This is a genomic window from Chryseobacterium sp. AG844, from assembly GCF_003182335.1.
Lineage (GTDB): Bacteria > Bacteroidota > Bacteroidia > Flavobacteriales > Weeksellaceae > Chryseobacterium > Chryseobacterium cupriresistens.
The window spans coordinates 57672-111098 of sequence record NZ_QGTV01000017.1 but is presented as its reverse complement, the minus strand read 5'-3'; the positions used below and the strand labels follow the sequence as shown (position 1 = coordinate 111098).

The 53427-nt window shown below is 36.6% G+C and carries 54 protein-coding genes and 5 tRNA genes (1 of these 59 cut by a window edge); 36 read left to right on the top strand and 23 right to left on the bottom strand.

What is annotated here, in order from left to right:
- Positions 1–227 precede the first annotated feature (227 nt).
- Positions 228–301: transfer RNA gene (locus DEU40_RS16310), tRNA-Arg, on the bottom strand.
- A gap of 14 nt (positions 302–315) precedes the next feature.
- Positions 316–390, bottom strand: a tRNA-Pro gene (locus DEU40_RS16305).
- 240 nt (positions 391–630) lie between these two features.
- Here DEU40_RS16305 and DEU40_RS16300 point away from each other — a divergent pair.
- The 12 genes from DEU40_RS16300 (at position 631) to DEU40_RS16245 (ending at position 10614) form a co-directional block, all read left to right on the top strand.
- Positions 631–924 carry a hypothetical protein gene (locus tag DEU40_RS16300; RefSeq protein ID WP_110010822.1) on the top strand — a complete coding sequence of 98 codons (294 nt, stop codon included), beginning with the start codon at positions 631–633 and terminating at the stop codon, positions 922–924.
- Between the two features lie 143 nt (positions 925–1067).
- Positions 1068–1772, top strand: coding sequence for a hypothetical protein (locus DEU40_RS16295; protein ID WP_137906161.1), 705 nt, complete (start codon positions 1068–1070; stop codon positions 1770–1772).
- Between the two features lie 440 nt (positions 1773–2212).
- The gene (locus tag DEU40_RS22865) at positions 2213–3058 is read left to right on the top strand and encodes a T6SS effector amidase Tae4 family protein (protein ID WP_110010820.1); all 846 of its coding nucleotides are present in this window, start codon (positions 2213–2215) and stop codon (positions 3056–3058) included.
- Complete coding sequence (locus DEU40_RS16285) at positions 3058–3660, top strand: hypothetical protein (protein ID WP_110010819.1); 603 nt, start codon at positions 3058–3060, stop codon at positions 3658–3660. The genes DEU40_RS22865 and DEU40_RS16285 overlap by 1 nt, the downstream gene beginning before the upstream one ends.
- Before the next feature lie 128 nt (positions 3661–3788).
- Complete coding sequence (locus DEU40_RS16280; RefSeq protein WP_110010818.1) at positions 3789–4313, top strand: thermonuclease family protein; 525 nt, start codon at positions 3789–3791, stop codon at positions 4311–4313.
- 221 nt (positions 4314–4534) lie between these two features.
- Complete coding sequence (locus DEU40_RS16275) at positions 4535–5284, top strand: sulfite exporter TauE/SafE family protein (protein WP_110010817.1); 750 nt, start codon at positions 4535–4537, stop codon at positions 5282–5284.
- A gap of 16 nt (positions 5285–5300) precedes the next feature.
- Entirely contained in the window at positions 5301–5543 is a 243-nt protein-coding gene (locus DEU40_RS16270; RefSeq protein ID WP_110010816.1) for a MoaD/ThiS family protein, read from the top strand.
- 5 nt (positions 5544–5548) lie between these two features.
- Complete coding sequence (locus tag DEU40_RS16265) at positions 5549–5965, top strand: molybdenum cofactor biosynthesis protein MoaE (RefSeq protein ID WP_110010815.1); 417 nt, start codon at positions 5549–5551, stop codon at positions 5963–5965.
- Positions 5966–6010: 45 nt separating this feature from the next.
- Positions 6011–6886 (top strand): formate dehydrogenase accessory sulfurtransferase FdhD, encoded by an 876-nt coding sequence (fdhD, locus tag DEU40_RS16260; RefSeq protein ID WP_110010814.1) that lies wholly within the window; start codon positions 6011–6013, stop codon positions 6884–6886.
- Positions 6883–7233: a DUF7009 family protein gene (locus tag DEU40_RS16255; protein WP_110010813.1), complete on the top strand. Its 351-nt coding sequence runs from the start codon at positions 6883–6885 to the stop codon at positions 7231–7233. The genes fdhD and DEU40_RS16255 overlap by 4 nt, the downstream gene beginning before the upstream one ends.
- Positions 7234–7261: 28 nt before the next feature.
- Positions 7262–9664: an FdhF/YdeP family oxidoreductase gene (locus DEU40_RS16250; protein ID WP_110010812.1), complete on the top strand. Its 2403-nt coding sequence runs from the start codon at positions 7262–7264 to the stop codon at positions 9662–9664.
- 32 nt (positions 9665–9696) lie between these two features.
- On the top strand, positions 9697–10614 hold the full coding sequence (locus DEU40_RS16245; RefSeq protein ID WP_110010811.1) for a bestrophin family protein: 918 nt from the start codon (positions 9697–9699) through the stop codon (positions 10612–10614).
- Positions 10615–10668: 54 nt separating this feature from the next.
- Here DEU40_RS16245 and DEU40_RS16240 read toward each other — a convergent pair whose 3' ends face one another.
- From DEU40_RS16240 to DEU40_RS16200, 9 genes are all read right to left on the bottom strand, one after another.
- The gene (locus tag DEU40_RS16240) at positions 10669–11706 is read right to left on the bottom strand and encodes a HesA/MoeB/ThiF family protein (RefSeq protein ID WP_110010810.1); all 1038 of its coding nucleotides are present in this window, start codon (positions 11704–11706) and stop codon (positions 10669–10671) included.
- An 11-nt stretch (positions 11707–11717) separates the two neighbouring features.
- A complete protein-coding gene (locus DEU40_RS16235) occupies positions 11718–12326 on the bottom strand; it encodes an NTP transferase domain-containing protein (RefSeq protein ID WP_110010809.1) in 609 nt (202 codons plus the stop codon).
- Positions 12307–12783 (bottom strand): cyclic pyranopterin monophosphate synthase MoaC, encoded by a 477-nt coding sequence (gene moaC, locus DEU40_RS16230; RefSeq protein ID WP_110010808.1) that lies wholly within the window; start codon positions 12781–12783, stop codon positions 12307–12309. The genes DEU40_RS16235 and moaC overlap by 20 nt, the downstream gene beginning before the upstream one ends.
- A 7-nt stretch (positions 12784–12790) precedes the next feature.
- Positions 12791–13990 carry a molybdopterin molybdotransferase MoeA gene (locus DEU40_RS16225; RefSeq protein ID WP_110010807.1) on the bottom strand — a complete coding sequence of 400 codons (1200 nt, stop codon included), beginning with the start codon at positions 13988–13990 and terminating at the stop codon, positions 12791–12793.
- Between the two features lie 2 nt (positions 13991–13992).
- Positions 13993–14979 (bottom strand): GTP 3',8-cyclase MoaA, encoded by a 987-nt coding sequence (gene moaA, locus DEU40_RS16220; RefSeq protein ID WP_110010806.1) that lies wholly within the window; start codon positions 14977–14979, stop codon positions 13993–13995.
- A 239-nt stretch (positions 14980–15218) separates the two neighbouring features.
- Positions 15219–15491 (bottom strand): GIY-YIG nuclease family protein, encoded by a 273-nt coding sequence (locus tag DEU40_RS16215; RefSeq protein ID WP_110010805.1) that lies wholly within the window; start codon positions 15489–15491, stop codon positions 15219–15221.
- 559 nt (positions 15492–16050) lie between these two features.
- A tRNA-Arg gene (locus DEU40_RS16210) sits at positions 16051–16124 on the bottom strand.
- Positions 16125–16165: 41 nt separating this feature from the next.
- Positions 16166–16240: transfer RNA gene (locus DEU40_RS16205), tRNA-Pro, on the bottom strand.
- Positions 16241–16254: 14 nt separating this feature from the next.
- Positions 16255–16339, bottom strand: a tRNA-Ser gene (locus DEU40_RS16200).
- A 135-nt stretch (positions 16340–16474) separates the two neighbouring features.
- Here DEU40_RS16200 and DEU40_RS16195 point away from each other — a divergent pair.
- The 4 genes from DEU40_RS16195 to DEU40_RS16180 all read left to right on the top strand — a co-directional run bounded on the left by DEU40_RS16195 (position 16475) and on the right by DEU40_RS16180 (position 21089).
- A complete protein-coding gene (locus DEU40_RS16195) occupies positions 16475–17500 on the top strand; it encodes an N-acetylmuramoyl-L-alanine amidase (RefSeq protein WP_110010804.1) in 1026 nt (341 codons plus the stop codon).
- Positions 17501–17572: 72 nt separating this feature from the next.
- Positions 17573–18973, top strand: a complete 1401-nt coding sequence (aspA, locus tag DEU40_RS16190; protein WP_110010803.1) for an aspartate ammonia-lyase — start codon at positions 17573–17575, stop codon at positions 18971–18973.
- Positions 18974–19070: 97 nt separating this feature from the next.
- Positions 19071–19925: a glycosyltransferase gene (locus tag DEU40_RS16185; RefSeq protein ID WP_110010802.1), complete on the top strand. Its 855-nt coding sequence runs from the start codon at positions 19071–19073 to the stop codon at positions 19923–19925.
- 123 nt (positions 19926–20048) lie between these two features.
- Positions 20049–21089 (top strand): hypothetical protein, encoded by a 1041-nt coding sequence (locus DEU40_RS16180; RefSeq protein ID WP_110010801.1) that lies wholly within the window; start codon positions 20049–20051, stop codon positions 21087–21089.
- A gap of 19 nt (positions 21090–21108) precedes the next feature.
- Here the strand turns inward: DEU40_RS16180 and DEU40_RS16175 are convergent, their stop codons facing one another.
- The 3 genes from DEU40_RS16175 to DEU40_RS16165 all read right to left on the bottom strand — a co-directional run bounded on the left by DEU40_RS16175 (position 21109) and on the right by DEU40_RS16165 (position 24300).
- A complete protein-coding gene (locus DEU40_RS16175) occupies positions 21109–22587 on the bottom strand; it encodes a lipopolysaccharide biosynthesis protein (protein ID WP_110010800.1) in 1479 nt (492 codons plus the stop codon).
- Positions 22588–22596: 9 nt separating this feature from the next.
- Positions 22597–23391, bottom strand: coding sequence for an FkbM family methyltransferase (locus DEU40_RS16170; RefSeq protein WP_110010799.1), 795 nt, complete (start codon positions 23389–23391; stop codon positions 22597–22599).
- A 243-nt stretch (positions 23392–23634) separates the two neighbouring features.
- A complete protein-coding gene (locus DEU40_RS16165) occupies positions 23635–24300 on the bottom strand; it encodes a DUF2461 domain-containing protein (protein WP_110010798.1) in 666 nt (221 codons plus the stop codon).
- A 439-nt stretch (positions 24301–24739) separates the two neighbouring features.
- Between DEU40_RS16165 and DEU40_RS16160 the strand changes: the two genes are divergently transcribed.
- The 7 genes from DEU40_RS16160 to DEU40_RS16130 all read left to right on the top strand — a co-directional run bounded on the left by DEU40_RS16160 (position 24740) and on the right by DEU40_RS16130 (position 31772).
- Complete coding sequence (locus DEU40_RS16160) at positions 24740–26437, top strand: DEAD/DEAH box helicase (protein WP_110010797.1); 1698 nt, start codon at positions 24740–24742, stop codon at positions 26435–26437.
- 151 nt (positions 26438–26588) lie between these two features.
- Positions 26589–27227: a DUF47 domain-containing protein gene (locus DEU40_RS16155; RefSeq protein WP_027374906.1), complete on the top strand. Its 639-nt coding sequence runs from the start codon at positions 26589–26591 to the stop codon at positions 27225–27227.
- Between the two features lie 13 nt (positions 27228–27240).
- Positions 27241–28383 carry an inorganic phosphate transporter gene (locus tag DEU40_RS16150; protein WP_110010796.1) on the top strand — a complete coding sequence of 381 codons (1143 nt, stop codon included), beginning with the start codon at positions 27241–27243 and terminating at the stop codon, positions 28381–28383.
- A gap of 102 nt (positions 28384–28485) precedes the next feature.
- A complete protein-coding gene (locus DEU40_RS16145) occupies positions 28486–29457 on the top strand; it encodes a polyprenyl synthetase family protein (protein WP_110010795.1) in 972 nt (323 codons plus the stop codon).
- A gap of 75 nt (positions 29458–29532) precedes the next feature.
- Positions 29533–30483 (top strand): GSCFA domain-containing protein, encoded by a 951-nt coding sequence (locus DEU40_RS16140; RefSeq protein ID WP_110010794.1) that lies wholly within the window; start codon positions 29533–29535, stop codon positions 30481–30483.
- The gene (locus DEU40_RS16135) at positions 30484–31005 is read left to right on the top strand and encodes a DUF4269 domain-containing protein (protein WP_110010793.1); all 522 of its coding nucleotides are present in this window, start codon (positions 30484–30486) and stop codon (positions 31003–31005) included.
- 5 nt (positions 31006–31010) lie between these two features.
- Positions 31011–31772: a TatD family hydrolase gene (locus DEU40_RS16130; RefSeq protein WP_110010792.1), complete on the top strand. Its 762-nt coding sequence runs from the start codon at positions 31011–31013 to the stop codon at positions 31770–31772.
- Between the two features lie 220 nt (positions 31773–31992).
- On the opposite strand, the gene DEU40_RS16125 is transcribed toward DEU40_RS16130, so the two are convergent.
- The 6 genes from DEU40_RS16125 to DEU40_RS16100 all read right to left on the bottom strand — a co-directional run bounded on the left by DEU40_RS16125 (position 31993) and on the right by DEU40_RS16100 (position 37280).
- On the bottom strand, positions 31993–33297 hold the full coding sequence (locus DEU40_RS16125) for a DEAD/DEAH box helicase (RefSeq protein ID WP_110010791.1): 1305 nt from the start codon (positions 33295–33297) through the stop codon (positions 31993–31995).
- A gap of 178 nt (positions 33298–33475) precedes the next feature.
- Positions 33476–34105: a porin family protein gene (locus tag DEU40_RS16120; protein WP_110010790.1), complete on the bottom strand. Its 630-nt coding sequence runs from the start codon at positions 34103–34105 to the stop codon at positions 33476–33478.
- A 94-nt stretch (positions 34106–34199) separates the two neighbouring features.
- On the bottom strand, positions 34200–34691 hold the full coding sequence (locus tag DEU40_RS16115; protein WP_110010789.1) for a DUF6438 domain-containing protein: 492 nt from the start codon (positions 34689–34691) through the stop codon (positions 34200–34202).
- A 258-nt stretch (positions 34692–34949) separates the two neighbouring features.
- A complete protein-coding gene (gene obgE, locus DEU40_RS16110; protein ID WP_110010788.1) occupies positions 34950–35933 on the bottom strand; it encodes a GTPase ObgE in 984 nt (327 codons plus the stop codon).
- Between the two features lie 62 nt (positions 35934–35995).
- Positions 35996–36574, bottom strand: a complete 579-nt coding sequence (locus tag DEU40_RS16105; RefSeq protein ID WP_110010787.1) for an adenylate kinase — start codon at positions 36572–36574, stop codon at positions 35996–35998.
- A 151-nt stretch (positions 36575–36725) separates the two neighbouring features.
- The gene (locus DEU40_RS16100; RefSeq protein WP_047374145.1) at positions 36726–37280 is read right to left on the bottom strand and encodes a phosphoribosyltransferase; all 555 of its coding nucleotides are present in this window, start codon (positions 37278–37280) and stop codon (positions 36726–36728) included.
- Positions 37281–37677: 397 nt separating this feature from the next.
- On the opposite strand from DEU40_RS16100, the gene DEU40_RS16095 reads away from it, so the two are divergent.
- A complete protein-coding gene (locus tag DEU40_RS16095) occupies positions 37678–39267 on the top strand; it encodes an ABC-F family ATP-binding cassette domain-containing protein (RefSeq protein ID WP_110010786.1) in 1590 nt (529 codons plus the stop codon).
- Positions 39268–39407: 140 nt separating this feature from the next.
- Here DEU40_RS16095 and DEU40_RS16090 read toward each other — a convergent pair whose 3' ends face one another.
- From DEU40_RS16090 to DEU40_RS16080, 3 genes are read right to left on the bottom strand one after another with little or no spacing between them, the layout of a single operon-like run.
- Positions 39408–40355: an alpha/beta fold hydrolase gene (locus DEU40_RS16090; protein WP_110010785.1), complete on the bottom strand. Its 948-nt coding sequence runs from the start codon at positions 40353–40355 to the stop codon at positions 39408–39410.
- 55 nt (positions 40356–40410) lie between these two features.
- The gene (locus DEU40_RS16085; protein WP_110010784.1) at positions 40411–40704 is read right to left on the bottom strand and encodes a type II toxin-antitoxin system RelE/ParE family toxin; all 294 of its coding nucleotides are present in this window, start codon (positions 40702–40704) and stop codon (positions 40411–40413) included.
- On the bottom strand, positions 40705–40953 hold the full coding sequence (locus DEU40_RS16080; RefSeq protein WP_110010783.1) for a type II toxin-antitoxin system ParD family antitoxin: 249 nt from the start codon (positions 40951–40953) through the stop codon (positions 40705–40707).
- 403 nt (positions 40954–41356) lie between these two features.
- Here DEU40_RS16080 and DEU40_RS16070 point away from each other — a divergent pair, with 403 nt between their 5' ends.
- From DEU40_RS16070 to DEU40_RS16015, 12 genes are all read left to right on the top strand, one after another.
- On the top strand, positions 41357–42643 hold the full coding sequence (locus DEU40_RS16070; RefSeq protein ID WP_062676417.1) for an adenylosuccinate synthase: 1287 nt from the start codon (positions 41357–41359) through the stop codon (positions 42641–42643).
- A 323-nt stretch (positions 42644–42966) separates the two neighbouring features.
- Entirely contained in the window at positions 42967–43815 is an 849-nt protein-coding gene (locus DEU40_RS16065; protein WP_110010781.1) for an energy transducer TonB, read from the top strand.
- A gap of 165 nt (positions 43816–43980) precedes the next feature.
- Positions 43981–44754, top strand: a complete 774-nt coding sequence (locus tag DEU40_RS16060; RefSeq protein ID WP_002981269.1) for a ParA family protein — start codon at positions 43981–43983, stop codon at positions 44752–44754.
- A gap of 69 nt (positions 44755–44823) precedes the next feature.
- The gene (locus DEU40_RS16055) at positions 44824–45714 is read left to right on the top strand and encodes a ParB/RepB/Spo0J family partition protein (RefSeq protein WP_110010780.1); all 891 of its coding nucleotides are present in this window, start codon (positions 44824–44826) and stop codon (positions 45712–45714) included.
- Positions 45715–46353 (top strand): DUF5683 domain-containing protein, encoded by a 639-nt coding sequence (locus DEU40_RS16050; protein ID WP_110010779.1) that lies wholly within the window; start codon positions 45715–45717, stop codon positions 46351–46353.
- 62 nt (positions 46354–46415) lie between these two features.
- A complete protein-coding gene (gene dapB / locus DEU40_RS16045) occupies positions 46416–47117 on the top strand; it encodes a 4-hydroxy-tetrahydrodipicolinate reductase (protein WP_110010778.1) in 702 nt (233 codons plus the stop codon).
- A 135-nt stretch (positions 47118–47252) separates the two neighbouring features.
- Complete coding sequence (gene lepB / locus DEU40_RS16040) at positions 47253–48899, top strand: signal peptidase I (protein WP_110010777.1); 1647 nt, start codon at positions 47253–47255, stop codon at positions 48897–48899.
- A 60-nt stretch (positions 48900–48959) separates the two neighbouring features.
- Positions 48960–49583: a WbqC family protein gene (locus DEU40_RS16035; protein WP_410493755.1), complete on the top strand. Its 624-nt coding sequence runs from the start codon at positions 48960–48962 to the stop codon at positions 49581–49583.
- A gap of 78 nt (positions 49584–49661) precedes the next feature.
- A complete protein-coding gene (locus DEU40_RS16030) occupies positions 49662–51344 on the top strand; it encodes a S8 family serine peptidase (RefSeq protein WP_110010776.1) in 1683 nt (560 codons plus the stop codon).
- Positions 51345–51468: 124 nt separating this feature from the next.
- Complete coding sequence (locus DEU40_RS16025) at positions 51469–51960, top strand: lipocalin family protein (protein WP_047433063.1); 492 nt, start codon at positions 51469–51471, stop codon at positions 51958–51960.
- Between the two features lie 26 nt (positions 51961–51986).
- The gene (locus tag DEU40_RS16020) at positions 51987–52676 is read left to right on the top strand and encodes an OmpA family protein (RefSeq protein ID WP_110010775.1); all 690 of its coding nucleotides are present in this window, start codon (positions 51987–51989) and stop codon (positions 52674–52676) included.
- A 107-nt stretch (positions 52677–52783) separates the two neighbouring features.
- Positions 52784–53427: the 5' portion of a decaprenyl-phosphate phosphoribosyltransferase gene (locus tag DEU40_RS16015; RefSeq protein ID WP_110010774.1), read on the top strand. It continues 244 nt past the right edge of the window; 644 of the gene's 888 nt are visible here — the first part of the coding sequence; it begins with the start codon at positions 52784–52786; its stop codon lies off the right edge, out of view.

The window sequence follows — 53427 nt, the reverse complement described above, 5'->3', positions numbered from 1 at the left end:
GGATTCGAACCTTTGCCGTCCCGATTGAAATCGGGATGCTCTATTCAGTAATTATGGTTTGAGGGAATAAAAACAAAAAAGACTCACTGTTTCCAGTAGGTCTTTATGTGAGCGCGAAAGGATTCGAACCTTTGCCGTCCCGATTGAAATCGGGATGCTCTATTCAATAATTATGGTTTGAAGGAATAAAAACAAAAAAGACTCACTGTTTCCAGTAAGTCTTTATGTGAGCGCGAAAGGATTCGAACCTTTGACCGTCTGCTTAGAAGGCAGATGCTCTATCCAGCTGAGCTACGCACCCTAAATTTTTTTAAGTCGGGGCGGCAGGATTCGAACCTGCGACCTCCTGGTCCCAAACCAGGCGCGATGACCGGACTACGCTACGCCCCGAGAGTGTTATTAATAACGAATTTGCATCGTTTTTAGGGCTGCAAATTTGCAATACTTTTTGGAATAAAAAAAATAAAATTAAGAATATTTTTTAATTAATTTTCCTGAATTCTTTTTTATTACCTTTACCGGGTTAATAACCATAGACTTATCTTGTTTTAAAAAGTTTGAAAATTTTTCTTTTTTCCTCTTTTGGGATCTGCAATCATCTGTCCGTGGTATTTTATTTTTTAATCTAAAATGAAAACAAAGGATTTTTATAAGATTTACATTCCTGCGTTGGAAAAAGCATTCCAAAATGATTCTATTAATTTCGGTTTTTACGTTAAACCTCCGGAGGATTATCTAGATGCATACATAGCAGATCAGATTGATCAATGTCTGGAAGATCATCAAGAAGAATCTCTGAACAGAATAGCATATTATTTTGATGCGAAATCCCACAATTTCCCTTCCATTCGAGGTATTCGTATTGATTTATATAAAAAGGAGCTGATGAATGAAATGAGGAAACTGAAAATAACTTTTTATTAATAGCAGATCATTAAGATTTTAGGCAACAACGTGAAATCAGGGACTTGAAATCACAAAAAATGCCATCTATTTTAGATAATTATAAAAAACGAAAGATAATTTGCGAGTAAGACCATGTTATTAACCCAAAATCCCTAAAAAATATGAATTTTAAAACTAAAATAGTTATAATTTTATTATCCTCTTTATTAATTACGAATTGTAAGGAGGAAATGAAAAAATGTGTAAGTCAATCTACCGATACTAATGTAAAACTATATAATGATTTAACAGATCAGTTGATACCTTATTTTTTTCGAGAAGATTATTTAGGTGAAAAAAGATATTTTGATAGTTTAAGAGTTCATAATGAGGATTTATATATCGAAGAGAAGACAAAAGCGCACAACGAAATTTTTAATCATCCTGAAAAATTTTGCAATTTGTATATAGATTCTACTAAAAGTAAAAATACATATTTTGCTACAAGTAGTAAAAACTTTATTACAGGTCATCCCGAAGCTCATATAAATGACATAAAAAGTAGGAAGGAGCTTTTAAAAGAATTTTCCAATAATACAGATATTATTAAAAAATTAAGTACACGAAGTTCTATAAAAGCAAATCAATTTAATTTGTGTACCGCAAAAGTCCTGGATCTGGCAGAGTATGATAAACATACAAATGAATGTGAGATAGGTGTTGTCTATTTTTCAGAGATTGTATTTGATCCTTCTAAAAGAACAGCATTAGTTTTTGTTGACCATCGTATAAAAAAAGATTATTACGGGAGAAATGCTGTATTTAAACTAAGATTGCATGATAATTATTGGGAAATAGAAGATTTTACGTTAGTGTCAACTTCTTAATTTCCGGCTCTTTACATCCGCTCTGCAAAGTCTCCAGACTTTGAGGTAGGAAATCAAATAACTCAAATTTAATATTATGAAAACCTCGCAAAATGCGAGGTTTTTTAATTAAACAAAATGCACTAATCTCTATATTTGCCCCAGGAAATGGCACATACTTTTCCCTGTATTTCTATTCTCACAGACTACCGGAAAAGTGATCAAAATTTCAGACGGAGATATCATTACTTTACTGTTAAAAGGCAATCAGCAAAAAAGGTAAAGTTAAGGCTGGCTGAAGCCGAATGTCTGGAAAATAGAAAAAGGAGCTTTGTTTCGTGAAAAATAATAATGAGTGTTAGAATTATATTGCTTGGTGATCATTTCCGAACAATTAATTATATCACAATACAGGTGATTAGACGTCTCAGTTTTTCTTAAATTTACCATTCGGAGAAACAATGCTGGAGCAGCGAACAGGTGTATATGATAACCCATATAAGTTCAATGCAAAAGAATTGGATAGAGAAACAGGGCTGTATTATTATGGAGCAAGATATTATAATCCGAGAGCTAGTATTTGGTATGGGGTGGATCCGTTGGCAGTCTATCATCCTGTAATGGAAAATGAATTCTATGGGGACGGAGAACATAACGATGGAGTATATTATTGGGGAAATCTAAATCCTTATATTTATACTTACCAAAATCCAATTAGATATATAGATCCAAATGGGAAGCAAGTGGAATGGGAATTACTATATGATAAGTGGCCTAAAACACAAGATGATATGACCTGGAAAAATGGAGAAGTTTCTAATTTGGATATATTTTCTTATGTGTATGGTGAAAAATATGATAGAGATAATGAGGTATTAAGACTAGTTGGTCAAAAACCAATTAATATGACTAATGCATGTGCAACAAGAGGTTCTATAGCATGCAATAGAATAGGGTTTGGAAAGTATTTAAAACCAGATTTTAAAGGATTGTCTGGTAAAATGAAAGGTTTGAATATCACTTCAACAGAAGGAGAGTTTAAAAAAGTGTTAGACAAAATTTATAAAGGTAATGAAGATAAAATTATAAAAGTCGAAAATCCAACTTCTGAAGAACAAGTTCAAGAAGTTTTTGGTGGTAAAAAGGGCACTTTTATTATGATTGCAAAGAAAGACGTAAACTTTACAGGACATATAACAATATACAATGGAAAGAAAGTTATAGGTGGAAACAGTCACATGTATCTAAAGGATGCTCAAGCTGTTTACTTGTACGTTGCAGATAAAAATAATAAACAAAGTAAGTGATGAAAAAAATATTCATTGTTATAGTTTTTTTGCTATTTAATGTGATCATTTGGGGACAAACTCCTGTCGGAGATACCAAATATGAAAAATTAAAGACATTTTTAAAAAAAGATAGTTTGGCATTTCAACAGTTTTTAATGGCTAAAAAATGTTTTTGCAGAGAGAATTTTTTGACTCTTAATGAGCGTAGGGCTGTAAAAAAAACTAATCATTCTACTAAAGATTTAAATGAATTATTTCAAGTTTTAAAAAATGGAGGATATTTATTCTTCGTAGCAATTGATGCTCAAAAAATAGCCTCTTTTTTTAGTAATAAACTGATTGATGAATATGTTTCAAGTAGTGGACGTATCAGCGATGATGGTAATAGAATTGATAATAAAGATATACTATGCGAAACCATTTCTTCACAAACTAAATATAATTACAGTCAATACATTAGTTTCATTAACAATTTAGACAATTATATATTACCACTAAATAAAGGAACTACCTTTCTTAAAGAAGATACATACTTGGATGAATTGTACTACTATTATCCCGGTAAAAAAGAACGCTGGTATAATTTTAACGATGTTCATAAAGTATTGGATGTTGAATAATTCTCTCCACAAAGTCTCCCAACTTTGAGGCAAAAAAAAATCAAAAGTAACTTATTCAATATTAAAAAAACCTCGCAAAACGCGAGGTTTTTTAATTAAAAAGCCCCACTAATCCCTATATTTGCCTTATGAAACGACTAATGCTGCTGTACGTACTTTTCCCTTTATATCTATTCTCACAGACTACCGGAAAAGTGATCAAAATTTCAGACGGAGATACCATTACTTTACTGTTAAAAGGCAACCAGCAAAAAAAACTGAGGTTGGCTGAAGTCGATTGTCCGGAAAGTGGGCAGGCGTTCGGTAAAAATGCGAAACAGTTTACTTCTGCTCAGGTTTTTGGGAAAACGGTAAGCTTTGTTGAAACGACTAAGGACCGTTATGGAAGATCCATTGCGAAAGTGTATTATGACGATGGGAAATACCTTTCCAAAGAGCTTATCAAAGCAGGATTGGGATGGTGGTATTTTTCCTATTCCAAAGATGCCTCTTTGGGAAAACTGCAGGAAACTGCACAACAAAAGAAAATAGGCCTTTGGCAGGATATTAATGCGGTTGCTCCCTGGGACTACCGTAAAATGAAACGTGAGCTTAGGAATACTAAGAAAATCGAGGCCGCTAAGAGCGCAACAAAAACAAAAGAAGCAGTGTAAATCTTTGGCCAAAGAAGTTTGAGAATAGAAATAAGTATTGGTTAATAACTCTTTATTGATAGGTCCAATAGTAACTTCCATCCTCAGGCTTCCATCTTCCATCCTTAAAAAACAATCTGCAACATCCTTCACCCAAATTATAATAGAAACTTTTAAGTGATAACCCTGAATGGCGCCCTAAAAATGAGTATTATTGTAAGAAAATTAATTCTGCAAAATATATGGGGCATTGGGAAATCTTTTTCTTTTTTTTAATTATCGCTTTCATTTATTCTTCTGTGGGATTTGGTGGAGGATCCAGTTACCTTGCTGTTCTGGCAATGTACAGTCTGCCTTATCAGGAAATACGGTTAACGGCACTTATCTGTAATGTTATTGTAGTAATAGGAGGCGTATTCATTTACATCAGAAATAAGCAGATTGATTGGAAGAAAATACTGCCGCTTACCCTTGTAAGTGTTCCCATGGCATACCTGGGAGCTGTTTTGAAAATAAGCCAGGAAACTTTTTTTCTGATATTAGGTGGCACCTTAATCATGGCTGCGCTGTTGCTGTGGATAAAGACAGAAGCAAAAAATGGAGAAAATCCTTCGGAATATAGAAAAGCTTCACTTTTCAAAAACGGATTTTTAGGAGGAGGAATCGGGTTTTTATCAGGATTGGTAGGCATTGGCGGCGGAATTTTTCTTTCCCCACTGTTAAACCTCATGAAATGGGATACCCCACGGAAAATTGCAGCGGCGTCAAGTGTTTTCATATTGGTAAATTCAATATCAGGAATCTTTGGCCAGTTATCTAAGCTGTCTGCAGATATGGATTATTTCAGAATTCTGAGTTTATGTTTTGCCGTGTTCATTGGTGGGCAGATCGGTTCCAGGATGTCCCTGAAATGGAATCCTTTAGTCATCAAAAGAATGACGGCTGTTCTGGTTCTGGTAGCCGGAATAAACGTTTTAATAAAATATTGGTAATAAGCTGCATATAAAAATGAAACTTAAAATACTGGCATTCGGAATAACGAAAGATATTTTCGGAACTTCAGAAAAAGAAATAGAAATACATGAAAAGGCAAACGTCAAAGCACTCAAGGAGCTTCTGGAAAAAAGCTTTCCGGAACTGAAAAAATTAAAATCCTATTTTATTGCCGTTGACGATGAATATGCAGAGGATGATCAGATCATAACAGTGTCTAACGAAATAGCAATAATCCCTCCGGTAAGCGGTGGATAATAAATATGGTTGATATAAAAATAACAGAACAAATCCTGGATCTTACAGATTGCTTTAGCTTTGCATCCGATCCTGCATGCGGAGGAATGGCATCATTTGTAGGAACAGTACGAAATCACACCAAAGGTAAATCTGTTACCCGCTTGGAATATGAATGCTATGAATCTATGGCAATTAAGGAAATACGGAAAATAACGGATAAAGCTATTTCTTTATTTTCGGTAAAAAATATTGTAGTTCATCACCGTACCGGAATTTTATTTCCAGGCGATGCTGCTGTGATCATCGTGGTGAGTGACGGGCATAGAAATGCTGTTTTCGATGCATGCAGCTTTATGATTGAAAATATTAAAAAGACCGTTCCCATATGGAAAAAAGAAATTTTTGAGGACGGAGAAGAATGGGTTTCTGCACACCCGTAGTTTGAGGAGTAAAATTTTGTACCTTTATGTATCAATTATTAAATTATGAAAGCCCATCTGTTATCAAATAAATCGGTAAAGCAGATAGAAATCGTCAAAGTTAAAGACAATGACAGTTTTCATTATACGGATGATGTTTCTGTTGAAGAACCTTTGGAAATAAGGGTTGCTTATCATTTAGCAGATAGAAAAGAGTCTAAAAACATCTCTGTAACCATGCGGACTCCCGGAAATGATGCAGAGCTTGCTGTCGGTTTTCTGTTTACAGAAGGAATTATTTCCAGCCATCAACAGGTTAAAAGCATATATTTTCCGGAGACAGAATGCTCCAGAAACAGCGAAAACATTGTTATTGTTGAACTTACAGAAGGTTGTATTCCTGAGCTTATGAAAGCCGACCGAAATTTTTATACCACTTCCAGCTGTGGTGTATGTGGAAAAGGATCCATAGAATCCATAAGAACAGTAAGCACTTTCCATAATCATACAAAACAAAACACAGAAATTTCCCTGGAAACTCTGTATCAACTATCTGAAAAGCTGCAGTCGTTTCAGAATAATTTCAGTGCTACGGGCGGTATTCATGCTTCCGGCATTTTTGACCTGGAAGGCAATCTTTTGGCACTGCGTGAAGATGTAGGAAGGCATAATGCGTTAGATAAAATTATAGGATATGCATTATCAGCAGATTTACTTCCTCTCGACAATAAAATTTTGGTTCTAAGCGGAAGAGCCAGTTTCGAGCTCATCCAGAAAGCAGCAATGGCAGGAATTACGATTGTTGCAGCAATAGGAGCGCCATCCAGCCTTGCAGTAGATCTGGCAAAAGAATTTGATATCACTTTGTTAGGCTTTCTCCGGGATAATAGGTTTAATATTTACCATTCAGGCAGCCATTTTAAAATTGAAAATTTGTTATGAAAATAAGAATTAAAGACAACTCAATACGATTCCGTTTGACCCAGTCTGAAGTTGCAGAATTAGGACAAAACGGAGTCATCTCAAGCTTTACTGAATTTGTAGACCGTCCGTTTATTTATTCTATCGAAAAAACGGACAACGAAGAGCTTTCAGCGGTTTTCATCGAAAACAGAATTGTACTGAAAATGCCTAAAGCTATGATAAATGAGTGGATTTCCACAGACAGGGTGGGTTTTGACGGACAATCAGGATTGGTAAAGCTTTTAGTAGAAAAAGATTTTGTTTGTATCGATAATACGTTGGAAGACCAAAGCGACAATTATCCCAATCCGAATATAAAATGCTAATTTTTTCATTTTTTTAAATTTAGAAATCATGGAAAACAAAGATTCATTCGATAAAATAAAAGAGGGTAGTAGATTACCTTCTGCAGAACCTCCATATAAATTGCTGGATTTGAAACTGAAACCGCCAAAAGCTTGGGCAGCTGGTGTTCCTGCTGTTATCCATTCATTGGACCAGTTGGTTCTCAATGCCTCTGTTCTTCGTGGAGGAAGAGCTCTTTTCAGTATGAATCAGTTTGATGGTTTCGATTGCCCAAGCTGTGCATGGCCCGACCCGGATGATGAACGTTCCAGATTGGGTGAATACTGTGAAAACGGAGCAAAGGCCTTAGCAGAAGAAGCTACCTCAAAAAAGATAGATGCAGCGTTTTTCAGAGAAAATTCGGTTTATGATTTAGCAAAACTGACGGATTTTGAAATCAGCCAGTTAGGAAGAATCGTGGAGCCTATGTATTTACCGAAAGGCGGAACCCATTATCAGCCGATAAGTTGGGATAATGCCTTTACAAAAATTTCCGAAAAATTAAACGCTTTGAATTCGCCTAACGAAGCCATATTTTATACTTCAGGAAGAACCAGCAACGAAGCAACCTGGGTATATCAGTTGTTCGCCCGTGAATTTGGAACTAATAATTTTCCGGACTGCTCCAATATGTGCCACGAAACTTCCGGTTATGCGCTTTCAAGAAGCATAGGTATCGGAAAAGGAACGGTAAAACTTGAAGACTTTTATGATACAGACCTCATCATTATCATCGGTCAGAATCCCGGAACCAATTCGCCGAGAATGCTTTCCGCATTAACCAAAGGAAAGAAAAACGGAGCAAAAATTATGGCAGTCAATCCGCTTCCTGAAGCCGGATTAAAAGGTTTCAGAAATCCTCAGGAAGTTCGTGCTTTGCTCAATAAGCCTTATGAATTGTCGGATTTATATCTTCCTGTCAAAATTAACGGAGATATGGCGCTTTTGAAAGCATTGCAAATTCTGGTATTGGAAGAAGAGGCTAAAAATCCGGGAAAAATTCTTGACCACGATTTTATCATTAATAAAACTGCGGGCTTCAATGAATTGGTTGAAGAATTAAAATTGTATGACCTCAATTTTTTATCCGAGGAATGCGGAATTCCGATTGAAAACCTAAGGGAAGCCGCACAAATGATTGCCTCAAAAAAACGTATTATCATTTGTTGGGGAATGGGAATCACACAACAGCACAACGGGGTGGAAATGATTTATAATATCGTGAACCTCCTGCTGATGAAAGGAAGCATAGGAATCCAGGGAGGAGGAGCCTGTCCTGTTCGAGGTCACAGTAATGTGCAGGGAAACAGAACGCTGCTTATTAACCACCATCCTACGACTGAACAACTGGACAGATTACAGGAATATTATGGCTTTAAAGTTCCGAGAGAAGGCGGTTATGATGTTGTGAATGCCCTGAAAGCGATGCACGAAGAAAAGGTAAAATTTATGTTCTGCATGGGAGGTAATTTCCTTTCTGCAGCACCGGATACAACCTTTACGGCAGAAGCAATGCGGAAGCTGGAAATGTCTGTAATCGTTTCTATAAAATTGAACAGAAATCATCTTATCCATGGGAAAGAAGCTCTTATTTTGCCGGTAATTTCCAGAAGTGAGAAAGATATGATCAATGGAGAACTTCAGCACGTAAGTACAGAAAACTCAATGGGTGTTGTGGAATGGTCAAGAGGTGTTCTGGATCCGATTTCTAAAAACCTGATCAATGAAACACACGTCGCCTGCAGAATGGCAAAAGCAGTTTTGGGTGAACGTTCTGTTGTAGATTGGGACAAATTTATCAACAGCTATGATGCCGTTCGTAATGATATCGAACAATGTATTCCCGGATTTGAAAACTATAACGAAAGGGTTGTTCAGAAAGGCGGTTTTTATCTTCCGAACGGACCAAGGGATGGTATTTTCAACAGTGAATTTTCTCCGGGAAAAGCTGCTTTCAATATAACAGCAGTGCCGGATAATTCGCTTGCAGATGATGAATATCTGATGGGAACAACCAGAACACATGATCAGTTTAATACAGTTGTATATGGTCTGAATGACCGTTACCGTGGGATTTTCAATGAAAGAAGAGTTGTCATGATGAATGAAAAAGATATAGAGAAAGCCGGTCTCAAAGAAGGTGACCACGTAGACCTTTTCAATTATGATGACGGAATTGAAAGAATTGCACCGCTTTTCATTGTTGTAAAATATCCAATTCCTCAGAAAAGCACTATGACCTATTTTCCGGAAACCAATGTATTGGTATCCATCAATAATGTAGTTAATGGAGCTAATATGCCTGCTTCCAAATATGTCCGTATCAAAATCCGAAAGCATAGTCCCGAAATTTTTAAAAGGATTGATGATCATGTCATTGCTGCAGCCGGAACAAGCCTCGAACAACCATAAAACATATTACTTAAGTAAATTATCATTTAGTAATGATCATAAGAAAAAAAGAACACTGGTTCAGAATGCTTTTTGTGTGGCACGGTTCTGTTTTGCCTGCTTTGCTTCCCCGTTTGGGATTGCTTTTAATCCTTTCTTTATTGGTGACTTATTTTCATGGAATAATACTCTCATTTAAAGTTCCGTTAAATCCTGCGCCACTGACGCTGTTTGGCTTTGTACTTGCCTTATTCCTCGGGTTTAGAAATAATGCCAGTTATGACAGATTTTGGGAAGGAAGAAAATTATGGGGTGCCTTGTTGAATACTACACGTGCATTGACTCGACAGGCAATGACTCTAAGCAATATAAAGAACGATACAATTTCTGTCCATAGCTTTGTTAACTTACTTAGTTGCTTTGTTTTTGCGCTGAAACATCAACTTAGAGGAACAGATGCTTATGAAGATTTAAAATCAAGGCTTAATGAAGACCAGCTGAAAATTGTTGCAGGATCAAAATATAAGCCGGCAGTTATTATGCGGTTGCTTGCAGAATGGGTTCAGAAAGCGAAGGATCAAGGTTACTTAGATTCTATCCAACAGGCGCGTTTTGATGAGAATTTTGATAAGCTTTCTGATATTTTAGGAGGTTGTGAAAGATTGGTTTCTACCCCGATTCCTTACAGTTACCGTGTTCTGTTGCATCGAACGGTGTATATTTATTGTTTTTTGCTGCCTTTCGGTCTTGTAGATTCGCTGGGATGGTTTACGCCTCTTATTGTCGTATTTGTAGCTTATACATTTGTAGCATTTGAAGCGATTGCAGATGAAATTGAGGAGCCTTTTGGAACGGATGCGAATGATTTAGCCTTGAACAGTATGTGTATTATGATTGATGAGACCATTCATGAGATGGTGGGAGAACATATTGCTGTTTCGCAGAAAATGACTCAGAATATTATTGATTGATGCTTAAAAAAGAAGATGATTATTACTTCTGAATGATTTTAAATTAAGAAGTATTTATTGTATTTTTTGAATGCCGTCTTTTAAAGAAAATACTTTCTTTTCAGGAAAGCTCTTTTTTATTTTTCTCACCGCTTCTGCACTGCGTTTCCCGGATAGACAATATACGACAATAGATTTTGGACAAGCTGAAATATAATCTGAATGGTTCTGTAATTCTTCTACAGGAAAATTGATTCCCCCGATATTAAACTCATCATGTTCCTGTGGTGTGCGGACATCTATGATTTCAAAATGATCCTTTTCCTGCATCAGTTGCTCAAACGTAATGGTTTGTACGGTCTGAGGCAAACCTGTAATCTGCACGGAAGTTTTTCTTAATCTGATAATCTGGGTTTTGCCATTCAGAACATTCATTATCCAGAGTTTTCCTGCCAGCGAATCATCGGGATGTGTAAAATATTTTATGGCTTCATTAGCCTGCATGCATCCGACAATTCCCGCCAATGTAGGTAGTACACCGCCTTCTCTGCAGTTCGGTACCTGAGATTCTTCGGCGTTTGGAAAAACATCACGATAATTAGGGGAATAAGTGCCATCTTTCTGTATAACATTCCAGATGCTTACCTGGCCTTCGTATTGGTAAATAGCACCATATACCAAAGGTTTTCCCGTCAGTACACAAGCGTCATTCAGCAGACATTTTGTTTCAAAATTATCTGTTCCATCAATAATCAGATCAAATTCAGAAATCAGATCCATTACATTTTCAGAGGTTACGCGGAAATTTAACGGAATGATTTTTACTGTTGGATTTTGCTGTTGTAACTTTTTAGTAGCAATATCAACTTTTGATTTTCCTATATCTTCCGGAGCATATAAAATCTGGCGGTGAAGATTGCTTTCAGAGACGGTATCATTATCGGCAAGACCAATTGTTCCTATACCTGAAGAAGCAAGATATTGTGCCGAAGGACAGCCAAGCCCTCCCATACCTACGATCAGAACTTTAGCGTTTTTAAGAAGTTCCTGAGACGAAGCTCCAAATCCGGGTAAAGCCATCTGGCAATGATAACGTTCAAGCGGGTTACTCATCTGTTTCTGTCTTAAATCTGTTTTCTTAAAATTTCCTGGGCTTTTTCCCTATCTTCGGGAGTATTCACATTCATTAAAGAATCCGGGTTGCCTGGTTTCAGAATCAATATATCACTGTTGATAAGAACTTTTCTTGGGCAGGTAATTCCTGATCCTAAAAAATTGAGGAGCAAAGGATAGCTTTTGGCCTCCCAGATAGTAATTAATGGTTCCGGTAATCCGTCAAAAGGACTTTCGTAAGTGGTGGCTGCTTTTTCTATATTCCTGTTTTCAATTAAAAACTCTAACGATTTTTCATCCAATAAAGGTAAATCACAGGCAACGACCAACCATGCTGTATCTCTTTGGGAGCGTAATGCCGAAAGAATTCCGCCGAAAGGTCCCATATTCAGAAAAGTATCAGTAAGGGCATTGTAATTTGGATCAAAATTTTCCAGCTGGTCTTGTCTGCAGGAAATGAAAACTTCGTTACAAAACGGAGCTAAAAGATCAGCGGCAAAATACCGTTGCTCTTTGCCATGCCAGCTGATTTTATCTTTAGGGTTCCCCATTCGCTGGCTTTTTCCCCCTGCCAGTACCAGCCCGTTTAATTTGGGAACATCAGTCTCTTTTGAAATCAATTTTTCCTCCGGATTTTTCGATGAGTTGTATTTCTTTGATTACGATGTCATGACTCATGGCTTTGCACATATCATACATAGTAAGTGCGGCAACAGATGCGCCTGTCAATGCTTCCATTTCGATGCCTGTTTTAGCTTCGATTTCGGCAGTACAATAGATTTCAATTTCATTTTGAGCATTAATTTCAATATCTATTTCACAGTTGTCCATACCAATAGGATGGCAGAGAGGAATCAATTCTCCCGTTTTTTTTGCTGCCATTATTCCTGCAATGATAGCAGTTTGGAAAACTGAACCTTTTTTAGTTTTAAAATCATCTTTCTGAAGCGCTTCCAGAATATGTTCAGGAAGTATTACAATAGCTTTGGCAGTGGCTTTCCGGTGGGTAACTTTTTTACCGCCTACATTCACCATACCGGGCTGTTCTTTTTTATTAAGATGTGAAAAATTTGTCATGATTACATTAAAAATTATATCTCCAGATTTTATAGACTTCGCCTTTCTTAAACATAGTTTTTTCCAGAGGAAGTTCTATAAATGCATCGGTTTCCGCAAGATGGGAAAAATCTCCGGAACCATTGGTATTTACTGATTCTGCAATCAACTTCCCTGATGGATTCATGCTGAGTTTAACCTGGGCGAAATATTGTAATGAAAAAGGGAAATCTATATCATTTTGTAAAACAGCATATTGGGGATTTTCCGGGATTCCCAAAGATTTTTCCAGCCAGGGAATAAAATACCGGTGCAGGCACATGAATACGGAAACCGGGTTTCCAGGGAATGCAAAAACCAATTTTCCGTTTTGGCTTTTTCCAAACCAGAAAGGTTTTCCCGGCCTTTGTTTTATTTTGTGAAAAAGCTTTTTTATTCCCAGCTCTTCGCAGGCTTTGGGCAGATAATCGAATTTTCCCATAGAAACCCCGCCGCTCATCAGCAGAATATCATAACTGTCAATACATTGGGATAATTCTTTTTTTATCAATTCAAAATCATCATTCCAATGCAGCCAGTCAGCATCAATTTTATATTTTTCCAAAACAGATTGTATAGTAATTCCGTTGGAACGTCTCAACTGAAATGGAGTAGGAGTATCTTCAGGCGGAATCATTTCATCTCCTGTGGAAATAATAGCTACTCTCGGAAGTTTTTTCGCTGTCAGAAATGTTTTTCCAACTGATGCGGCAATTCCCAATATAGATGGTGTAATGACCTGATTGGCTTTTACCAATATTTCTCCTGACTTTTTGTCCTTTCCTTTCAGATGGATATTCTGTCCTTTTTTTATATCAATTTTGATGCTCGCAACATTGTTATTGATCAGAATATCTTCATAGCGTATGACAGTATCCACTGAAGAGTGCAGTGCTCCTCCGGTCATAATTTCTATACATTCGTTTTCATCATCAATGGAAAGTGGAGATTCTCCTGCTGCCTGTACAGCTTTGATGGTAAAGTCACGAATTCCCCTTTCATAGGATTTAAAACTGATGGCAATTCCATCCACCGTCGGCCTGTCAAAAGGCGGTAAATCACGGTCTGCCAGAATATTTTCTGCTAAAATTCTTCCTGTGGCATTCTCATAGAAAATTTCTTCTGTCCCGAAATTTCTGATTTGAGAAAAGATAATGTCTTCTGCCTGCTGTACACTGATCATTTCCATAATTATCCTCCTATTGTTGCCATTGACTGATGTATTTGTGATGTGGTTAAACTCAGTTTCTGAGCTTCCCAGCCGTCTTTCGGTTTTTTGTGTATGCTGCCGGTAATGATGCTTTTCAGCTCTTCATCTGTTCTTCCCATACGGATTTCATCCTTCAGATTTACGCCGGTTCCTTCATACAAACAGGTTCTGAGGATACCGGAAGGAGTGATTCTTATCCTGTTGCAGTCTCCGCAAAATGAACGGGTATAAGCCGCAATGATTCCTATACTTCCTTTAAATCCCGGAATTTTATAATTATATGACGTTGAACTTTTAGGATCCTCTGTCTTCTGTATTTCAGGGAAATATTCTTTTATATGGTTATAAATCTGTGTGAAATTCCATTTCAGGGAAATATCAGTTTCACTTCCGTTAAAAGGCATTTCCTCAATAAAACGAACGTCTACAGGAAGATCTTTTGTAAGCATTGTCAATGGAATAATATCCTCCGTATTTTCTCCTTCCATCACCACCGTGTTTATTTTTACTTTTATATCATGCTGTAATAGACTATCTAACGTTTTCATCACCTTATCAAAACTGTTTCTTCTTGTAATTTTGAAAAACCGCTCTTTATCAAGGGTGTCAAGGCTTAGATTGACAGATTTTACTCCGTATTTTTTTAGTTGTGGAATATATTGCCCGGTAAGAAGACCATTTGTGGTGATGCTGAGATCCGTAAGTCCGGCTAATTGTGATATATTCTGGATAAGCTCAATACTGTTTTTACGGACGAAAGGTTCTCCTCCTGTTATCCTGATTTTATCGACGCCCATTTCTGTAAATACCGAACAGATTCTGAGCATTTCTTCGTCAGTCATTAATTCATTTTGCTTGATCCAGCTAAGACCGTTTTCCGGCATACAGTAAGTACATCGGAGATTACACCGGTCTACAATAGCAAGCCGGAGATAATTTATGCTCCTTCCAAATTGATCTGTCAACATTTAAATACAATAAGTCCTATTACAAATATACTGAATGTTTCTTCTGAAAGAGAGAATTTTAGCTTAAATCCGATCAAAGAACCGGATATCCTGATTCATACCGCCGGGGAAAATATAAAAATCGTTTTGATCAGTGGATGGCGAATATTTTATAGAATAAATAAAAACAAAAAACCTCACAATTTTTATTGTGAGGTTTTTTGTGAGCGCGAAAGGATTCGAACCTTTGACCGTCCCGATTACGAATCGGGATGCTCTATCCTTTGTGTTGCATGTATGAGTTTTTGAATTCTAGATTTACTTTTCCATGCCTTGATCTCTCTTTCTCTTTTATATGCTGAAGATTTTGAGTCAAAATTTTCAAAATATACTACAATCCAATCTTTAGCTTTTGAAGTATATCCTTTATGATCTGATAAATGTTTTCTTAATCTTTCCTGTAAAGGCTCTGAGGAATGTCCCACATAGAATTTATCCAAAGATTTAGAATGAAGTATATAACAATAACACATAGAACTAATATAAACAAAAAGTTCAAGATTTTCGATGAAAATAAATCGTACAGATCAATTTGTATGAAGGTAATAAAAACAAAAAACCTCACAATTTTGATTGTGAGGTTTTTTGTGAGCGCGAAAGGATTCGAACCTTTGCCGTCCCGATTGAAATCGGGATGCTCTATCCTGTTTGATTCATTAAAATTGTTGGATTGTAAAATAAAATTGTAAGCTTTTAAAAACAAAAAACCTCACAATAAAAGTTGTGAGGTTTTTTGTGAGCGCGAAAGGATTCGAACCTTTGCCGTCCCGATTGAAATCGGGATGCTCTATCCTGTTTGATTCATTAAAATTGTTGGATTGTAAAATAAAATTGTAAGCTTTTAAAAACAAAAAACCTCACAATAAAAGTTGTGAGGTTTTTTGTGAGCGCGAAAGGATTCGAACCTTTGCCGTCCCGATTGAAATCGGGATGCTCTATCCTGTTTGATTCATTAAAATTGTTGGATTGTAAAATAAAATTGTAAGCTTTTAAAAACAAAAAACCTCACAATAAAAGTTGTGAGGTTTTTTGTGAGCGCGAAAGGATTCGAACCTTTGACCGTCTGCTTAGAAGGCAGATGCTCTATCCAGCTGAGCTACGCACCCTTAAAAGTTGATTCCCGCTTAGTAATAAGCACATTAAAAAGTCGGGGCGGCAGGATTCGAACCTGCGACCTCCTGGTCCCAAACCAGGCGCGATGACCGGACTACGCTACGCCCCGAATATATAGAAGAGCGGAGGGTAAGGGATTCGAACCCTTGCGACACTTTCGCGTCGACAGTTTAGCAAACTGCTCCGTTAACCACTCCGGCAACCCTCCTTTTTGTTTATTTTTTAATGATCGTTGTTCCGTTATTGCGAGTGCAAATATAGAACAGATTTCTTTATTTACCAAATAAAATTCAAGAAAATTTTGTGTATTTTTGAACTAATAAATCATCCAAAAACCAAACTGATGCGTAAAACATTATATATCATCGGATTAAGCACATTTGTTTTTTCATGTACTTCTCAGCAAAATGTGAAAAAAAATACTTACAAACCGAAAACCCCAATAACACAGGCGAAACCAACAGTTCAGACAAAACCTCCGGTTGCTCCAAAACCCAAAGTTGTATCTGATCATGGAGTAGAATTTTTTACGACCAATATAGCAGATCCAACCAAAAATGATAATACGGCGAGTTATGGTTCTATTGTATCTGCAAAACCGGGCGGATATAAAGTGGTAAAAACTTATTTTCCTGCAGTCGCCCAGAATTTCAGACAGCGTTATCTGATATTACATTATACGGCTCTTGCAGATGATAAATCGATCAGTGTTCTTACCCAACAGGCAGTAAGTGCCCATTATCTGGTAAATAATACAGGAGATAACGAGATCTACCAATTGGTAGATGAAAATAAAAGAGCATACCATGCAGGGATAAGTGCATGGAGAAATGACAAAAATCTTAATGATAATTCTATCGGTATTGAAATTGTAAATACAGGATATACTACAGATAGTACCGGTAAAAGAACTTTTGCCCCTTTTAGTGATGAGCAGGTGAAAAAAGTGGCTGCTCTGGTTAAAGATATTGTAACAAGATATCAGATCCAGCCAACAAACGTATTGGGGCATTCAGATATTGCTCCTACAAGAAAACAGGATCCGGGACCGATGTTCCCGTGGAAAAAGCTCTATGACGAATATCAGGTTGGAATGTGGTATGATGAAGCTGCTAAACAGACTTATCTTGAACCTGCACAAGCTGACCTGGCAGCAAAATATAATGAGTCCAGTTTTATTTTCCTTATTCAGACTTCATTGCAGAAATTCGGATATGCACTTGATCCTAGCGGACAATGGGATGATGCTACCAAGAAAACAATTGAAGCATTCCAGTATCACTTCCGTCCACAAAATTATGACGGAATCATGGATGCTGAAACATGGGCAATACTCCAGGCTTTAAATCAAAAATATCCAGTAAAATAATTCAAATTAAAACGCATCGGTTAGATGCGTTTTTGCTATCTTTAAACGATCAAAAACAGTAAAATATCTGTAATGGAAAATTTCAGAAAAGAAAGTGATCTATTAGGCGAACTGAATGTGCCTTTAGATGCTTATTATGGGGTTCAGACACAAAGAGCTATCGACAATTTTAAAATCTCAGGACAGCTTTTGTCTTCGTATCCGGATTTCATAAAAGGGTTGGCTTTTGTAAAAAAAGCAGCCGCAAAAACCAATTATGAATTAGGACTTCTGGACGAAAACCTGTATTTTAAAATAGCAGAAGCGTGTGATGAAATTGTAGAAGGGAAATATCATGAGCAGTTTCCGGTAGATATGATTCAGGGGGGAGCAGGAACTTCCATCAACATGAATGCGAATGAAGTGATCGCGAACATCGTATTGGAAAAATTAGGGAAAAATAAAGGAGAATACGAATTCTGTTCGCCTAATGATCATATCAACCTTTCTCAGTCTACCAATGACGCTTATCCTACAGCTATCAAAATGGGATTGCTTCAGATGAACATTGGGCTGGTAGAAAAATTAGAAAGAATTATCACTGCTTTCCGTGCAAAAGGACAGGAATTTCAGGATGTAATCAAAATGGGACGTACACAACTTCAGGATGCAGTCCCGATGACTTTAGGACAGGAATTTGAAGCATATGCAGCCACTTTGGAAGAAGACATCTCCAAACTGAATAACAATGCCAGCCTTTTTGTGGAAGTAAATATGGGAGCTACTGCCATCGGAACAGGAATAAATGCTCCGGTAGGCTATGCAGCCCTTTGTGCTAAAAACTTAGCTCAGATAACAGGATTTCCGATTGTTTCAGCACCAGACCTGGTGGAAGCTACCCCTGATACGGGATCTTATGTGATCTACTCATCAGCAATGAAACGCCTTGCTGTGAAACTGTCAAAGATCTGTAACGATTTAAGATTACTTTCATCAGGTCCAAGAGCAGGCCTTTTTGAAATTAATCTTCCGCCAATGCAGCCGGGTTCTTCTATTATGCCGGGGAAAGTAAACCCTGTAATTCCGGAAGTGGTTAACCAGGTATGTTTCAAAGTGATTGGAAACGATCTTACGGTAACTTTTGCAGCGGAAGCAGGACAGTTACAGCTGAATGTAATGGAACCGGTACTTTCTCATGCCATCATGGAAAATATTAACTTCCTTTGCAATGCTTTGGATACACTTCGCGACAAGTGTGTGGTTGGAATTACAGCCAATAAGGAAGTCTGCCTGAATATGGTGAAACACAGCATCGGAATTGTAACCGCATTGAATCCTTACATCGGGTACAAACAGTCTACACAGATTGCAAAAGAAGCTTTGGAAACCGGGAAAAGCGTTTACAATCTTGTTCTGGAAAAAGGAATTCTCTCTCAGGAAAAGCTGGACGAAATTCTTGATCCGAAGAACATGCTGAAACCGCATAACAAGTAAATTTTATAAACGATTAATGATCAGTGATAATAGATGCCCTCAGTGTTTTTTTATCATTGATCATTAATCATTAATCATTCATCAATTTATCATTTCCGTGAGGTTTTTAATCATTATTCCTGCCCATAACGAAGAAAACAACCTTCCATTTACTCTTGATTCTTTACAACAGCAAAGCAGCAAAGATTTTAAAGTAGTGGTAGTGAATGACGGTTCTACAGACAGAACAGCTGAGTTGATTAGGAAATATACGGAAGCTGATTCCCGTTTTGAAACGGTCAACCTTCAGAAATCTGAACATCAGCCGGGATCAAAAGTGGTTCACGCTTTCAAAAACGGACTTCAGACCCAGGCTATGGATGAATTTGATATTATCTGTAAATTTGATGCCGATATCATTCTTCCGGAAAATTATCTATCGGTAGTAGAAACAGCTTTTGCCACGCATCCGGAATTTGGATTGGTAGGAGGTCTTTTGTATATTGAAAGAGACGGAAACTGGGTATATGAGGGAAATTCCAATAAACATCATGTAAGAGGTCCTATGAAGGCCTACCGTAAAGAATGTTTTATTCAGATTGGCGGCATAAGGGAAACACTGGGCTGGGATAATATTGATTCCATTTTACTGGATAATCTTGGATGGAAAGAAGTTGTTCTTCCGGAGCTGCATGTAAAGCTGATTAAAGTAAAAGGAGCCGATTACACGATACGCCCTGCGGATTATTACGGAAAATATTTTTATTTCTTAGGACTGAACAGGTTTCTGGCATACATCGCCTCCTCAAAAGAAGCTGTGAAAAGTAAGTCTGCTTCATTTTTCTTCGATATTATCAGGTCTTATGAAAGCTGCAGATCAAAAAAATTAGAATTGAAAATTACAAAAGAAGAACAAAAAGCCGTTAATGATCAGCGTATGAAAATGTTGAAAAAGAAATGGCTGAAGATGTAAAAGATAAATTATTTTATACATTGTAAATGTGCATCAATAGAAACGGGCTTTAGCCCGTTTAATTAAAAAAAATAAAAATCCATTGGCTGTAGCCAAAACTTAAGATATAACTCCCGTTAACCCGTGAAAAAAATAGCTTACATAGAAATAGACACTCATGCGGAAATTGCTCAGGCTTTCATAGATATTATGGAGGGTTCTAAGGATTTTGCCGTAGACTATTATTTTTCAAAAAGGATAAAAGATCAGATCAGCCATCATGATGAAGCTGTTTTCTTATCAGACAGTTCCATGATTCTGGATCAGTTAAAAGGGAAAGGATATGACCTTGTGGTAATAGGAACTGTTCATCGTTATTTTAATACATTTTTTGCAGTAACAAAAAAGTACAATACAGCAGTTATTACCCATAATCTTAATTTCATAAAATCTTCAAAGCTGGATCTGATAAAAAGCGTTTTCAAAGGAGATGTTATTTTCAGGTTAAAATTGTGGCTGAAAGAAGGATTGTTGTACAAAACCAAAGTGTATCAGACATCCCGGTCACTTTTTGTACTGGATGAAGCAATGACTTCAGATCAATATCAGTATCTGCCACTGTTTTACACCAGAGATTTTGACAGGACAAAAAATGAAAATCTTATGGTCGTAATTCCCGGTGGGGTTTCACAAAAGAGAAGAGATTACGCCTATATTTTTAAAACTATTCAGAATCTCCATACAGACAGGATTTGCCAGTTTGTTTTCCTTGGAAAAGCAGGCGGACACGAGTTAAAACAACTTGAAAATCTGTCCGGAAAATTACCCGAAAACATTAAAATTACCTATTTTTCAGAAAGGGTGCCCTCCGGGGATTTTGAAAAATGGATGCAGAAAGCAGACGTTTTGTGGTGTCCGATTCAGCAGGATACAGAATTCTTCAGCATGAAAGAAACCTATGGGCTGACTAAAATGACAGGAAACCTGGGCGATGCCATAGCTTATGGGAAACTGGCTGTTTTTCCAGGAAATTATCCCTCAAAATTAGACTTTATTATTGCTGAAAAAGAAAATGTTCTTGAACAATTAAGCACTGTTTCGGAAACTCCATTTGACTTTTATACAACTTATGGCAGGAAAGAAGTTCAGAATAGACTGGAACAATTTCTAACATCTTTAATCTAAAAAAGTCTGAATTGTTCTCTTATTTTATCTTAAATACACTCTTGATAAACCTCATATTCAGATAGTCTTCAACCGGGAAAATCTTGGTGAAGTAATTTCCGATATAGATCAGTACCAAAACAACTGCAGGTTTGTAAACAAGATTAATCAGATTGCTGTTGAAATTAGGAAGAACAATGGCTACTGTAATGGCTAAAGTACAGATAATAGACACGAAAATCATTTCAATACTTAAAGGCGAAACTTTAAATACAATATAATTGAAAACAATTTTCACCACATTATAAATCGTAAGTGAAATAGCTGTAGATAAAGCAATTCCAATCAGTTTCAGAGATGTGTTTTTAATAAAATAATAATTCAGTCCGATCGTTAATCCGGCCAGTAAAAGCATGATCAGAATATTGAATCTGTAATATTTTGAGAGTGAAATAATATTTCCATTAAATCCCGTTGCAAGGTCGATCAATACGGCAGAGCCCCAGATCCATACTACCGGCTCGTACTCTCTCAGCATGGTTCCGTTCTTTGGCATAAACTGCGTCAGATATGGGAATCCCACCATAATACACGAGAACAACACAGCGCCCAGGAAATAGAGTGTTAAAGACGTCTTCTTATGGAATCTGTCCAGTTCTACCATATCTCCGTCTGCCAGATTTTTACTGATAATCGGAGCTGAAATATTGAATAGTCCCAATTGGGGGATAGAGATCAGAGAAATCAAAGCATAGAGAACGGAATATATCCCGTTTTCTTCCATTCCCATAAATTCGCCAATCATAAAACTGTTGATTGCCAGATAATTTCCAAACGTTCCCAGAAATCCAAAGAAACTGTAGTTCAGGAATTCCTTCCAGAAATTATTTTTTTTGAAATAATCTGTGCTGATGTCGAACTTTATTTTTTCCAGCTTATTGGTATAATAAATATACCCGAACAGCATGAGCGCAAATATTCCGAAGAAAAAAGCCAATGCAATATTCTGGGACAAAGAAAAATAGAAAAAAAGACAGAAAGCCCCTAGATTTGCTATTTTAGGGAAAAGATTGTCAAAGATATTCGAGACGACAATTCTTTTATAATTTGAAGTGTATTTATTGAAAATAGCACAGAGTGATAAAATTAAAATTAAGGGTAAAATAATTTTTTTAATTTTCCACGCTTCTGAATGTACAAATTTCGGATAAAAATAGGGGAGGATAAAAAATACAGTAACAAAAATGAGAAAATTGATCAGAACTGTCACAAGAGATAGTGAAAGCATATTCTGGTTTTTTCCTTCTTTCTGCAAAGCATTAAAAAATTTTACATTCGCATAAGAAATACCAAAAACAACAAAAGGAACAAGCATTTCAGCGGTTTGCATACTGTAGCGCAGCTTTCCGTAAAATTCAAAATCATTCGGAAATATGAATATTGCGGAAACGGTGCCCAGCAAAAAACCAATATAACCGATAATGGAATATTTGAAGCCTTGTCTCGCTACTACACTCATAAAGTTGTTTTAAATGTTTTTAGGTATAAAAATAATATTGTTGATGTACTGAGTTTTATTTTTTTCGTCGTTTGTATTTTGTGTAATAATATCTTCTGTAAGATCCTCCAGCGTAAAACTGTTTCTGTTCAGATATTTGGCGTCATATCCCCAGCTCATCACTTCGGATATCTCATTCCAGATCGGCGTTTCATGGTGTCTTTGTTCCATCTCAACCATCAGGGTTGGTTTGAACTGTCTGATAGTTTCTCTCGCTCCGGAAAGAGTCTTTATTTCATTTCCTTCAACGTCTATTTTGATAAAATCAAGTCTGTTGAAATGTTCAAGTGCTGCCCATTCATCAAGCTTGATCACTTTTACTTTCTCTGTATAACTTTTCTCTTCTCCCTTCTCTTTGTAAGCCGTGTTTAAAGTACCGCGGGAAGCAACCGTTTTTCCGTTTATAATAGGTACTTTGAACTCAGCAATTCTGTTTTCGTCAGAAAGAGCAAGAGGAAAGATATGCATGGCTGGAAACAGTCTTTTCAATCGTGTGCAAAGCTTTTTATTAGGCTCAAAACCATAAATATGGTCATGATTTAACGTTTTTTCCAACTGATAAAGGAAAGTTCCTACATTCGCACCAATATCAAGGATTACAGCATTTTTAGAAAGGTATTCTTTGATCCATACCAGTTCCGGTTCTACATTACGTTCCGAAAAGTTGTTTTTATTAAGATTATTTAAAGTTTTAAAATATCTTTTTTTGTAAAAATTCGGGCTTATGTATTGTAGTTTCTCTGCAATTTTTTGGTATAAAGACATTGTTGGCTTTTTGGCGAACAGCAAAGATACATAAAAATGTAAAACTTTTCTTAAAAAATGTTAATTGTAATAGCTTGATTTTCAGTACTGAATTTTAAAATTTGATTTTGTAACCCCATTGAATTTTAAGATATTCTCAATTTGTCACAGAGACATCTTTATCTCTGCAACACATGTTTTAAACATCGTGGCCAGCGAGAATACACGCAGTTGTCTGTTGAATCTGCGATTTATGATCAGAAATTAAAGCAGAGGCGTATTCAGGAAATCATTGAAAGGTTTCATCAGCTTGAAAACTTGGGTCATATTTTTTACCGCATTTTTGTCCAGTACTTCCTCATCTTTCAGAGAGTATATCACAATAAAGTTTTTAAGCTTGAGGTATTCTGCCATAGGGTCTTCCTTTTCAAAACCTTGAGGGACTTTCTTCAGTTTATCGTCCTGATCAAGCTCCGGAAAATGTTTTTTAAAATCTTTATTATTGAGAATTTTCAGGAAATCATCTCCATACAAAGAAATTTCCTTACGGACTTCTTTCAGGACAGAAGATTCCGGCATATAGATTCCTCCGGCTAAAAAGGATTTCCCAGGTTCCAGGTGAAGATAATAACCTCCTTTCTGATTTCCTTTTCCCATTCCCAGGGACGCTCCGAAATTGGTTTTATAAGGTGACTTGTCTTTCGAAAAACGGGTATCCCTGTAAATCCTGAACAGGGCTTTTTTACTGTCTATTCTGGCAAGTTCTTCATCAAAACCGGACATCTCTCTGATGAGCTCATCCAGAAAGGAAACCACATTTTGCTGCGATTCTGTGTACAAGTTTTTATTGTCATTAAACCACTCGCGGTTATTGTTTTTGTTTAACTTTTTTAAAAAATCAAATGTTTGGGAAGAAATACTTGAAGACATATTGTAATAGGTGTTTTTTTGTTATTAAGTGAGATTCAAAATCTATCCTTAATCCTGGATTTCGTACCCAGGATCCCGAATCAAAGTCTCGATGTCGAATCTCGCAACCCGAACCCCGAATCCCACAACTCAAATGTACAAAAACTATTAACTTCGGGACAATGTTCAATAGCGATAAATAAGAATATGAAAAACAAAAATTTGCATTTCATGGCTTTATTTTTGAAAATTCATAAATAACACGGAAAAAATTAATCCAATTTAATAAAAAAAAATAATGTTTAACAACTTTTTAAACCAAGGCTTCTTTTTTTAGATTTAATTTTCCAAAAATCAAAGATATATTACAGGATTGTGAATTTAAGTTTGCATATTTAAAAATTTATTCAAAAACAAATCAAATATTTATTGTATCTTTGCAAAAATTTTAAAATAGTTAATGAATTTATTTACGGAAACCAATTTAAGTCCTGATATCCTTAAGGCAATTGGCGAACTGGGTTACGAAAGCCCAACAGAAATCCAAAAACAGACTATCCCTTTTATTCTTTCAGATATTCGCGACTTGATCGCACTTGCGCAGACAGGGACAGGCAAAACAGCAGCGTTTTCGCTTCCGATTTTGGATATGATTGACGATACGAGTCGCAAAATCCAATTATTGGTGCTTTGTCCGACACGGGAATTATGTCTTCAGATTTCGAAGGACATAAAGAATTACTCTAAGTATATGAAAGACATCAAGACAACTGCGGTTTATGGTGGAAGTAGTATTGTAGAGCAGATGAGATCTTTGAAGGATAAACCACAAATTATCGTGGGAACTCCGGGAAGAGTAATTGATCTTATCAACAGAAAAGCATTAGATTTTTCTGCTATTCATTGGTTAGTATTAGACGAAGCTGATGAAATGCTTTCTATGGGATTCAAGGACGAATTGGAAACCATTCTAAGCGAAACTCCGGAAACAAAACAAACTTTCTTATTCTCTGCAACGATGAATAAAGAAGTGGAAAGAATTTCCAAAAATTATCTTACAAAACCACATCGTATTTCAGTAGGTTCTATCAACGAAGTGAAGAAGAACATTACACACGAATACTATGTTGTAGGATACCGTCAGAAAAAAGAAGCATTGAAGAGACTTATCGATGCAAATCCAAACCAGTATTCCATTATCTTCTGCAGAACGAGAATGGAAACTCAGGAGGTTGCTGATTTCTTAATGCAGAACGGATATGCAGCTGATGCTCTTCACGGTGATCTTTCTCAGGCGCAGAGAGATACGGTAATGAAGAAATTCAGATTGAAAAACATCGATATTCTTGTAGCGACAGACGTTGCAGCAAGAGGATTGGATGTAAACTCTCTTACACACGTTATTCACTTCTCTTTACCAGATGATCCTGAAGTATTCGTTCACAGAAGCGGAAGAACAGGTAGAGCTGGAAAAGACGGTATTTCTATGGCTTTAATCAAGCCTGAAGAAAGCAGAAAGCTGAAGCAGATCAAATCTGCAACGAAAATTGAAATCCACGAAAGATTTATCCCTACAGGTGATGATATTATCAAAGCTCAGGTAGGAGGTGTATTTGAAAAATTATTGACAGAGCACGAAGATCTTTTCGAATTTGATGATAGCTTGATCCCGGATCTGAGCAACTTTACAAAAGAAGAACTGGTACACCAGCTTCTACAGTTCCAGCTGAGAGATCTTGCTTTATACTACAAAGACAAGCACGACCTTGTTGAGCAGAAATTAAGCAGCAGAGATGACGATTACTCAAGAAGAGACCGTGGACGTGACAGAGACAGAGATAGAGGTCGCGACAGAGATCGTGGACGTGACAGAGACAGAGATCGTGGCGGAAAACCAAGAAGAAGAGATGAAAACATGGTAAGATTCTTCTTCAACCTTGGTAAAAAAGACCACCTGAAGAAACTTGATGTTTTAGATATTATCAACAAAGCTACTGCTGGAGGAAAAACCAAAAAAAGAGCGGAAATCGGTGATATTGAAATCTTAGAGAAATTCTCTTTCTTCGAAGTTGAAAAATCGTTCAAAGACAATGTATTGAGTAATATTCAATCTATGAAGTTCAAAGGAAAAGATATGCGAGCTGAAGTAGCTAACTAATCTCATCCTATACCATACAAAACCGGCATTAATGCCGGTTTTTTTGTTTGATAATCAGTAGTTAAGCGAATGTTAACAAAACTTAATGTTATATAGTTTCACGTGCAATCCTTTTTTAAGAAATTTGCACACGAATTATAAATACTAAAAAATGGGAATTGGTAATATTTTCCACGCTTTTCAACCAAAAGATAAAATCTTCTTTGTACTTTTCGAAAAAGTAACTGAAAATCTAGTTGCAATGTCAGAAGAATTCAACACTGGAATCAAGGATTTCGATCTTAATGACGATTCAATGTTGAAGAAAATGAGCGACTTCGAACACAAGAATGATGAACTTACTCACGAAATTTTCGTAGAATTAGGGAAAAACTTCATTACACCTTTTGACCGTGAGGATATCCACACATTGGCAACAGGACTGGATGATATCGCTGATTATATCTACGCTTCCACAAAATATATTTTCCTTTACAAATCACCGGAGATGAAGGCGTATTCAGACTTCTCTTTATTGATCCACAAAGCATGTCTTGAAATTCAGAATGCGATGAAAAACCTTAAAGGTTTCAAAAACATGGAGCAGGTGAAAGAAGCTTGTATTAAGGTGAACTCTATTGAGAATATTGCTGACGATTTGCTTTCCAACTCAATGGTAGAATTATTCGAAACCAATGATGCTATCAACATTATTAAAGTTTCATCCGTATTAAACTACCTTGAAATTGTAACAGACAAAGCAGAAGATGTTGCCAATACGATTGAGAACATCATGATTAAATACGCCTAATACATAGCAAAAAATGGAATTTCCGATTTTACTTGTAGTTATTATTGCGCTGGCCCTGATTTTCGATTATATCAATGGTTTTCATGATGCTGCCAACTCAATTGCAACTATAGTTTCTACAAAAGTTTTAACTCCATTCCAGGCTGTACTTTGGGCGGCGCTTTGGAACTTTGCCGCATTCTTTATTGCTGCTTATATTATTGGAGAATTCAAAATTGGTAACACGATTGCCAAAACAGTTAACGAGAATTTTATCACCCTTGAAGTTATATTTTCCGGCCTTGTGGCCGCTATTGCCTGGAACCTGCTTACATGGTGGTTCGGGATCCCTTCATCATCATCACACACGCTGATCGGAGGATTCCTGGGAGCGGCTCTTATGCATGCTTTCATGATGGATTATCATGATGTGGCAGCAGCGCAGCCGGATCTGGGAATGTGGGGTACTGTTAAAGAAGCTTTCAATCAGGTTACCCACCAGAGTGTAGTGAAATTTGATAAAGTAATTCCTATCTTCCTGTTCATTTTTATGGCTCCGATTATAGGGATGATTATTTCAATCATCATTACCCTGATCATTGTACACCTTTATAAAAGATCAAACCCGCACAAGGCAGACCAGTCTTTCAAAAGATTACAGCTGGCTTCATCCGCTTTATTCAGCTTGGGGCACGGTTTGAACGATGCACAGAAAGTAATGGGAATCATTGGTGCAGCAGTAATCTATTACCACGTTAATATGCTTCAGGATGTTCAGTATCTGAATATTCCTTCTGCAGAACGTTTTGATTATTTTGCGCAGCATTATATCTGGGTTCCTCTGGTTTCGTTCCTTGCTATTGGTTTAGGTACCATGAGCGGTGGTTGGAAGATCATCAAAACAATGGGTACCAAAATTACTAAAGTAACTTCATTAGAAGGGGTAAGTGCAGAAACTGCAGGTGCTATTACTTTATTCATCACAGACCACTTTGGTATTCCTGTATCTACAACCCATACGATTACAGGTTCTATCATCGGGGTAGGATTAACAAAAAGAATTTCAGCGGTAAGATGGGGAATCACTGTAAGCTTACTTTGGGCCTGGGTTCTTACCATTCCAATCTCTGCAATTGTTGCAGGAATTACCTATCTTGTGGTAACCTTCGTTTTCTAGAAAAACAAATCATATAATTATACAAACTTTGTCCTTTTGGGCAAAGTTTTTTGTTTTATAAAGCCTTGAAAAATCGTATTTTTGTTCAAATTATAAGATTTTATGGAATTTTTAGACAGATACCAGCAGATTGTTGCAGATGCCATCACTAAATATACTTTTAAAGATAAACCTTCGGAGCTCTACGAGCCGATGAATTATATTATTTCCCATGGTGGAAAACGTCTTCGTCCTATTATGGTGCTGATGGCATGTGAGATGTTCGGTGGAGATCTTAAACAGGCCATCAAGCCGGCGTTGGCTATCGAGTTTTTCCATAACTTCACCCTGATCCATGATGATATTATGGACGAAGCTCCTTTGAGAAGAAACAAGCCAACTATTCATACTTTACATGGTCTTAACGTAGGAATTCTTTCCGGAGACGGACTGATGCTGAAAGCCTATAAATTTTTTGAAGATCTTGAACCTGAAATTTTCAAGGCATGTATCAGAATATTTACCCACACAGGACTTTTGTTATGTGAAGGACAGCAGTATGATATCAACTTTGAAACTCAGAAGGATGTTACTTTTGATGATTATATCAGAATGATTACCTACAAAACCGGAGTGTTGAGTGCTTCTTCATTTGAAATCGGAGCTTTGATTGCAAAAGCAGATTTTAAAGATGCGAAAGCTATTTTCAATTTCGGAAAACATATCGGAATTGCCTTCCAGATTATGGATGATTATCTTGATGTATTCGGAGATCAGGCACAGTTTGGAAAAAAACATGCCGGAGATATTTATGAAAATAAAAAAACCGTTCTGTATCTGTTAGCAAGAGAACATGCTACAGATGAAGAAAGAAAAGAACTGGATTACTGGTATTCTAAAAAGACGGAAAACGTTGATAAAGTGTACGGAGTAGAAAAGATTTTCAGAAGAACAAAAGTGGATGAAAAAGCATTACGACTGATTGAAAAACACAATGAAATCGGACAAAGCTATCTTCAGAAAATAGATGTTCCGGAAGAAAAGAAAAAACCTTTTATCGAACTGGCCAATTATTTGTTGAGAAGAGAAAGTTAATATAGGTAACAGATGGCAGGCCGCAGGTAGCAGCAATTACCTGCAGCCTGTTTCCTGCAGCCTAGCCCTTATACAATGAAATTCAGAACAGAAGTTGATATTTCCGAATCAGAAAAGAAGATTGAGATTGAAGATAAAATATTTTCAATAGGCTCATGTTTTGCCTCTGAAATGACAGATTTATTGCAGGACGGACAGCTTCAGACCCTCAATAATCCTTTCGGGACTATTTTTAATCCTTATTCCATCAATCATGCTATCAACAGATTACATGATTCTGCATTTTATGAAGAAGAGGAACTGATTACCTACAATGAAGAATATATCTCTCTGGATCATCACTCCAGTTTTGATACCCGTTATATTCATCAGACCCTGGATAAGATTAACGGTGCTATTGAAGCAGGAAATGCCTTTCTTCAGGAAGCCGACTGGATTATTATCACCTACGGATCTTCATTCATCTATGAATTTCTTCCCAAGAAAAAGCTGGTAGCCAACTGCCATAAAATTCCGCAAAAGTTTTTTGAGAAAAGACTGCTGTCCCATCAGGAACTTACCAGTTCAATTTACCAGACTATTCTGGACCTTAAAGACATTTGTAAAGAAGGAGTTCAAATCCTGTTTACCGTTTCTCCCGTAAGACATACCAAGGATGGAATGGTAGAAAATCAGTTAAGCAAATCAAAACTGATTACAGCCATTCATGAGTCAATCTCAATGTTTGAAGACTGTCATTATCTGCCTGTCTATGAGGTTTTGATGGATGATCTCCGGGATTACCGTTTTTACAAAGAAGATATGATCCATCCCAGCGCACAGGCGGTTAATTATATTTTTGAGAAATTTGGAAGGTCTTATTTTTCCGAAGAAACCCAGAATTTTATCAAAGAAAATTTTAAGATTATCAAAGCTCTTGAACATAAGACCAGCGATAAGAAAGATCCCAAGTTTATAGAATTCAGAGAAAAACTGGATCAAAGAATTGAAGCACAGCGTAAAAAAGTAAAACATAAAATATTTTAAATGCCTGATTTTACCAGAATTGATTATCTGAAGGATGGAAATGAAAGACAGAAAAGAGCTTATGAAATTCTTACAAAGCATCGTGTCTTTGAGAAACTGAAAGATTATTCACCGATTCTGGCCGGAACTGTTCCCATAGAAATTGATATCAAAGGAAGTGATCTGGATCTTATTTTCGAGGTGGATTTAAAATTTGAACAAGACTTTCTGGATGATTTACTATTTTGTCAGCTCATTCCTCAAGACGCAGAAGTGGAATATCCTATCGTAAACGGTGAAAAATGCATTACATTAAATTTTATGCTTGATGGTTTTCCCATCGAGATTTTCGGACAGAATAAACCTACAATAGAGCAAAACGCTTATCTTCATATGGTTGCCGAATACATAATATTACAGGAAAAAGGAGAAAAATTCAAACAAAAAATAATAGAGCTTAAAAAGCAAGGAATAAAGACAGAACCCGCTTTCGGAATATTGCTGGGACTTGAAAACCCCTATGAAGATCTATTGAAATTTTAAATAAAATGATTGATACACATACACATCTATACGCAGAAGAATTTGATGAAGACAGAAAAGAAGCTATTCAGAGAGCTTTAGATAAAGGAATTACAGAATTCTACCTTCCGGCTATTGACTCAGAGTCTCATGAGAAAATGCTGCAGCTGGAAACAGAATATCCGGGGCAGATTTTTTCTATGATGGGATTACATCCTTGCTATGTAAAACAGGAATCCTGGGAAAAAGAACTTGAAATCGTAAAAAATTATCTTGATCAAAGACATTTTCCTGCGATAGGAGAGATCGGAATAGATCTGTACTGGGATAAAACAACACTCGATATTCAGGTGAAAGCCTTTGAGCAGCAGATCGACTGGGCCATAGAAAAAGATCTTCCAATTGTCATTCATACAAGAGAAAGTTTTGATGAGACATTTGAGGTTTTAGAAAGAAAAAAACATCCTAAATTAAGAGGAATTTTCCATTGTTTTTCAGGGAATCTGGAACAGGCACAACATGCTATTGATCTTAATTTTATCTTAGGAATCGGTGGAGTAGTCACTTTTAAAAATGGAAAAATAGATCAGTTTCTGAACGAAGTTCCATTGGATAAAATTGTTCTGGAAACAGATTCTCCTTATCTCGCACCGGTTCCTCACAGAGGCAAAAGAAATGAAAGTTCTTATCTTGATCTGGTAGCCGGAAAACTGGTGAATATTTATGGAAAAGACTTTACAGAGATAGACCGTATCACAACAGAGAATGCAAAAAATCTTTTTAAGTAAAGCGGCTGGAAGCTGGAAGACAGAAGCTGGAGGTTACTGTTAGTCTTATAATTTCTGGCAGTTATTGTTATAACCTCAATAACTTCCCTCTTCCAGCTCCCAGCTTCCAGACTCTATTAAAACCTGCAATTCTTATCCCGAATTCAGCCAAGTTAAGCAATATAAGCTTTAATAATAAGATAAATAAACCCCTTTTCAACACTGAAAAGGAGTTTGTTTTTTATTTTTTTCTTGTGAAATTCTTATTCTTAGGCTTTTTAAAACCTAGAGAAGCTCCCGCAGAAGGCTTTTTACGGTTATTATTAGACCTTGAATTATTGCTGTTTTCTGTTTTAGGCTTTCCACCGCCGGCAGGAACAGGTTTGTTATTCGAATCCCTCTTCTGTGCCACCAGATCATCTGTATGGAACGGATGATCCTTGATCACAGGAATTTTTTTGCCGATCAGCTTTTCTGTATTCTTTAAATTCAGAAGATCAAGTCCGTCTACAAAAGAAATAGAGGTTCCTTCAGCTCCGGCTCTTCCTGTTCTTCCGATTCTGTGTACATAGGTTTCAGAAACATCAGACAGTTCAAAATTGATTACGAACTTCAATTCATCAATATCAATTCCTCTGGCTGCAATATCTGTCGCCACAAGAACCCTTGTTTTTCCGGATTTGAAATTGTTCAACGCATTTTGTCGTGCATTCTGAGATTTGTTACCGTGAATCGCTTCTGCAGAGATATTATCTTTCTGAAGTTTTCTTGAAATCTTATCCGCGCCATGCTTCGTTCTGGCAAAAACCAGTACAGAATCTGAAATATCATTTTGAAGAATGTGAGAAAGCAAATTCAGTTTGTTATCTTTTTCTACAAAATATACAGATTGTTTGATGGTATCTGCTGTAGAAGAAACCGGAGTTACCTCCACTTTCACAGGATTATTCAGGATAGAATTAGCCAGTTTCTGAATTTCAGCCGGCATTGTTGCCGAAAAGAATAAAGTCTGTCTCTTCTGAGGTAAAAGTTTAATAACTCTTTTTACATCATGTACAAATCCCATATCCAGCATTCTGTCTGCTTCATCAAGAACAAAAATTTCAAGGTTTTTCAGGCTGATGATTCCCTGAGCAATAAAGTCCAGAAGTCTTCCTGGTGTTGCTACCAGAATATCAACCCCTTTTCTCAAAGCAGCTTCCTGATTTCCTTGTTTTACGCCTCCGAAAATAACAAGTTGTTTTAGCGGAAGATATTTACCGTAAGCATTAATGTTTTCCTCAATCTGAATGGCCAGTTCTCTGGTGGGGGTAAGGATTAAGGCTTTTATATGTTTATTGGGAATTTTATTTTTGGATAAATTCTGTAGGATAGGGATGGAAAAAGCGGCTGTTTTTCCTGTTCCTGTCTGCGCACAACCTAAAAAGTCTCTGCCTTCTAAAATATCAGGAATAGATCTTTCCTGGATAGGAGTCGGAGTCGTGTAGCCCTGCTCCTGGATTGCTTTTGCAATAGGTTCTATTAAGTTTAAGTCTGTAAAATTCAAATGAATTATTTTAAAATTTAAATAAAAATTCCTTCAGTCTGAAAGAATTACATTCTGCAAAGGTAGTCTAAATATTTTTAAGTATCTTTTTCCACTTTTTTAGACTTATTGCCTATTGAAAAACAGAAATGGCCACCCGAATGTGAGCCGCCATTTTTTTCTGTTAGATATCTGCAGTTTATTTAAATTTATATCCTACGCCAGCCTGAAGAAATCCCATTTTAATGGGAACTGCATTGCTTTTATTCATTTCTATAAAATTGAAATTGTATCTGGCGTCAACAAAAAACTTTTGATTAATCTTAAATTCTGCACCTAGAAATGGAAATAAATTCAAGGTTTTTAAAGATTCGTAATTGTGCGTTTCAGCCTCATCAAAAACAGTATTCATTTTTACTTTGGATGATATATTAAATCCTAAGTTCATCCCTACAGAAGCAGAAAGCTCCGAAACAATATAATATTTTACTGAAATGGGAACCTGTATCTGGTTGAATTTATAATTAAAGTTCATGTTACCCATGTTTACCACTTCGTTGCCTACCAGCTCATACCAGGGATAAGCGTCTTTACCACCCAGTTGTGTATATAATACTTCAGCCTGCAAGCCAAATTTAGAGGACAAAGGTTGCTCGGCCAGGATTCCGGCGTAGAAATAAGATTTTGAATCGAGTTGTGTGTTAAAGAATTTCATGCTGGATAAGGTATATCCTCCTTTTACTCCAAAGCTCATCGATTCGGAAGTTGTTTGTGCATTACTTATTGTTGATAAAACAAATGCCAGAGCGATAAAAATGTTCTTCTTCATGTTTTTTTGAATGGTTAATAGTTCTGTAAAATAATAATTCCTCCCAAAAGAAGGAATTATTGCGGTAAAGATAGTTTAAATATTTTTATAAGGCTTATTTCACTTTAGTCCATTCCTGGTTTTTTCTCAGATTTTCAAAAAACTGGTACACTTCTGAGAGTTTCTCGCTTCCACGTTTTCCATAATCTTCTACATTTTTTGAAGTTCCGTCAGCAAATTTGATTCTTAAATAGGAAGTTGGAAGATCGGTAATATTGTGTTCACCGTATTTATCATTCAAACCTTTTACATTTAATCCGTCCAGTAAAGTGATTAATTTATTGTAATCCTCTTCCTTAATGGTTCCTTTAAAAGTTCCTTCACGTGGCTTTGAAAACTCATCTTTCGAAGGTTTATCATTAAAATTAAAATGTTCTGCTTCAAAAACCGCAGTTCTGTCCGGATTGATCGTCATTTTAAAAACAGGACAGAATCCAAAACATGGAGTCGCCTCATATTCAATGGCAGCATATTTTGAATTTACTTTTTGAGAAGTTGTACAGGATGTCAAAAACACAAATGCACAAATGGCTAGCAAATATTTCATAGTTTTTTCAATTTCAGAGGATCTCCCAATAATTGTTCCAAAAGAGAAAATTTCTTTTGTTTTTATGTTAAATCAGTTTAAATTTTTATTGAACAATTAAGATCCAATGAAAATGTTAAGAAAAATCCATTCTTAATGGTTTAAAATGTAGAAAAATATCAGAATTATATACAGAAAAATAGCCTCAGGAAAACCTAAGACTATTTTGTATGTTGCAGTTTTATTTTATGAAAAAACAGAACTGATGAATCAATATTTCTATCCGTGCAATTGTTTCCAGATGGCATCCTTAAGTTCCATAAGGCCTTCTCCGGTAACACCTGAAAAGAATAAAGGCTGCTTGTTCTCCGGGAACTCTGCTGCAATTTCCTTTTTCAGTTCATCATCCAGAAGGTCAGATTTTGAAATAGAAACAATGAAGTCTTTATCCAGAAGTTCAGGATTGTACTCCTTCAGTTCATTTTCAAGTATCTTAAACTCGTTGAAATGATCTTCGGAATCAGCCGGAATTAAGAATAAAAGGATGGAATTTCTTTCAATATGTCTCAGGAATCTGTGTCCTAAACCTTTTCCTTCCGCTGCTCCTTCAATAATTCCCGGAATATCAGCCATTACAAATGATTTGTAATTTCTGTAATCAACAATTCCGAGGTTAGGAGTCAGTGTCGTAAAGGCATAATTGGCAATTTTTGGTTTTGCCGCAGAAACAGATGCTAAAAGTGTAGATTTTCCGGCATTCGGAAACCCAACCAGACCTACATCTGCCAAAATTTTAAGTTCGAAAACGATATACCCTTCTTCTCCCGGAAGACCTGGCTGTGCATATCTGGGGGTCTGATTCGTAGAAGACTTGAAGTGCTCGTTTCCTAGACCTCCTTTACCACCATGCATCAGGATGATTTCCTGTCCGTCTTCTAAAATTTCACCAATAATTTCGCCTTCTTCATTTTTGGCAATAGTTCCCACCGGAACCTCAATATAAACATCAGCTCCGTAGGCTCCGGTAAGCTGGTTTTTTCCTCCGTTTTCACCACGTTCTGCTTTTACGTGACGGGTGTATCGGAGTGGAAGCAAAGTCCATTCATTGGCATTTCCTTTCATAATGATATGACCTCCACGACCTCCGTCGCCTCCGTCAGGACCACCTTTAGGAATATACTTTTCACGGCGAAGGTGGGCAGAACCAGCACCTCCGTGTCCGCTTTTACAATGGATCTTTACGTAATCTACAAAATTAGACATATAGTTTGTGTTGCGGGCTGAGGATTACAGGATGAAATTTCAATCCCGTACCCATATCCCGATTATTTAATTTTCTCTACCTCAGCGAAAAGTTTTTGGGAAATCTCATCAATTTCTCCAACACCGTTTACCTCTACATATTTTCCCTGCTTCTTATAAAGCTCGGCAACTTCTGCTGTTTTGGTATAATATTCTTTAATTCTGTTTTCGATGATCTCTACATTGCTGTCGTCTGATCTTCCGCTGGTTTCACCTCTTTTCAGAAGTCTTTCCACCAAAATTTTGTCCTCTACTACCAATGAAAGACAGATATCAATCTCGTCATTCAGTACTTCTTTAACGATCATTTCCAAAGCTTCTGTCTGCGCAGTTGTTCTTGGATATCCGTCAAAAATAAAACCGTTGGTATCAGTAGGTTTTTTGATCTCATCGATCAGCATATCTGTTGTTACCTGATCCGGAACCAATTCTCCCTTATCGATGTATGATTTAGCCAGTTTTCCAAGTTCAGTGTCATTTTTCATGTTGTATCTGAAAAGATCACCTGTTGAAACCTGTTTTAAATTGAATTTTTCGATCAGATTCTGAGCTTGTGTTCCTTTTCCACTTCCTGGAGGGCCGAACAGAACAATGTTTATCATAATGTTGATTCGCTTTAGGCAACTGGCATTTTGCTTCTGGCTTTTAGCTTTTGGCGGTTTGCTCTTTGCTTTCAGCTTTTTTAAGTTATTATTAAATTTATTTCTTTATATAATTTTAAGCTAAAAGCTATCAGCTAATAGCCAACAGCGTTTAATGGTTGATTTGTCCGTCTTCCAGCTGATATAAATTCGGAAGGTTTCTACCCAATTCGTCATAATCCAGTCCATATCCAAGCACAAACTTGTTAGGAATTTCCTTTCCGATATAATCCAGTTTGAAATCTTTCTTGTAAATCTCCGGTTTCAGCAGGAAACTAGCCAGTTTTACAGATTTAGGACGTTGTGTTTCTTTGAAATATTTGAAAAGACTTTCAACGGTATTTCCTGTATCTACAATATCTTCAACAAGAATAATATGACGGTCTCTTACATCTTTGGTAAGCTCCATTTTCTGATAAACGATCCCTGTAGACTCAGTTCCTACGTAAGAACTCATTTGAATGAAGGCAATTTCGCATTCTCCCGGGTAATATTTTAAAAGATCTGAGAAGAACATCACCACCCCATTTAAAACCCCAATGAAAACAGGAACTTCGTCCTTGTAATCTTCATAAATTCTTAACGCTGTCTCTTTTACAATTTCCTGAATTTCGGCATCCTTTAAATAAGGAACGAAAGTTTTGTCGTGAACTTTAATGCTTTCCATAAAATTTTTAGTAGTTGGCAAAGTTACGGATTTTTGATTAAAATACTTTCCTGTTTTTGTCAGTTCGAAAGTTAAAAGGTATTGCAACAACAAAATTGAATATTACAGCGAAGTATGTTTAAATAGTAAGAATGATAAGATTTTTAATTAGATAGAATGATATAGCCTTAAAAAAAGGATTTTTAAAGGGATTAAAAAAAGGTGTTTGAAATAAGGCAGAACAATATGATGATAAATGTCTTGTGTTTTTTGTGAAGAATTATATATTCCGGAAAATGAGTATCTTTGTACTTTCAAAACCTAAAATACAGACATGTAGGATATAATTTCTTTCAGATTCAATAAATGGCAACGCCAGTGTTGCAGGTGTTTAATTATACTATTTAAGAAAGAAATCATGATTTTACTGCAAAATATATCCTTTGGGTTTCCGGGAGGAAATCTTCTATTTAATCATATCAATGTAACAATACAGGCTCATACCAGATCTGCTTTGCTAGGCAGTAACGGCATGGGGAAATCAACTCTGCTGAAAATAATCGCAGACGAAATACAACCTTCAGAAGGCAGCGTTAATATCCAGGGCGATATTTTTTATGTGCCTCAGATGTTTGGAAATTGTAATCATCTTACCATCGCGGAATGTCTGAAAATAGATCAGAAATTATATGCCCTCCAGAAAATTACCAATGGAGAGGTGGATGAAATTTATTTTGAAATGCTCAATGATGACTGGGACATTGAAGATCGGTGTAAGCAGGCTCTGGAGCATTGGGGACTCGCGAATTTTGATTTAACTCAAAAGCTTGAAGGCTTGAGTGGCGGCCAGAAGACGAAAGTTTTTCTTGCCGGAATTCAGATCAATCAACCTGATATTATCATATTGGATGAACCGACCAATCACCTGGATAGGGAAGGAAGAAAACTCTTGTATGACCTTATTGACAAAACAGATTCAACAGTAGTTATCGTAAGCCACGACCGTACTTTGCTCAATCTTGTGGATACAATATTTGAGTTAAGTAATCAGGGAATTGCAACTTATGGTGGAAACTATGACTTTTATGCCGAACAGAAAGAAGTGGAGGAGGAAGCATTGCAAAATGATATCCATTCCAAAGAGCGGGCTTTAAAAAAAGCAAAAGAAAAAGAACGGGAAACCCTGGAAAGAAAACAAAAGCTGGATGCACGAGGTAAAGGCAAGCAGGAAAAATCCGGAGTAGCAAGGATTATGATGAATACCCTTCGGAATAATGCGGAAAAAAACAGTTCAAAACTGAAAAATGTCCATGCTGAGAAAATAAGTGGTATTTCCGGTGACTTGAGAGACTTGCATTCCTCCTTAAAGAATTTTGAGCAGATGAAAGTGAATTTTAATGATTCCAATCTGCATTCAGGGAAAGTCCTGATTACAGCCGAAGATCTCAACTTCAGTTATGGAAAAGGGAAACTCTGGAAAGAAAATCTTAATCTTGAAATCAGCAGTGGAGACAGAATTTCAATAAAAGGAGGAAACGGTTCAGGAAAAACGACGCTGATAAAACTTTTGTTAGGAAGTCTTCAGCCTCCGGAAGGGAGAATAAAAAAAGCAGATTTCAACGGTATTTACATTGATCAGGAATATTCTCTGATTGATAATAACTCAACGTTGTATGATTTTGTACAGACTTTCAATGACAGTGCCATGCAGGAATCAGAAGTCAAAACATTACTGTCCAGATTTTTGTTCGGAAAAGATACCTGGGATAAAAAATGCGGTATGCTGAGTGGAGGAGAGCGTTTACGGTTACTTCTCTGCGGGCTTTCCATCAGCAATAAAGCACCGGATATGATCATCCTTGATGAGCCTACCAATAATCTTGATCTGCAGAATGTAGAAATTCTCACCCATTCTATCAAAGATTATCATGGAACCCTGCTGGTGATTTCCCACGATGAAGTTTTTCTTCAGGAGATTGGAATTGACAGAGAATTGATGCTGGGGTAATTATTATATTTCTTACAAATCATACAAAATCCTTTAGGTATTCAAGAGAGGTAGGCTTTATCCCGTCTATCAATAAGATTAGAATCCATCGGCTTTAGCCGAAACTTATACAGAAATTCCAGATAATTGCTATCTGGAATTTATTCTTTGTGATTATTGATTTTAAATATCCACTTATAAATTTCCGTCAGAACCTCTTCTCTTATGGATTCGTTCAAAATCTCATGACGCATTTCCGGATACATCTTTACGTCTACATTTTCAAAACCATCAGCTTTTAAGTTGTCAACCGTATGCATGACTCCTTTTCCAAAGTCACCAATCGGGTCATTCTGTCCGCTTACAAATAAAAAAGGAAATGATTTAGAAATAGGTGCAGCCCAGTTTCTTGCAGTCGCCTTTTTATAAACGGTAAATAAAGTATAAAAAGCATTATGGGTGAACGGAATTCCGCAAAGTTCATCCTGTTCAAAAGCCTTTCTGTTTTCAGGATTAATACTGAGCCAGCTGGTATCACCGAAGTCTTTATCTTTTTTAAAATGCTTGTTATTGACACTCGTAAAAACAGAATTCAAAAAAGTACGGTGACGAGGAGCGATAGCTGTGGCTAATGACAAATAACCTCTCAATATATCGATTCCCGGTAAAGGTCCGCCGGTTCCTGTAATGATAGCCCCGGAAAATTTACTGCTTGCTTTTTGAAGAAGACATCGTGTAATAAAAGATCCCATAGAATGGCCCAGAATAAAATGGGGGACATCCGGATATTGTTCTGCAAGATAATCAGCCATCATTTCGGCATCGGCTACAAGCCTTTCATCCGGTTTTTCAAGCTGGAAGAAACCAATATCTTTTTTCTCTTTTACCGATTTTCCATGTCCCAGGTGATCATAGGTCAATACAGCAATTCCATGAGCCGCAAAATATTCTGCAATCTCTGCATATCTTCCGCTGTGTTCCTGCATTCCGTGAACAATAAGTAGCGTGGCTTTCACAGAAGCTGCATACGGATAAAATAAAGTGTAAAAGAGTTGGGTTTGATCGTTTGTGGTTGCAGGTAGATAACCTGATTTTTGGAGTGATCTCATGGGGGATTCTCTTTTGGGTTAGAGGGTAATTAAAGATACAGAATTAATGATTTTTCTATTCATTTAATATTGATGAAATATCCATTTGTTGGTGAAGAATTCTTATGATTTCAATTTCCTCACTTTTGATTTTGTAAAATATAAAATGAGATTTCACCCTTGAACGGAAATATCCTTTCCTGATTTCACCGTAATCTTTTCCAGATTTTGGATTCTCAGATAAGTACTCAATTTCATTCATGAGCAAATCAAAATAATGATCTGCCTGTTTTACTGACCAAGTTTCGAAGGTGTAAAGCCAGATTTTTTGTAAATCATGGGACGCTTCTTTACTTATTTTGTATTTCATCTAGTCAGCAGAATGTTTTTGATGAAGATTTTTCAAAAATTCTTTACGGTCAAAATTTTCAACAAAACCAGATTTTTCCCCTTTTTTTAGTTCGTTGATTAATTCTGTTTTTTTAGATTCTTCATATTCGAACATTCTTAAAGCTGTTCTTACAACTTCACTGGCGGAAGAAAATTTTCCAGATTTAATTTGTTGGCTGATAAAGTTGTCAAAATAATCGCCTAATAATATGGATGTGTTTTTTGCCATTGTGTTAATTTTAATCAAAGATACCAATTTTTGGTATTTTATCAAAAAAATTAAACTAAGTTATTGAATAATATTTCTTTGTATTCATCTAATCATCTTCACCAAAATCTATTATCCTTAAGAATGTAAAAATGAGAAGAAGAAGAAAAGAAATTTCCTTTTTGCTTAAATCTTTTTGTTTTTACATTAAATATTTTAAATTGTTCATTTTCATTTGCAAATCCTTTAAGATAAAATACGGTTAAAAAAAGATGTTTTTGAGATAATTGTAATAAATCAAATATAAAAATTATTCCGTTCAACCTCATGATTTTCACCCCACCCCAAAATAAAATTCCTCTCAAATTTGCTCACCCAATTTTTTAAAAGTAATTTTGCACGAATCTAAAAACAAAAGTAAAATATGTCAACTTATGTAGTTGTAGGTCTTCAGTACGGAGATGAAGGCAAAGGAAAAATCACGGATGTTTTATCAGCAAAATCGGATTATGTAGTACGTTTCCAGGGTGGAGACAATGCTGGTCACACGGTTTATGTAGGTGATGAGAAATTCGTTCTACACCTTCTTCCTTCAGGAGTTCTTCAATGCAAAGGGAAATGTATCATTGCGAACGGAGTAGTGGTAAACCCTAAGTCTTTCATTAAAGAAGTTGGTCAGATCGAGAGCAAAGGCTTAAGAACAGATCACATCTTTATCAGCAGAAGAGCGCATGTTATTATGCCTTACCACATCCTTTTGGATACTTACCGTGAAGAGGAACACGGAGGAACTCAGATCGGAACTACCAAAAAAGGAATCGGACCTTGTTATGAAGATAAAATTGCAAGAGTCGGGATCAGAATGGTAGACCTTTTAAATCCAGAAATTTTAAGAGATAAAATTGAGAAAAACTTAAAAGTTAAGAACTCTCTTTTTGAAAAATATTACGGAAAACCAACGTTAGACGTTGAAGAAATCTACAACGAATATTTAGCGATCGGAAAGCAGCTTCAGGACAGAATCGTTGATACTGAATTAGAGCTGAACGAAGCAATCAGAGACGGTAAAAACGTTTTATTCGAAGGTGCACAGGCATTAATGCTTGACATTGACTTTGGAACGTATCCATACGTAACTTCATCTTCTCCATCTACAGGAGGTGTTTGTTCAGGAGCTGGTGTTCCGCCAACTTCACTTCAGAACCTTATTGGAGTAGCAAAAGCTTACTGTACAAGAGTAGGAAACGGACCTTTCCCTTCTGAATTGGATAACGAACTGGGTGAGAAAATCAGACAGATCGGTGGTGAATTCGGAGCAACTACAGGTAGACCAAGAAGAACAGGTTGGTTAGACCTTGTTTCCTTAAAGCATGCTTGTATGATCAACGGAATCAACAACCTTGTGATCACTAAGCTTGACGTTCTTACAGGAATTGAGAACCTGAAAGTAGTAACACATTACAAAACTGAAGACGGAAAAATCATCGATTATTTCACTTCGTCAACAGAAAAGCTATACAACTACGAGCCAATCTATCAGGATTTACCAGGTTGGAGCGAAGATATTACTAAAGCAAGAAGCTATGATGAACTTCCTGATACTGCTCAAAAATACATCGAGTTTATTGAGAAATACTTAGGAATCAACGTATACTTAGTTTCTGTAGGTCCTGAAAGAAGTCAGAACATCATCAGAAAAGAATTATTCTAATATTCGTAAAGATAAAAATAAAAGAGAGATCATCATGGGATGGTCTCTTTTTTTGTTTTATGACCCTTGTCAAGGTTTTAAACCTTGGCAAGGGGTAAGAAGTCATTGAGTTTATTTCTCATTTACTTGAGAAGAAATAACTCCTTTTTCTTCTATAAACTTTTTACTTGTAAATGTTAAAATTTAAACATTATCATAAAGTTTTCTAATATTATGTTGTTTTGATAAAATTTTGGCAGATGTTTTGATATTGAAACAGTACTTATCGATAAGAACAATAAAACTAATAATCAAAATTTTTAACAGTTTAAATAGTAGTAGTGATGAAACAACATAACCAAAACCAGGAATTTCGGTTCAACGAAGTCCTGTTCGAGCACCGCAATAAAGACTATGGTGCCTATGTATTAAGAAACGAATCAGATAGAATATTAACCAAAGCGCTTTTTATCGGAGCAAGTTTAATGGCTGCAGTATCCATCACGCCATTTGTGATTTCTGCATTGAAACCTGTAGAAGTTATAACAGATGGAGGGTATGTACTTCCTCCACCAGTATTAATTCCTGATGATCCTGTTGCTCCGCCGGTAAAAATTACTCTGGTAAAGCCTGAGGTCGCACCCAATACAAAAACATTTGACAGTACAGTGCCTACACCATCAAGTACAGCTCAGGATAATGTGAAAAAAGATCCCATTCCTGATGATGCTGTAGCAGGATTTAAAGACAATTTTAAAGGAGATCCTGTTGCGCCGAAGACACCCAATGTTCCGACACTAACAGTGGGAACAGGTCCTGTAATGACAACACCTCCGCCTGTGATTGCTGATCCGGTGGACAAAAGTAAAATTGCTGAAGCAGGAGAACTTGGGGTAGAAGCCAATTTTGCGGGAGGAATAGACTCCTTCAGAAATAAAGTAATGAACAGCTTCGACAGTTCAGGATTTGAATCCGAAGATGTTGTAAAGACGACAGTTACCTTTATTGTAGAAATGGACGGAACCATCTCAGGGGTAAAAGCTAACGGAACCAACGCCGATTTTAACAATGAGGCAATGAGAACTATTAAATCAATTTCCAACAAAGGAAAATGGATACCGGCCAAAAACAAAAAAGGAGAATTCGTAAGAAGTTATTTCAAATTTCCCATCTCTATGAAATTTGATAATTAATACGGAAAAGTAAATTTCAAATAGTTATCCACAAAGAATTTTTTTTGTGGATAATTTTTTTTTATCGTTAAATTGCTTATTAACAATATTTTAACTCAATTTTGATTTTCCCCACTCACCGAGAGCAAAGAAAAAAGTGTATTTTTGAAACTTAAAGTTCTAATAATGGCAAAAATCATAGGTATTGCTAATCAAAAAGGAGGTGTTGGTAAAACTACCACCGCTGTAAATTTGGCAGCAGCATTAGGAGTATTGGAAAAAAGAATATTAATTATTGATGCTGACCCTCAGGCGAATGCAACATCCGGTTTGGGTGTTGAGGATGTTCAGTATTCTACCTATAATCTTCTGGAGCATAGTGCAGATACAAGAGTCTGTATCAAAAGAACGGCAACTCCCAACCTGGATATTATTCCGTCACATATCGATCTGGTAGCAGCGGAAATTGAATTGGTAGACAAGGAAGACCGTGAGTATATGCTGAAAAAAGCATTGGCAAGTGTAAGGGATGATTATGATTATATTATCATCGACTGTGCACCGAGTTTAGGTCTTATTACGGTAAATGCTCTTACAGCAGCAGATTCTGTAATCATTCCGATCCAGTGTGAATATTTTGCATTAGAAGGACTTGGGAAATTGTTGAACACTGTTAAAAATGTTCAGAAAATCCATAATAAAGATCTTGGAATTGAAGGTCTTCTTTTAACCATGTACGACAGCAGATTGAGACTATCCAATCAGGTTGTGGAAGAAGTAAATTTACATTTCCCTGAGATGGTTTTTGAAACCATTATCAGCAGAAACGTAAGATTGAGTGAAGCACCAAGTTTCGGGGAAAGTATCCTGAACTATGATGCGGAAAGTAAAGGAGCTGTTCAGTATATTCAGCTAGCTGAAGAAGTTCTTTTGAAGAATGAAAACTTAATAAAGAATTAAATTAATAATAAATGGGCAATAAGTGAATGCTGGTCATCACTTCTCAAACATCATTTATCAATTATATCTATGAAGGACAAAAAAAGAGCTATGGGACGCGGCCTGGGCGCCATTTTAAGTGCAGAATCCAAAGCAACGATCAATTCCGCTACTGATGAAGGAGCAGATAAGTTTGTGGGGAATATTGTGGAAGTTGCGCTTGAAGATATCTATCCGAACCCAACGCAGCCGAGAACTTATTTTGATGAAAAAGCATTAAACGAACTTGCGCAGTCTATTAAAAACTTAGGCGTAATCCAGCCGATTACCCTGAGAAAAGACGGGGAGAAGTTTGAAATCATTTCCGGGGAAAGACGTTACAGGGCAACTAAAATTGCCGGATTAACGACTATTCCTGCCTATATCCGTTTAGTTAATGACCAGGAGCTTCTTGAAATGGCTCTTGTTGAAAATATCCAGAGAGAAGACCTTGATGCTATTGAAATTGCATTAACTTATCACAGGCTTTTGGAGGAAATCGGTCTTACTCAGGAAAACCTGAGCCAGAGAATAGGAAAGGACAGAAGTACAATTACCAATTCTATCAGACTGCTAAGATTAAATCCGGATATTCAGAATGCTATCAGAAGCGGTGAGATTTCTGCAGGACACGGAAGAGCGATTATTAGTCTTGAAAGTGAAGAAGATCAGCAGATTTTATTTGATCTTATTATCAAAGAAAAATTAAACGTTCGTCAGGCTGAACAGGCTGCTGCTGCATTGAAGAACCCGAAGTCTCCTGCTGCCAAAAAAGCAAAAGTGGAGCTTTCCAATAACTATAAAAAAGCCCAGAAGACCATTGCTGATATCTTAGACGTGAAAGTAGAGATCAAAGCTTCTGGAAATGGTAAAAAAGGTAAAATTGTTCTGGACTTTAAAAATGAAGAAGAGCTGGAATATATTTTATCCCATATTAAATAAATGAAGAAAATATTTTTCACATTTTTCTTGTGTATCGCTTCACTGGCTTACTCACAAGTAAAACCTATCGATACCGTTCGGATGCAGACTCCTCCGAAAGAAGAACCTCGTGTGGTAAAACCAAGCAAAACAGAATCAAAGATTATTGAAGATCTTGAAAAAGCAAACGGTCCCACAGCAAAAACCTTAAAGCTTAATCCTACCAGAGCAGGATTGTACTCTGCAGTTTTACCCGGATTAGGACAGTTTTATAACAAAAAATACTGGAAAATTCCTATTGTCTGGGGAGCGGTAGGTGCTGGGGTTGGTATTGCCGTATGGAATGATAACCAATACAAAAAATATCGTGAATATTACGTGGCAAAACTGAATGGTACTCCCAATGAATTTGTAGACAGTCACCCGTGGCTGGACAAAAAAGCTTTGGGGAATGCACAGGACAGAGCCAAAAGACAAAGGGATTATGCCATTGCCATTACAGGTTTGATTTATATTCTGAATATTGTAGATGCTGTAGTAGACGCTCATCTTTATGAAAGCCGTCATGATCCGGATCTGGTGTTTAAGCCATCGGTTATTCAGGACCAGTATGGCTTCAGCGCACCAAAAACAGGTTTCAGTTTAAGTTACAGATTTTAAAATACAACATATCTGCAGAAGGTCTGAAGATTGAATGCAGCATTAAAAATAAATAAGATTATATGAAAATAGCATTAGTTGGTTACGGTAAAATGGGTAAGATCATTGATGAGATCGCACAGAAGAGAGGTCATGAAGTAGTTGCCCGTCTGAAGGAAACCCCGACTGCTGAGAATCTTAATAATCCGGATGTTGTGATTGAATTTTCACTGCCGGAAGTAGCTTTTGAAAACATCAAAGCTTGCCTTGAAAATAAAATTCCCGTGATCTGCGGAACAACAGGATGGCTTGATCAAAAAGCTGAAATTGAAAAACTAGCAGTAGATAATGGAACTGCTTTCTTATATGGTTCTAACTTTAGTTTAGGCGTGAATTTATTCTTTGCTCTGAACGAAAAGTTGGCAGACCTGATGAAAAACGTAGATGAATACTCTTGCCAGCTGGAAGAAATTCATCACATCCATAAAAAAGATGCTCCAAGTGGGACTGCAATTTCTATCGCTGAGGGAATCATTCAGAACAATCCGAAATTCGATGCCTGGAAACTGGAAGAAACAGAAGGGAGGCAGCTTGGAATTTTTGCGGTACGTGAAGACGAAGTTCCGGGAACACACAGCGTATATTATAGAAGTGAAGTGGACGAAATCGAGATCAAGCATACCGCTTTCAATAGAAACGGTTTTGCACTGGGAGCGGTAGTAGCTGCTGAGTGGATTAAAGATAAAAAAGGAAACTTCGCAATGAAAGACGTTTTGGGGCTTTAATTTGTAACAAATTCTGTAAATTGCAGACCAATAAGCAGAAAATGATGAATAGTGAATTGTAAACAGCGGACTGCTTTTATCATTTATTACTCATCATTTTTATTATTTATATCTTAAGAATAGGCACAAAAATTTATGAATTATTTTTTAACTTATACAGTGTATGTCCTCATACTATCCGTACTGATGGGGATTTCATCTTGGAAACTGTTCAAGAAAATGGGATATAGCCCTCTGTTTGCTTTTATCCCTTTCTACAACTATTTCATTATTCTCAAAGAAACAAAACATCCGAAATGGTGGGCAATCATGTCTTATCTTCCGATAGTAGGCCCCATTATGATGTCGGTTTTCCACCTTTATTTAGTGAAAAAGTTTGGGAAAACACTTTTCAAAGATCAGATTCTTACCGTGATTCTGCCGTTTATTTATATGGCGGTCATCAACTATTCGAAAGATGTAGAGTTAGAAGATGAAAATGCAAACGACCTGTTTCTTACAGAAGAAGAGAAAAACGATAAAAAGAAAGATACATTCATTGGTTCCATTACCTTTGCGGTAGTTTTTGCCACTATTATCCACGTTTTTGTAACACAGCCTTTCGGGATTCCTACAGGATCTATGGAAAGAACATTATTGGTGGGTGACTTCCTTTTTGTAAACAAATGGAGCTATGGATACAGACTTCCAATGCGTCCGGTAGCCATACCTTTCCTTCAGGGAACCATTATGGATACAGGACAGAAAGGAAACCCGAAAGATGATCCAAAGTCTTACGTAGATGCAGTGAAGCTTCCTTACACAAGAATCTTACAATTCAACAAGCCACAGAAAAATGATGTGGTGGTTTTCAACTATCCTCAGGATTCCGTCCATACTGCTATTGACAGAAAAGATCCTTACGTAAAAAGATGTGTGGCTACAGCAGGAGATACTTTTGAAATGAGAGCCGGAAGACTTTTCGTTAACGGAAAGCCGGAGACTGTTTTAGGAGATCAGGAAGTACAGCACAGATATATTGTAACGACTGATGCGCAATTGGATATTCCTACTTTATACAAAGCGTACGGATTTTTACCGGTTCAGGAAGTACAGCAGGATAACGGAGGTTTCCTTTATGGATTCCAGGGTTTAACGGATAAAACTGCCAAAGAAATTAAAGAGCTTCCTCATGTTATTGATATGAAGGAAGAAGTTTCACCAAAAGGAGAAGCTGCAGTATATTACAGAGACGAAGCTAAAACTAAAATTGATACCACACAATCTATTTTCCCGATCAACAAACCTTGGAATCAGGATTGGTACGGCCCGGTTAGAATTCCTAAAAAAGGAGATGTGGTAGCGATCAATCAGGAGACACTTCCAATGTACCAATGGATCATTTCTGAATATGAACACAACAGTTTAGAAAAGAAAAACGGAAAGATCTTCATTAATGGTAAAGAAGCGAATCAGTATACCATTCAACAGGATTATTATATGATGATCGGGGACAACAGAGATGCGTCATTGGATGCAAGATTCTTTGGTTTCGTTCCGGAAGAAAATATTGTTGGAAAACCAATGTTTACATGGATGAGCGTACAGGGAGTATTCCCGGATGCAAGTTCAACGTATCAGGCCCCTAAGAAAATCCGTTGGGAAAGAATGTTCAAAGCAACTAATACAGGAGAAGCCAATAAAACCTCTTACTGGTGGATTGCAGCAATGATCCTGATCTTGTTCTTCGGATGGGAGTATTTCATGAAATTATTCAGAAAGAAAAAAACTGAAGACAATTAATAAAAAAAATTAAACGTAAAATAGAATGAAGTATTTGAAAAAATACTTCATTTTTGCATTATGAATATGAAGAATGTATTATTACCGGCATTTTATATGCCCCCAATCTCATGGTTTTCAGTGTTTTTAAATCCTGAAAATGAAATTGTATTTGAACAGTTTGAAAACTTTCCGAAGCAGACGTATAGAAACAGGGCCAATATTTATGGTGCCAACGGAAAATTATCATTAATAATTCCCATCAATCATAATGGGAAAAGAGAATTCAAAGATGTTGAAATTTCTTACCGCGAAGACTGGAGAACGCTTCATTGGAAATCCATTAAGACCGCATATCAAAGCTCTCCTTATTTTGAGTATTATGAAGATAAGTTCAGGAAAATATTTGACCTTAAAGAAAAATTCCTTTTGGATTTTAACCTTAAAGGGATAGAAGTCATCCAACAGATACTGAAAACAGAAAAGGCACACTCTTTGAATAAAGAATATATCAAAAATCCGGAGAGTATTAATTTCAGAGAAAAGTTTTCGGCAAAACTTCCTTCAGAATTTCAGATGGAAGAATATTACCAGACATTCTCTGATAAATTCGGATTTTTGGAAGACCTGTCGGTTCTTGATCTTATTTGTAATAAAGGCCCGGAATCACTCGTATATATAAAAAATATAAAACAACAATATTAGTACAATCACTGTTGGTAAAGTATAAAACAGATGATGATGGTGATTGGCATATCTCTTTAAAAAATTAAATATCAACATATGAAAAAGGTATTATTAGCTGCAGTTTTTTTTGCAGGTTTTAGTTTCTCTTTTGCACAGGAATCTAAAGCTAAAAGTATTGATCCCAACGAAGATAAAGATCTGATGACATGGTATCATAAAGATTTTGCAACTTCAAAAGTATACGGGGTAAATACAGCAAATGCTTATAAATACCTGGAATCTAAAGGTCTGAAGCCTAAAACCGTCGTGGTGGGTGTATTAGACAGTGGAGTACAGGTAGATCATCCGGGATTGGTAAAAAACCTATGGTCAAATCCAAACGAAGTTCCCGGAAATGGAAAAGATGACGATGGAAACGGATATATTGATGACGTACACGGATGGAACTTTATAGGAGGTAAAAACGGTGATATTGATATCGATAACATGGAGGTGACAAGAGTAGTTGCCAAATATAAACCTGTCTTCGAAGGTGATGATTCCACAAAAAATAAAGCCAACCAGGCTAAGATGAAGGAAGAGTTTGAGATGTATATGAAAGCCAAAGATATGTTCAATAAAAAAAGTATCGAGGCAAAACAAAACTTTCAGACTTATTCTATGCTGAACGAACTGATTCCTAATATGGTAAAACTGCTTGCAGGTAAGCCTGTAACCGCTGAAACTATTGCTGCGATCAAAGCTCCGACAGATCAGAGAGATGCCATTGCGAAGGAATTTTTAGGCCAGATCTCCCAAAATCCGGAATTCAAAGGAAAATCAGCAGAGGAATTCGAAAAAAAGATGAAGGAAGAAATGAAAGAAGCCATCGATCATTTTGCTCCTGCAGCAAAACAATATGACCTTTCCTATGATCCGAGAAAAGAAATTGTAGGGGATAACTATGATGACTATTCTGAAAAAATCTATGGAAATAATCATTATGAAGGACCGGATGCAGAACATGGAACTCACGTGGCAGGTATTATTGCCGGACTTCCGCAAGGAAAAGAAGTTCAGTACGGAGTAGCTTCCAAAGTGGCTAAAATTATGTCTGTAAGAACAGTTCCGAATGGTGATGAAAGAGATAAAGATGTTGCCAATGCGATCAGATATGCTGTAGATAATGGTGCGAAAGTTTTAAATATGAGCTTTGGAAAACCTGTTTCTCCTGGTAAAAATGTGGTTTGGGATGCCTTCAAATATGCTGAAGATAAAGGTGTTCTTTTAGTAAAAGCTGCAGGTAACGAAAATGAAGATGTCGCAGAACATCTGGCATATCCTACCAACTTTAAAAATGTTACAGATGAGAAACCATTTGTAAGCAACGTTCTTGTGGTAGGGGCAAGTACCAATAAAAATAATGCGCTGAGAGCAGATTTTTCTAATTACAATAAAAAGATGGTGAACGTTTTTGCTCCGGGAGAAGAAATCTATTCTACCGTTCCTAAAAACGAATATAAATACCTTCAGGGTACTTCAATGGCTTCCCCTGTAGTAGCGGGAGGAGCTGCTGTTTTGCTGGCTTACATGCCGGATCTGAAACCTTATCAGATTATTGAAGCCCTTGTGAAAAGCAGCAACCCGAGTACAGCAGATGGTTTTGGTGACCAATCTCAGGCAGGTGGAGTTATCGACCTGAAAAAAGCTGCAGAATATGCTTATACCAACTTTTATAAAGGAAAAACTACAGGCACAGCCAAGCCTTCGAAATCCGTAAAAAAGGTTGTTAAAAAATAATTTATCTCCCTGTGTTTAAGGAGAAACCATAAAAAGTCCGAATTTTTTCGGACTTTTTATTTTTTATTTTAAATTTTGGCACGGTTTTTTGTAACTTTATAGTAACAAAATAATAAACAACAAAATGAAAAAGTTACTACTTGCAGGGATGTTGGGAACATCACTTTTTGCAGTTTCGTGTTCCTCTGTTAACAAAGCAGCTACATCTCAAAATCAAAGAGCCGACTTCCTGAAAATGAAAGGAGACTGGCAGATTGTAAGCATAGATTATGATAAAGGTTATAAAATTAAGCCTTTTGATGAAGGTGCAGACGCACAGTGCTTCGTAGGAAGCCACTGGAGATTGATTCCCAATAACTGGACAGGAGCGTATACTTTAAACGGTGGTGGAGATTGCCCGGCAATTACACAACCAATCAAATTTGAAGTAAAAGGCGGTAATACGTTTATGTTTAAAAAAATTGCTTCAGGTACAAAAGCTAAACAAAATACAGCAGGTTACAGTCTTACAATGATTAATCAGAGTACAGATCAGTTTTCACTTGAGCAAGATGTTCCTTTTGAAGGAGGTAATGTAAAAGTAGTTTACAACTTCCAGAGAACCGGAATGAAATAATTTATCAACATAAAAGATCAAAAAAAATGAAATTTACAAAAACATACGTAGGAGCCCTTTTCTTGTCATCAGCATTATTATTGACGAGCTGTGAAGCGGTTCAGAATTCAAATCACCAACAAAGAGGTACAGCCGTAGGAGCAGCTTCCGGAGCAGTACTTGGAGGTATCCTTGGTAATAATGTAGGTAAAGGAGGAAACGGAGCTATCGGAGCTGTATTGGGAGGTATTATCGGTGGTGTTGCTGGTAACGTTATCGGTAACAAAATGGATAAGCAGGCGAAAGATATTAAAGAAACTTTACCAGGTGCTCAGGTAGAAAGAGTAGGAGATGGTATTAAGGTAACTATGAATGAAAGTATCGTTAACTTTGCTTTCGACTCTTCAAACCTTACTTCTGTTGCACAGACCAACCTTGATAAATTAGCTGAAGTACTGGCTAATAATCCGGATACAAACATCAATATCTATGGTCACACAGACAGCAAAGGTGCAGATGCATACAACCTTAAACTTTCTCAAAGAAGAGCAGATGCTGTGAAAGCCTATTTATCAGGAAAAGGAATTGCATCAAACAGAATGTTTACAAAAGGTGAAGGTGAAGCAATGCCTGTAGCTAGCAACGATACTGAAGAAGGAAGAGCTAAAAACAGAAGAGTAGAGTTTGCTATTACTGCCAATGAAAAAATGATTAACGATGCCAAACAAGGGCAATAGTTAATTTAATATATAAATATTTTCGTAAAAGACCGCCCCGGCGGTTTTTTTTGTATTTTTATGCTAGAAATTTTGAATTTATTATTTTTGTATTTGAAATAACATAAATGAAGAAATATTTAAAACTGCTCCGTGTGGAGCAATGGGTGAAAAACCTTTTTGTATTTGTCCCTCTGTTCTTTTCAGGTAATATTACCAATACAGATCTGCTTCTCAAAAGCATTTTTGCATTTGTCATATTTTCACTTGCAGCAAGTGTTGTTTATATCCTGAATGATTATAATGATATTGAAGCAGACAGAAAACACCCTGAGAAAAGGAGAAGACCTTTGGCGAGTGGAGCTATTTCAAAATCAAAAGCGATAGGAATTCTTATAGGTCTTATCATTGCTGATATTGGTCTTGTATTTTTTACTCAACTTTATTTCCATGAATTTCTTTGGAAATTTGCAATCATCATAGGATTTTATGTAGTTATGAATCTTGCCTATACTTTCAGGCTTAAACACGTTCCTATTATTGATATTTTTATTATTGCCATAGGATTTGTCCTGCGTGTACTGGCTGGAGGTTATATTACCGGAATCAGCATTTCGCAATGGGCGATTCTGCTGACCTTTGTATTGGCTTTGGTACTGGCTATAGGAAAAAGAAGGGGAGAGCTTATCAATGCCCAGGTTTCAGGAAAAACAAGAAAAGCACTGGATGGCTATAACGTTCAGTTTGCAGATATTGCTTTATCCATTTCTAT

What these genes read in the sequence shown, in the direction of transcription:
- DEU40_RS16300 (WP_110010822.1), top strand. Translation starts at nt 631, where the DNA reads ATGAAAACAAAGGATTTTTATAAGATTTACATTCCTGCGTTGGAAAAA.
- DEU40_RS16295 (WP_137906161.1), top strand. Translation starts at nt 1,068, where the DNA reads ATGAATTTTAAAACTAAAATAGTTATAATTTTATTATCCTCTTTATTA.
- DEU40_RS22865 (WP_110010820.1), top strand. Translation starts at nt 2,213, where the DNA reads ATGCTGGAGCAGCGAACAGGTGTATATGATAACCCATATAAGTTCAAT.
- DEU40_RS16285 (WP_110010819.1), top strand. Translation starts at nt 3,058, where the DNA reads ATGAAAAAAATATTCATTGTTATAGTTTTTTTGCTATTTAATGTGATC.
- DEU40_RS16280 (WP_110010818.1), top strand. Translation starts at nt 3,789, where the DNA reads ATGAAACGACTAATGCTGCTGTACGTACTTTTCCCTTTATATCTATTC.
- DEU40_RS16275 (WP_110010817.1), top strand. Translation starts at nt 4,535, where the DNA reads ATGGGGCATTGGGAAATCTTTTTCTTTTTTTTAATTATCGCTTTCATT.
- DEU40_RS16270 (WP_110010816.1), top strand. Translation starts at nt 5,301, where the DNA reads ATGAAACTTAAAATACTGGCATTCGGAATAACGAAAGATATTTTCGGA.
- DEU40_RS16265 (WP_110010815.1), top strand. Translation starts at nt 5,549, where the DNA reads ATGGTTGATATAAAAATAACAGAACAAATCCTGGATCTTACAGATTGC.
- fdhD (WP_110010814.1), top strand. Translation starts at nt 6,011, where the DNA reads ATGAAAGCCCATCTGTTATCAAATAAATCGGTAAAGCAGATAGAAATC.
- DEU40_RS16255 (WP_110010813.1), top strand. Translation starts at nt 6,883, where the DNA reads ATGAAAATAAGAATTAAAGACAACTCAATACGATTCCGTTTGACCCAG.
- DEU40_RS16250 (WP_110010812.1), top strand. Translation starts at nt 7,262, where the DNA reads ATGGAAAACAAAGATTCATTCGATAAAATAAAAGAGGGTAGTAGATTA.
- DEU40_RS16245 (WP_110010811.1), top strand. Translation starts at nt 9,697, where the DNA reads ATGATCATAAGAAAAAAAGAACACTGGTTCAGAATGCTTTTTGTGTGG.
- DEU40_RS16240 (WP_110010810.1), bottom strand. Translation starts at nt 11,706, where the DNA reads ATGAGTAACCCGCTTGAACGTTATCATTGCCAGATGGCTTTACCCGGA.
- moaC (WP_110010808.1), bottom strand. Translation starts at nt 12,783, where the DNA reads ATGACAAATTTTTCACATCTTAATAAAAAAGAACAGCCCGGTATGGTG.
- DEU40_RS16225 (WP_110010807.1), bottom strand. Translation starts at nt 13,990, where the DNA reads ATGGAAATGATCAGTGTACAGCAGGCAGAAGACATTATCTTTTCTCAA.
- moaA (WP_110010806.1), bottom strand. Translation starts at nt 14,979, where the DNA reads ATGTTGACAGATCAATTTGGAAGGAGCATAAATTATCTCCGGCTTGCT.
- DEU40_RS16215 (WP_110010805.1), bottom strand. Translation starts at nt 15,491, where the DNA reads ATGTGTTATTGTTATATACTTCATTCTAAATCTTTGGATAAATTCTAT.
- DEU40_RS16195 (WP_110010804.1), top strand. Translation starts at nt 16,475, where the DNA reads ATGCGTAAAACATTATATATCATCGGATTAAGCACATTTGTTTTTTCA.
- aspA (WP_110010803.1), top strand. Translation starts at nt 17,573, where the DNA reads ATGGAAAATTTCAGAAAAGAAAGTGATCTATTAGGCGAACTGAATGTG.
- DEU40_RS16175 (WP_110010800.1), bottom strand. Translation starts at nt 22,587, where the DNA reads ATGAGTGTAGTAGCGAGACAAGGCTTCAAATATTCCATTATCGGTTAT.
- DEU40_RS16170 (WP_110010799.1), bottom strand. Translation starts at nt 23,391, where the DNA reads ATGTCTTTATACCAAAAAATTGCAGAGAAACTACAATACATAAGCCCG.
- DEU40_RS16165 (WP_110010798.1), bottom strand. Translation starts at nt 24,300, where the DNA reads ATGTCTTCAAGTATTTCTTCCCAAACATTTGATTTTTTAAAAAAGTTA.
- DEU40_RS16160 (WP_110010797.1), top strand. Translation starts at nt 24,740, where the DNA reads ATGAATTTATTTACGGAAACCAATTTAAGTCCTGATATCCTTAAGGCA.
- DEU40_RS16155 (WP_027374906.1), top strand. Translation starts at nt 26,589, where the DNA reads ATGGGAATTGGTAATATTTTCCACGCTTTTCAACCAAAAGATAAAATC.
- DEU40_RS16150 (WP_110010796.1), top strand. Translation starts at nt 27,241, where the DNA reads ATGGAATTTCCGATTTTACTTGTAGTTATTATTGCGCTGGCCCTGATT.
- DEU40_RS16145 (WP_110010795.1), top strand. Translation starts at nt 28,486, where the DNA reads ATGGAATTTTTAGACAGATACCAGCAGATTGTTGCAGATGCCATCACT.
- DEU40_RS16140 (WP_110010794.1), top strand. Translation starts at nt 29,533, where the DNA reads ATGAAATTCAGAACAGAAGTTGATATTTCCGAATCAGAAAAGAAGATT.
- DEU40_RS16135 (WP_110010793.1), top strand. Translation starts at nt 30,484, where the DNA reads ATGCCTGATTTTACCAGAATTGATTATCTGAAGGATGGAAATGAAAGA.
- DEU40_RS16130 (WP_110010792.1), top strand. Translation starts at nt 31,011, where the DNA reads ATGATTGATACACATACACATCTATACGCAGAAGAATTTGATGAAGAC.
- DEU40_RS16120 (WP_110010790.1), bottom strand. Translation starts at nt 34,105, where the DNA reads ATGAAGAAGAACATTTTTATCGCTCTGGCATTTGTTTTATCAACAATA.
- DEU40_RS16115 (WP_110010789.1), bottom strand. Translation starts at nt 34,691, where the DNA reads ATGAAATATTTGCTAGCCATTTGTGCATTTGTGTTTTTGACATCCTGT.
- obgE (WP_110010788.1), bottom strand. Translation starts at nt 35,933, where the DNA reads ATGTCTAATTTTGTAGATTACGTAAAGATCCATTGTAAAAGCGGACAC.
- DEU40_RS16105 (WP_110010787.1), bottom strand. Translation starts at nt 36,574, where the DNA reads ATGATAAACATTGTTCTGTTCGGCCCTCCAGGAAGTGGAAAAGGAACA.
- DEU40_RS16100 (WP_047374145.1), bottom strand. Translation starts at nt 37,280, where the DNA reads ATGGAAAGCATTAAAGTTCACGACAAAACTTTCGTTCCTTATTTAAAG.
- DEU40_RS16095 (WP_110010786.1), top strand. Translation starts at nt 37,678, where the DNA reads ATGATTTTACTGCAAAATATATCCTTTGGGTTTCCGGGAGGAAATCTT.
- DEU40_RS16090 (WP_110010785.1), bottom strand. Translation starts at nt 40,355, where the DNA reads ATGAGATCACTCCAAAAATCAGGTTATCTACCTGCAACCACAAACGAT.
- DEU40_RS16085 (WP_110010784.1), bottom strand. Translation starts at nt 40,704, where the DNA reads ATGAAATACAAAATAAGTAAAGAAGCGTCCCATGATTTACAAAAAATC.
- DEU40_RS16080 (WP_110010783.1), bottom strand. Translation starts at nt 40,953, where the DNA reads ATGGCAAAAAACACATCCATATTATTAGGCGATTATTTTGACAACTTT.
- DEU40_RS16070 (WP_062676417.1), top strand. Translation starts at nt 41,357, where the DNA reads ATGTCAACTTATGTAGTTGTAGGTCTTCAGTACGGAGATGAAGGCAAA.
- DEU40_RS16065 (WP_110010781.1), top strand. Translation starts at nt 42,967, where the DNA reads ATGAAACAACATAACCAAAACCAGGAATTTCGGTTCAACGAAGTCCTG.
- DEU40_RS16060 (WP_002981269.1), top strand. Translation starts at nt 43,981, where the DNA reads ATGGCAAAAATCATAGGTATTGCTAATCAAAAAGGAGGTGTTGGTAAA.
- DEU40_RS16055 (WP_110010780.1), top strand. Translation starts at nt 44,824, where the DNA reads ATGAAGGACAAAAAAAGAGCTATGGGACGCGGCCTGGGCGCCATTTTA.
- DEU40_RS16050 (WP_110010779.1), top strand. Translation starts at nt 45,715, where the DNA reads ATGAAGAAAATATTTTTCACATTTTTCTTGTGTATCGCTTCACTGGCT.
- dapB (WP_110010778.1), top strand. Translation starts at nt 46,416, where the DNA reads ATGAAAATAGCATTAGTTGGTTACGGTAAAATGGGTAAGATCATTGAT.
- lepB (WP_110010777.1), top strand. Translation starts at nt 47,253, where the DNA reads ATGAATTATTTTTTAACTTATACAGTGTATGTCCTCATACTATCCGTA.
- DEU40_RS16035 (WP_410493755.1), top strand. Translation starts at nt 48,960, where the DNA reads ATGAATATGAAGAATGTATTATTACCGGCATTTTATATGCCCCCAATC.
- DEU40_RS16030 (WP_110010776.1), top strand. Translation starts at nt 49,662, where the DNA reads ATGAAAAAGGTATTATTAGCTGCAGTTTTTTTTGCAGGTTTTAGTTTC.
- DEU40_RS16025 (WP_047433063.1), top strand. Translation starts at nt 51,469, where the DNA reads ATGAAAAAGTTACTACTTGCAGGGATGTTGGGAACATCACTTTTTGCA.
- DEU40_RS16020 (WP_110010775.1), top strand. Translation starts at nt 51,987, where the DNA reads ATGAAATTTACAAAAACATACGTAGGAGCCCTTTTCTTGTCATCAGCA.